Annotated in this window: 63 protein-coding genes and 1 pseudogene (2 of these 64 cut by a window edge); 17 read left to right on the top strand and 47 right to left on the bottom strand. The window is 71.5% G+C overall.

Translation table 11 applies throughout. The annotated features are described in order from the left end of the window. Positions 1–319, top strand: the 3' portion of a protein-coding gene (locus B0I28_RS02915; protein ID WP_106362290.1) for a helix-turn-helix domain-containing protein. 539 nt of this gene lie to the left of the window's left edge; the window shows 319 of its 858 coding nt (coding positions 540–858); its start codon lies beyond the left edge, outside the window; it ends in the stop codon at positions 317–319. Here the strand turns inward: B0I28_RS02915 and B0I28_RS02910 are convergent. Further along, positions 316–1,209, bottom strand: coding sequence for an oxidoreductase (locus tag B0I28_RS02910; RefSeq protein WP_106362289.1), 894 nt, complete (start codon positions 1,207–1,209; stop codon positions 316–318). The two genes, B0I28_RS02915 and B0I28_RS02910, sit on opposite strands and share 4 nt — an antisense overlap. 103 nt (positions 1,210–1,312) lie before the next feature. Between B0I28_RS02910 and B0I28_RS02905 the strand changes: the two genes are divergently transcribed. The 3 genes from B0I28_RS02905 (at position 1,313) to B0I28_RS02895 (ending at position 2,822) form a co-directional block, all read left to right on the top strand. After that, positions 1,313–1,792 carry a hypothetical protein gene (locus tag B0I28_RS02905; protein ID WP_106362288.1) on the top strand — a complete coding sequence of 160 codons (480 nt, stop codon included), beginning with the start codon at positions 1,313–1,315 and terminating at the stop codon, positions 1,790–1,792. Positions 1,793–1,850: 58 nt separating this feature from the next. Next, positions 1,851–2,285 (top strand): hypothetical protein, encoded by a 435-nt coding sequence (locus B0I28_RS02900; RefSeq protein WP_106362287.1) that lies wholly within the window; start codon positions 1,851–1,853, stop codon positions 2,283–2,285. 87 nt (positions 2,286–2,372) lie between these two features. After that, positions 2,373–2,822 carry a hypothetical protein gene (locus B0I28_RS02895; protein WP_106362286.1) on the top strand — a complete coding sequence of 150 codons (450 nt, stop codon included), beginning with the start codon at positions 2,373–2,375 and terminating at the stop codon, positions 2,820–2,822. A gap of 95 nt (positions 2,823–2,917) precedes the next feature. Here B0I28_RS02895 and B0I28_RS02890 read toward each other — a convergent pair whose 3' ends face one another. Both B0I28_RS02890 and B0I28_RS02885 read right to left on the bottom strand, forming a co-directional pair. Beyond that, positions 2,918–3,196, bottom strand: coding sequence for a hypothetical protein (locus B0I28_RS02890; RefSeq protein ID WP_106362285.1), 279 nt, complete (start codon positions 3,194–3,196; stop codon positions 2,918–2,920). Continuing rightward, positions 3,189–3,425: a hypothetical protein gene (locus B0I28_RS02885; protein ID WP_146147950.1), complete on the bottom strand. Its 237-nt coding sequence runs from the start codon at positions 3,423–3,425 to the stop codon at positions 3,189–3,191. Before B0I28_RS02885 ends, B0I28_RS02890 begins: the two co-directional genes overlap by 8 nt. 334 nt (positions 3,426–3,759) lie before the next feature. Here B0I28_RS02885 and B0I28_RS02880 point away from each other — a divergent pair, with 334 nt between their 5' ends. Genes B0I28_RS02880 through B0I28_RS02870 form a run of 3 tightly spaced genes read left to right on the top strand, consistent with a single transcriptional unit; the run spans position 3,760 to position 5,169 of the window. Beyond that, positions 3,760–4,551, top strand: coding sequence for a helix-turn-helix domain-containing protein (locus tag B0I28_RS02880; RefSeq protein ID WP_106362283.1), 792 nt, complete (start codon positions 3,760–3,762; stop codon positions 4,549–4,551). Further along, positions 4,548–4,733 carry a DUF397 domain-containing protein gene (locus tag B0I28_RS02875; RefSeq protein ID WP_106362282.1) on the top strand — a complete coding sequence of 62 codons (186 nt, stop codon included), beginning with the start codon at positions 4,548–4,550 and terminating at the stop codon, positions 4,731–4,733. Before B0I28_RS02880 ends, B0I28_RS02875 begins: the two co-directional genes overlap by 4 nt. A 13-nt stretch (positions 4,734–4,746) precedes the next feature. Continuing rightward, complete coding sequence (locus B0I28_RS02870; protein WP_146147949.1) at positions 4,747–5,169, top strand: hypothetical protein; 423 nt, start codon at positions 4,747–4,749, stop codon at positions 5,167–5,169. A 6-nt stretch (positions 5,170–5,175) separates the two neighbouring features. Here the strand turns inward: B0I28_RS02870 and B0I28_RS02865 are convergent, their stop codons facing one another. After that, the gene (locus B0I28_RS02865) at positions 5,176–6,174 is read right to left on the bottom strand and encodes an alpha/beta fold hydrolase (protein WP_106362280.1); all 999 of its coding nucleotides are present in this window, start codon (positions 6,172–6,174) and stop codon (positions 5,176–5,178) included. Between the two features lie 53 nt (positions 6,175–6,227). On the opposite strand from B0I28_RS02865, the gene B0I28_RS02860 reads away from it, so the two are divergent. After that, on the top strand, positions 6,228–6,818 hold the full coding sequence (locus tag B0I28_RS02860) for a TetR/AcrR family transcriptional regulator (protein WP_106362279.1): 591 nt from the start codon (positions 6,228–6,230) through the stop codon (positions 6,816–6,818). Between the two features lie 56 nt (positions 6,819–6,874). On the opposite strand, the gene B0I28_RS02855 is transcribed toward B0I28_RS02860, so the two are convergent. After that, the gene (locus B0I28_RS02855) at positions 6,875–7,399 is read right to left on the bottom strand and encodes an NlpC/P60 family protein (protein ID WP_106362278.1); all 525 of its coding nucleotides are present in this window, start codon (positions 7,397–7,399) and stop codon (positions 6,875–6,877) included. A gap of 246 nt (positions 7,400–7,645) precedes the next feature. After that, positions 7,646–9,190, bottom strand: a complete 1,545-nt coding sequence (locus B0I28_RS02850; RefSeq protein WP_106362620.1) for an MFS transporter — start codon at positions 9,188–9,190, stop codon at positions 7,646–7,648. A 201-nt stretch (positions 9,191–9,391) separates the two neighbouring features. Between B0I28_RS02850 and B0I28_RS02845 the strand changes: the two genes are divergently transcribed. Further along, on the top strand, positions 9,392–10,009 hold the full coding sequence (locus tag B0I28_RS02845; RefSeq protein ID WP_181245611.1) for a TetR/AcrR family transcriptional regulator: 618 nt from the start codon (positions 9,392–9,394) through the stop codon (positions 10,007–10,009). Positions 10,010–10,118: 109 nt separating this feature from the next. After that, positions 10,119–10,904 (top strand): hypothetical protein, encoded by a 786-nt coding sequence (locus B0I28_RS02840; RefSeq protein WP_106362276.1) that lies wholly within the window; start codon positions 10,119–10,121, stop codon positions 10,902–10,904. A 6-nt stretch (positions 10,905–10,910) separates the two neighbouring features. On the opposite strand, the gene B0I28_RS02835 is transcribed toward B0I28_RS02840, so the two are convergent. After that, complete coding sequence (locus B0I28_RS02835) at positions 10,911–11,558, bottom strand: hypothetical protein (RefSeq protein WP_146147948.1); 648 nt, start codon at positions 11,556–11,558, stop codon at positions 10,911–10,913. A 107-nt stretch (positions 11,559–11,665) separates the two neighbouring features. On the opposite strand from B0I28_RS02835, the gene B0I28_RS02830 reads away from it, so the two are divergent. Further along, on the top strand, positions 11,666–12,082 hold the full coding sequence (locus B0I28_RS02830; protein WP_106362274.1) for a DUF4259 domain-containing protein: 417 nt from the start codon (positions 11,666–11,668) through the stop codon (positions 12,080–12,082). A gap of 40 nt (positions 12,083–12,122) precedes the next feature. On the opposite strand, the pseudogene B0I28_RS02825 reads toward B0I28_RS02830, so the two are convergent. Beyond that, positions 12,123–12,461, bottom strand: a pseudogene (locus tag B0I28_RS02825) (RtcB family protein); the annotation flags it as partial. 86 nt (positions 12,462–12,547) lie between these two features. Between B0I28_RS02825 and B0I28_RS26780 the strand changes: the two are divergent. Then, a complete protein-coding gene (locus B0I28_RS26780; protein WP_146147947.1) occupies positions 12,548–13,360 on the top strand; it encodes an LAGLIDADG family homing endonuclease in 813 nt (270 codons plus the stop codon). Here the strand turns inward: B0I28_RS26780 and B0I28_RS02815 are convergent. The 6 genes from B0I28_RS02815 to B0I28_RS02790 all read right to left on the bottom strand — a co-directional run bounded on the left by B0I28_RS02815 (position 13,339) and on the right by B0I28_RS02790 (position 20,217). Continuing rightward, a complete protein-coding gene (locus tag B0I28_RS02815; RefSeq protein WP_106362272.1) occupies positions 13,339–15,576 on the bottom strand; it encodes an ABC transporter substrate-binding protein in 2,238 nt (745 codons plus the stop codon). The genes B0I28_RS26780 and B0I28_RS02815 overlap by 22 nt on opposite strands. A gap of 90 nt (positions 15,577–15,666) precedes the next feature. Continuing rightward, positions 15,667–16,578 (bottom strand): arginase family protein, encoded by a 912-nt coding sequence (locus B0I28_RS02810; RefSeq protein WP_106362271.1) that lies wholly within the window; start codon positions 16,576–16,578, stop codon positions 15,667–15,669. A gap of 150 nt (positions 16,579–16,728) precedes the next feature. Then, positions 16,729–17,598, bottom strand: a complete 870-nt coding sequence (locus B0I28_RS02805; RefSeq protein WP_106362270.1) for a co-chaperone YbbN — start codon at positions 17,596–17,598, stop codon at positions 16,729–16,731. A 149-nt stretch (positions 17,599–17,747) separates the two neighbouring features. Further along, positions 17,748–18,212, bottom strand: coding sequence for a ribonuclease HI (gene rnhA, locus B0I28_RS02800; RefSeq protein ID WP_106362269.1), 465 nt, complete (start codon positions 18,210–18,212; stop codon positions 17,748–17,750). A 20-nt stretch (positions 18,213–18,232) separates the two neighbouring features. Next, a complete protein-coding gene (locus tag B0I28_RS02795) occupies positions 18,233–18,820 on the bottom strand; it encodes a TMEM165/GDT1 family protein (RefSeq protein ID WP_106362268.1) in 588 nt (195 codons plus the stop codon). 176 nt (positions 18,821–18,996) lie between these two features. After that, a complete protein-coding gene (locus tag B0I28_RS02790) occupies positions 18,997–20,217 on the bottom strand; it encodes an MFS transporter (protein WP_219926514.1) in 1,221 nt (406 codons plus the stop codon). 119 nt (positions 20,218–20,336) lie between these two features. Here B0I28_RS02790 and B0I28_RS02785 point away from each other — a divergent pair, with 119 nt between their 5' ends. After that, on the top strand, positions 20,337–21,503 hold the full coding sequence (locus B0I28_RS02785; protein ID WP_146147946.1) for an ROK family transcriptional regulator: 1,167 nt from the start codon (positions 20,337–20,339) through the stop codon (positions 21,501–21,503). A 5-nt stretch (positions 21,504–21,508) separates the two neighbouring features. Here B0I28_RS02785 and B0I28_RS02780 read toward each other — a convergent pair whose 3' ends face one another. Next, on the bottom strand, positions 21,509–21,958 hold the full coding sequence (locus B0I28_RS02780; protein WP_106362266.1) for a VOC family protein: 450 nt from the start codon (positions 21,956–21,958) through the stop codon (positions 21,509–21,511). Between the two features lie 56 nt (positions 21,959–22,014). On the opposite strand from B0I28_RS02780, the gene B0I28_RS02775 reads away from it, so the two are divergent. Next, complete coding sequence (locus B0I28_RS02775) at positions 22,015–22,371, top strand: hypothetical protein (protein ID WP_106362265.1); 357 nt, start codon at positions 22,015–22,017, stop codon at positions 22,369–22,371. Here the strand turns inward: B0I28_RS02775 and B0I28_RS02770 are convergent. From B0I28_RS02770 to B0I28_RS02720, 11 genes are all read right to left on the bottom strand, one after another. Then, positions 22,368–23,288 (bottom strand): PfkB family carbohydrate kinase, encoded by a 921-nt coding sequence (locus B0I28_RS02770; protein WP_106362264.1) that lies wholly within the window; start codon positions 23,286–23,288, stop codon positions 22,368–22,370. The two genes, B0I28_RS02775 and B0I28_RS02770, sit on opposite strands and share 4 nt — an antisense overlap. Further along, entirely contained in the window at positions 23,285–24,697 is a 1,413-nt protein-coding gene (locus B0I28_RS02765; protein WP_106362263.1) for a purine-cytosine permease family protein, read from the bottom strand. Before B0I28_RS02765 ends, B0I28_RS02770 begins: the two co-directional genes overlap by 4 nt. A 44-nt stretch (positions 24,698–24,741) precedes the next feature. Continuing rightward, entirely contained in the window at positions 24,742–25,743 is a 1,002-nt protein-coding gene (locus tag B0I28_RS02760; protein ID WP_106362262.1) for an ADP-ribosylglycohydrolase family protein, read from the bottom strand. After that, the gene (locus B0I28_RS02755) at positions 25,740–26,468 is read right to left on the bottom strand and encodes a GntR family transcriptional regulator (RefSeq protein ID WP_106362261.1); all 729 of its coding nucleotides are present in this window, start codon (positions 26,466–26,468) and stop codon (positions 25,740–25,742) included. Before B0I28_RS02755 ends, B0I28_RS02760 begins: the two co-directional genes overlap by 4 nt. A 106-nt stretch (positions 26,469–26,574) precedes the next feature. Beyond that, the gene (araA, locus tag B0I28_RS02750; protein ID WP_106362260.1) at positions 26,575–28,086 is read right to left on the bottom strand and encodes an L-arabinose isomerase; all 1,512 of its coding nucleotides are present in this window, start codon (positions 28,084–28,086) and stop codon (positions 26,575–26,577) included. Positions 28,087–28,092: 6 nt separating this feature from the next. After that, complete coding sequence (locus B0I28_RS02745; protein ID WP_245888860.1) at positions 28,093–28,776, bottom strand: L-ribulose-5-phosphate 4-epimerase; 684 nt, start codon at positions 28,774–28,776, stop codon at positions 28,093–28,095. Beyond that, entirely contained in the window at positions 28,773–30,437 is a 1,665-nt protein-coding gene (gene araB, locus B0I28_RS02740; protein ID WP_106362259.1) for a ribulokinase, read from the bottom strand. Before araB ends, B0I28_RS02745 begins: the two co-directional genes overlap by 4 nt. A gap of 294 nt (positions 30,438–30,731) precedes the next feature. Then, positions 30,732–31,385, bottom strand: a complete 654-nt coding sequence (locus tag B0I28_RS02735) for a hypothetical protein (RefSeq protein ID WP_106362258.1) — start codon at positions 31,383–31,385, stop codon at positions 30,732–30,734. Beyond that, on the bottom strand, positions 31,382–31,792 hold the full coding sequence (locus B0I28_RS02730; protein WP_106362257.1) for a phage holin family protein: 411 nt from the start codon (positions 31,790–31,792) through the stop codon (positions 31,382–31,384). The genes B0I28_RS02735 and B0I28_RS02730 overlap by 4 nt, the downstream gene beginning before the upstream one ends. A gap of 4 nt (positions 31,793–31,796) precedes the next feature. After that, positions 31,797–32,129, bottom strand: coding sequence for a plasmid stabilization protein (locus tag B0I28_RS02725; RefSeq protein WP_106362256.1), 333 nt, complete (start codon positions 32,127–32,129; stop codon positions 31,797–31,799). 75 nt (positions 32,130–32,204) lie between these two features. Continuing rightward, entirely contained in the window at positions 32,205–32,723 is a 519-nt protein-coding gene (locus B0I28_RS02720; protein WP_219926513.1) for a DUF4383 domain-containing protein, read from the bottom strand. Between the two features lie 117 nt (positions 32,724–32,840). Between B0I28_RS02720 and B0I28_RS02715 the strand changes: the two genes are divergently transcribed. The 3 genes from B0I28_RS02715 to B0I28_RS02705 all read left to right on the top strand — a co-directional run bounded on the left by B0I28_RS02715 (position 32,841) and on the right by B0I28_RS02705 (position 35,858). Beyond that, positions 32,841–34,682 (top strand): transketolase, encoded by a 1,842-nt coding sequence (locus tag B0I28_RS02715; protein ID WP_106362255.1) that lies wholly within the window; start codon positions 32,841–32,843, stop codon positions 34,680–34,682. A 90-nt stretch (positions 34,683–34,772) separates the two neighbouring features. Next, positions 34,773–35,189: a CBS domain-containing protein gene (locus B0I28_RS02710; RefSeq protein WP_106362254.1), complete on the top strand. Its 417-nt coding sequence runs from the start codon at positions 34,773–34,775 to the stop codon at positions 35,187–35,189. 102 nt (positions 35,190–35,291) lie between these two features. After that, positions 35,292–35,858 carry a hemerythrin domain-containing protein gene (locus B0I28_RS02705; RefSeq protein ID WP_106362253.1) on the top strand — a complete coding sequence of 189 codons (567 nt, stop codon included), beginning with the start codon at positions 35,292–35,294 and terminating at the stop codon, positions 35,856–35,858. Positions 35,859–35,902: 44 nt separating this feature from the next. Here the strand turns inward: B0I28_RS02705 and B0I28_RS02700 are convergent, their stop codons facing one another. The 21 genes from B0I28_RS02700 to B0I28_RS02605 form a co-directional block, all read right to left on the bottom strand. Beyond that, positions 35,903–36,706, bottom strand: a complete 804-nt coding sequence (locus B0I28_RS02700; protein ID WP_106362252.1) for an RNA polymerase sigma factor SigF — start codon at positions 36,704–36,706, stop codon at positions 35,903–35,905. A 128-nt stretch (positions 36,707–36,834) separates the two neighbouring features. Then, the gene (icmA, locus tag B0I28_RS02695; RefSeq protein WP_106362251.1) at positions 36,835–38,562 is read right to left on the bottom strand and encodes a coenzyme B12-dependent isobutyryl-CoA mutase large subunit; all 1,728 of its coding nucleotides are present in this window, start codon (positions 38,560–38,562) and stop codon (positions 36,835–36,837) included. A 215-nt stretch (positions 38,563–38,777) separates the two neighbouring features. After that, entirely contained in the window at positions 38,778–39,179 is a 402-nt protein-coding gene (locus tag B0I28_RS02690) for a Rid family hydrolase (RefSeq protein ID WP_106362250.1), read from the bottom strand. 17 nt (positions 39,180–39,196) lie between these two features. After that, positions 39,197–39,925, bottom strand: coding sequence for a bifunctional 1-(5-phosphoribosyl)-5-((5-phosphoribosylamino)methylideneamino)imidazole-4-carboxamide isomerase/phosphoribosylanthranilate isomerase PriA (gene priA, locus B0I28_RS02685; protein WP_106362249.1), 729 nt, complete (start codon positions 39,923–39,925; stop codon positions 39,197–39,199). Then, entirely contained in the window at positions 39,922–40,539 is a 618-nt protein-coding gene (hisH, locus tag B0I28_RS02680) for an imidazole glycerol phosphate synthase subunit HisH (RefSeq protein ID WP_106362248.1), read from the bottom strand. Before hisH ends, priA begins: the two co-directional genes overlap by 4 nt. Before the next feature lie 10 nt (positions 40,540–40,549). Continuing rightward, positions 40,550–40,708 carry a hypothetical protein gene (locus tag B0I28_RS27055; RefSeq protein ID WP_181245630.1) on the bottom strand — a complete coding sequence of 53 codons (159 nt, stop codon included), beginning with the start codon at positions 40,706–40,708 and terminating at the stop codon, positions 40,550–40,552. Continuing rightward, complete coding sequence (gene hisB, locus B0I28_RS02675) at positions 40,705–41,313, bottom strand: imidazoleglycerol-phosphate dehydratase HisB (protein WP_106362247.1); 609 nt, start codon at positions 41,311–41,313, stop codon at positions 40,705–40,707. The genes B0I28_RS27055 and hisB overlap by 4 nt, the downstream gene beginning before the upstream one ends. Beyond that, a complete protein-coding gene (locus B0I28_RS02670) occupies positions 41,314–42,417 on the bottom strand; it encodes a histidinol-phosphate transaminase (RefSeq protein WP_106362246.1) in 1,104 nt (367 codons plus the stop codon). Continuing rightward, complete coding sequence (gene hisD / locus B0I28_RS02665; protein ID WP_106362245.1) at positions 42,414–43,724, bottom strand: histidinol dehydrogenase; 1,311 nt, start codon at positions 43,722–43,724, stop codon at positions 42,414–42,416. The genes B0I28_RS02670 and hisD overlap by 4 nt, the downstream gene beginning before the upstream one ends. A gap of 45 nt (positions 43,725–43,769) precedes the next feature. Further along, a complete protein-coding gene (locus B0I28_RS02660) occupies positions 43,770–44,426 on the bottom strand; it encodes a DUF2567 domain-containing protein (protein WP_106362244.1) in 657 nt (218 codons plus the stop codon). A 59-nt stretch (positions 44,427–44,485) separates the two neighbouring features. Further along, entirely contained in the window at positions 44,486–45,595 is a 1,110-nt protein-coding gene (locus tag B0I28_RS02655) for a MinD/ParA family ATP-binding protein (RefSeq protein WP_219926512.1), read from the bottom strand. A gap of 221 nt (positions 45,596–45,816) precedes the next feature. Beyond that, the gene (locus B0I28_RS02650) at positions 45,817–46,764 is read right to left on the bottom strand and encodes an RluA family pseudouridine synthase (protein WP_106362243.1); all 948 of its coding nucleotides are present in this window, start codon (positions 46,762–46,764) and stop codon (positions 45,817–45,819) included. Beyond that, a complete protein-coding gene (gene lspA, locus B0I28_RS02645; RefSeq protein WP_245888872.1) occupies positions 46,761–47,219 on the bottom strand; it encodes a signal peptidase II in 459 nt (152 codons plus the stop codon). The genes B0I28_RS02650 and lspA overlap by 4 nt, the downstream gene beginning before the upstream one ends. A gap of 161 nt (positions 47,220–47,380) precedes the next feature. Continuing rightward, positions 47,381–47,881, bottom strand: a complete 501-nt coding sequence (locus B0I28_RS02640) for a TraR/DksA family transcriptional regulator (RefSeq protein ID WP_342761191.1) — start codon at positions 47,879–47,881, stop codon at positions 47,381–47,383. A 377-nt stretch (positions 47,882–48,258) separates the two neighbouring features. Beyond that, positions 48,259–48,873 (bottom strand): hypothetical protein, encoded by a 615-nt coding sequence (locus B0I28_RS02635; protein ID WP_106362240.1) that lies wholly within the window; start codon positions 48,871–48,873, stop codon positions 48,259–48,261. 261 nt (positions 48,874–49,134) lie between these two features. After that, complete coding sequence (locus B0I28_RS02630) at positions 49,135–50,121, bottom strand: DivIVA domain-containing protein (RefSeq protein ID WP_106362239.1); 987 nt, start codon at positions 50,119–50,121, stop codon at positions 49,135–49,137. An 82-nt stretch (positions 50,122–50,203) separates the two neighbouring features. Next, positions 50,204–50,497, bottom strand: coding sequence for a YggT family protein (locus B0I28_RS02625; RefSeq protein WP_091043670.1), 294 nt, complete (start codon positions 50,495–50,497; stop codon positions 50,204–50,206). A gap of 22 nt (positions 50,498–50,519) precedes the next feature. Beyond that, positions 50,520–51,128: a cell division protein SepF gene (locus B0I28_RS02620; RefSeq protein ID WP_106362238.1), complete on the bottom strand. Its 609-nt coding sequence runs from the start codon at positions 51,126–51,128 to the stop codon at positions 50,520–50,522. A 138-nt stretch (positions 51,129–51,266) separates the two neighbouring features. Continuing rightward, complete coding sequence (locus tag B0I28_RS02615; RefSeq protein WP_106362237.1) at positions 51,267–51,974, bottom strand: YggS family pyridoxal phosphate-dependent enzyme; 708 nt, start codon at positions 51,972–51,974, stop codon at positions 51,267–51,269. An 81-nt stretch (positions 51,975–52,055) separates the two neighbouring features. Beyond that, complete coding sequence (gene ftsZ, locus B0I28_RS02610; protein ID WP_106362236.1) at positions 52,056–53,165, bottom strand: cell division protein FtsZ; 1,110 nt, start codon at positions 53,163–53,165, stop codon at positions 52,056–52,058. An 89-nt stretch (positions 53,166–53,254) separates the two neighbouring features. Then, positions 53,255–53,268: the 3' portion of a cell division protein FtsQ/DivIB gene (locus B0I28_RS02605; RefSeq protein WP_106362235.1), read on the bottom strand. Its footprint extends 721 nt past the window's final position; only the last 14 of its 735 coding nucleotides appear in the window; its start codon lies off the right edge, out of view; the stop codon is at positions 53,255–53,257.

The following is a 53,268-nucleotide window of genomic DNA, read 5'->3' as shown; positions in this document are numbered from 1 at the left end:
GCTCGTCGCGGACCTGCGGCTCTCAGCGAGCGACCTCGGCGACGACCCGGCGTTCCAGACGCTCGTGGCGTCCCTGCGGGCCCGCAGCCCGCGGTTCGCCGCGCTGTGGGACGAGGGCAGCGCCGCGCCCCACAGCGCGATGGTGAAGACGGTCCACCACCCGGTCGTCGGCGACCTCACGATCGACTGCGACACCCTCATGGTCACCGGCTCGAACGTCAGGATCATCGTCTGCTCCGCGCCGCCGGGAGGCCCCGACGCCGAGAAGCTCGACGCCCTGCGCGCGCTCGTCGCCGAGACGGCGGTCCCGGCCGCTTAGGGCTGGACCTTGTCGAGCCGCGCCAGGTCCTCGGCGTCGAGCTCGATCGCGCCGACCGCGAGGTTCTCGTCGAGGTGCGCGATCGACGCCGTCCCTGGGATGAGCAGCATCCGCTCGTACCGGGCGAGCAGCCACGCGAGCGCGATCTGCGAGGGCGCCACGCCGTGCTTGGCGGCGACGGCGCCGATGTGCTCGTCCGCGGCGATGCGCGCGGGCCCGCCCCCGGCGAGGAACGCCGAGCCGAGCGGGAAGAACGGCACGAACGCCACGCCCCGCTCCCGCGCCAGGTCCACGATGTCGTCGTCGGTGCGGTCGAGGATGCTGTAGGCGTTCTGCACGCACACGACCCCCGCGAGGTCGATCGCCTCGCGCACGGTCTCCAAGCGGGCGTTCGAGATCCCGATCATGTCGATCTTGCCCTCGTCGCGCAGCTCGACCAGCGCCCCGAGCTGGTCGGCGAGCGCGGGCGCCGGGGCGTCGGGGAAGTCGCGCTCGAATCGGCGCAGGTTCACCAGGTCGAGCCGCTCGACCCGCAGCGAGCGGAGGTTCTCCTCCACCTGCGCTTTCAGCGAGTCCGGCTCCCCGGCCGGGAGCCAGCCGCCCTGCGCGTCGCGGGCCCCGCCGACCTTCGTGGCCAGGACCAGGCCCTCCGGGTACGGGTGGAGCGCTTCGCGGATGAGGTCGTTGACGACGTCGGGCCCGTAGATCTGCGCGGTGTCGATGTGGTCGACCCCCGACGCGACGGCATGCCGCAGCACGGCCTTCGCGTTCTCGGGATCGGCGGGCGGCCCGAACACGCCGGGACCGGCGAGCTGCATGGCGCCGTAGCCGATGCGGTTGACGGCGGCATGGCCCAGATTGGCTTTCGCGGTGGTGTTGTCACTGGTCATGCCTCGACGCTACGGCCGCATCGCGCTCCCTTCCAGAGAAGGCTTTTCGTGGGAAGGAAGTTCCCACCCCAGGGATGTTGACGGCGGCTGGCAGACTCGGCGCATGGACCACTACCCCTATCCGCCTGCGGAGACCGCCCGGCTCGACCCGTTCGACACGGCGCAGGCCGCGGTGCAGTACATCGTCTACGGCGGCGACCAGTCCACGTACGCGTTCACCGAGCGGGTGGAGCCCGGCGGATACGGCCTCGCCGAGTGGATCCCGTTGGGGTACAAGGTGCTCCAGTACGCGCAGAAGACGGCCGTCTACAAGCGCGGCAGCCTCGCCCGGGAGTGGCCGCAGGTCGAGCCGGGGCCGCGGCGGGAGCAGCCGGAGCGGGTGCCGGGGGTGAAGCGCAAGACGCGGCCGCTCGCGTCGCCGTGGCAGATCGACGCGTGCGGCTACCTGACCGCCGTACCCTCCGGCGAGCGGCACCGGCTCGGCTACGACCGCGACGAGGCCATGGAAGCCGGGGCGCTGGCCTCGCTCACCGCGGGCACCGCCGCCGTGTGGTTCGTGTTCGCCGTGGAGAACTGGCACTGAAGCGGGCCCGCGCTCGCTATCCTGAAGACGCCCCCGCCCTCTTCCCCCAGGAGACGCGATGCCGTCCGCCGAAGGTTCCAGGTTCATCCGAGTCCGCTACTCCCGCAAGGCGTCCGTACTGACGACCGTCCTCGGGTTCGTCCTTCTCGCGTGCGCGGCGGTCACGCTGTTCACGCCGTTCATCCCCGTGCTCGTGCCGATCGGCCTGACGGGCCTGGCGCTCATCGGCGGCGGCCTGCGCTCGTTCTTCCGCCCCCGGTACCTGTTCCAGCCCGACACGGGCGTGCTCACGGTCTTCGCCGCGATCGGCCCCGGCAGCAAGGGAACCCCAGGCGCCGAAGGCGAACGCGTCTACTTCGACGGCCGCCGCGTCTTCCGCGAACTCCCCGACGGCGAACGCCACCGCGTCAGCCCCACCGGCACCGACCGAACCGACTTCGCCCGCCTCGTCCAGGCCCTCCCGCCCGAACACGGCCCCGCGATAGAACGCTGAGGGCCGCGCCGCGAATCGCGCTGGCGCGCAGGGCCCGAGGGCGGATACAGTGGCGTCGCCCTTCCCCTCGGTCCACAGGAGAATATTGTGTCCGGTACCCCCGACTCGGTCGTCGTCGTCCGATACAGCAAGGCGACCTCGATCGGATGCACGGCCTTCGGCGGTGCGCTGTTCGTTGTATGGATCTACTACCTTTTCAACGATCCGCGCACCTCCTGGTACGCCCTCGTGCTCGCCCTCTTGTTCACCTACATGGGGATCAATTCGTTCTCCCGGCCGTTCTGCGTCTATGACGTCTCGACCGGGTCGATCGTCTTCCCCGCCATTCTCGGCACACGACGCCAGGTCATCGGCGGCGCGAATCGCGAGCGCCTCGAACGCGATGGAACGCGCCTGCGCCGCGTCGACTTCAACGGCAAAGTCCGTCCCGTGAGCCGGTGGACCTCGGACAAGGCCGACTTCGACCGGCTCCTGGAGGCGGTGTCGCGCCCGGTCAGCGAGGACCGCTGGAAGCAGCGGGAGCGCCGCAAGCAGTAGACGCACGAAAATCGGGGCGGCGGACTCCACCAAGTCCACCGCCCCGGTTCCCTGTCACGCGGTCGAGCTGCCGCGCGGGTGGCGGCCGACGCCGCTCACCGCTCAGGGTTGCGGATGGTCTTGTTCGCCTGGGCCAGGATCCAGTCGCACCACGGGTCGTTCTGCCAGGCGCCGAACCACTCGGCAGGCAGATCGGTGTCCCCGAAGAAGCGGCAGATCTCGCGCGGGCCCGCGCCGTCGTTGCACTCGATGCGGTACTCGGGCGGACCGAGCGGGTGCCCGCCTTCCTCCGGGCCGACCCGGTAGACGGTGAACACCGCTGGGCCCCTGCTGAAGTCGCCGAGCCAGCCGTCGGCGAGGGTCGTCTCAGCCATCACAGAACCGGGTCCTCGGCTCCGCGAGGAGGCTGCCCTTGTCGAACACGTGGAAGGCGCAGGACTTCGCCCACTCCTGCCATTCGGCCGTGCGGCTGCGCCACTCGTCTCCCCAAGTGGCGTGCAGGGCACCGGTATTCAGGCCCGAGACGACCATGACGATGTCCGCCCGGTTCCCGTCTGCGGCGACCTGGAACGAATCCGGCGCGTCCGCAGTGGTCGCGTACACCCAGAACTCATGGGTCCCATCGGTGAACCCGCCCCGCGCCAATGGGTCGGATTTCCGACTCTGCGCCTCCTTCATCGCTTTCCCCTCTCGTTGGAACGACTCGCGATGTGTCGACAGTAGGGCGCATGAGAAGCCGAATCAATAGCAAAACCGCAGGTCAGAGCGTGGCAGTTGGACGGCGCCCCGAGGCTGTGGCGCTAGGCTGCGGCGTTTGGGGTTAGCCCACACGCCACACGCCAGACGCCACATCGAACTCACGGCCGATAGGGGTTGCGATTTCAGTGACCATTGCTTTACTTACCGGATGGGGAACGAAACGACACGACAGACTCCTATGCGGCGCAAACTCATCGGCCGCAAGCTCAAGCTCGCAAGGCTGGCCGCCAAGAAGCCGCTCCGGCATCCGGACATAGTGGACGCCGTGGGATCCACCCGAACTGCGCAGAGGCTCGAAGACGGCGAGGCCACGCAGTTGACCTATCCGGTCATCGGCACCCTGTGCGATCTCTATGGAATGCCACAGGCGGAGAAGTTCGAGCTTCAGCGCCTTTGGCGCCTCGGTCCAGACGCCACCACCTGGACCCAGCCACGCGGTCGGGAAATCTTCGGTTTCGACGCTTTCAACGAGCTCAAGGCCCATGCCAGCACGGTGAACATCTACGAAACGACCTTCGTTCCCGGACCGCTTCAGTCCGAGAGCACCATGCGGATGCTCTTCGATCGCAACCCTGAACTCGATGAAGCCGCGATTGAGAAGGAAGTCCGCATTCGGAAAGAGCTTCAGGCCCCGTTTTGGCAGGGCGGCGGTCCCAAATTCGACTTCCTGATGAGCGAAGCAGTGCTCCGCATGGGCTGCGACGCGGATCAGGTCAGCCGCTTGATCGAAGCGGACACGCTCGATCACGCCACTGTGCGGTATCTCCCGTTCTCGGCCGGGCCGCCGTCGCTGATGCACTTGCCCTTCACCTTGCTGTCGTTCCCGGCCAAACACGACCCTGATGTCGTGTTCGTGGAGGCGCAAGACGCCTACCTATACTTCGAGGAGGCCGAGTCCGTTAAGCACTACAAGACGAGACTCGCTGCTACGGATGAGATGGCCAGGTCAATTAAGGAGTTCAAGCTATGAGCCAAGCCGGGTGGCGCAAGTCCAGCAAGAGCAGTGGCGACTCGAACTCTCAGTGCGTCGAAGCTCGCCCTGCCGCCTCTGGCTTCCAGGTTCGGGACTCGAAGCTCGGCGACGCCTCCCCGATCTTCGACCTTCAGACCGCAGACTTCGGCAGTCTGCTCCGCGCGGCGGGACGCGGCTGAATACAATCCCGCGATGCAGCCCGATACGCCACACGACCACCGAGTCCAAGTCCGGTACAAGCCGGTCGCGCCCTCGGTGGTCGTGTTCGGCGGGCTGCTGGTGATGGGCGGCGGCGTCACCCTGGTGTTCGGCCTGGGGAATCCGGGGGCCATCGGGTTCCTGTTCGCCGGGGCCTTCTTCATCACGCTCGGCGTCTTCCAGTTCATCAAGCCGTACTGCGTGTTTGACCCCGCGAGCGGCGAGCTGCGAATCATCAACATCCTCGGCTTCAAGAACTCCGTCTACGGCGCCCCGGCCGGTGAGCGCCTGTACGCCTACGGCCGTGAGATCATCCGGGTCCTGCCCGACGGCGCCCATGCGACCGTGCGGACCGGGCCCGGCCGCAAAGCCGACTTCGACCGCGTACTGGCGCTGCTCCCCCCGTACCGGATCTGAGCCCGCTCAAACCCCAAGCAGCTCAGCGATATCCGCGGCGATCTCCTCCGGATGCTCGCCGTTGACCGCGTGCGTCGCGTCCTCGTAGAAGACCACGGACCCGTCCGGCAAGACCCGCTCTGCGGTCTCGCGCGCCGTCTCCGGGTTGTGCATGACCGAGCGGCCCGCGATGATCGCGAGGACCGGCATCTCCAGCGCGCTGAGCTGGTCCTCGGTGATCTGCGTGGGCGCGGGCAGGCGCAGCTGGTAGTGCTGCATGCCGGCTTCGATCATGTCGGCGACCGGCACGTCCTCGACCTCGGCGCCGCCCGCGGTGTAGGAGTTGAAGCCGTCGCGCCAGGACTTCGGGAACCAGGGCACCGAGGCCGGGATGGAGCGGATCATCGTGCCGACCGGCATGCCGTCGAAGACGAAGACCGCGTCGACCAGGGTCACCGAGGCGACGCGTTCCGGTTGGCGCACAGCGAGGTTCGCGGCGGTCCAGCCGCCGATCGAGACGCCCACGAGGTTGAAGCGGTCCTCCGGCAGCCCGGCGAGGGCCTGGTCCAGCCACTCGGCCTGGTCCGCGTCGTCCTCAATGGGCCGGTCCTGGACGCTCATGCCGGGCTCGCCGAGGAGGTCGACGGTGTAGACGTCGCCGATCGCCAGCAGCGAGGACAGGTTCCCGGCCCACACCGGCGAGGCCGAGGCGCGGCCCGGCAGCAGCACGAGCGGCTCGGCGGCGTCGCCGGTCCCGGTGAACCGGTAGAAGCGCACGACGCCGAAGTCGGTGCGCACGTCCAAGGTCTCATCCGGTTCGGGCATGTCCGCGAAGGCCGCGTCATAGGCCTCCACGAACGCGTCGTACCCCTCGGCGCTGCGCCAATGGCCCACCGGCGACGGGGTCCGCAGCGCGAACGCCCCCGCGAGCACGACCACGACCGCCACGCCTCCGGCGATGAGCCAGCGGCGGCGCCTGCGCCTGCGCTTGACCTGGGGTTCTGCCTCAAGCGTCTCGTCGTCCATGATTCTCCTAACCGATTGGTAAGTAATTTGACCATACGGTAGAATTCAGTGTCATGACAACCCGCCCGAAGCGCTCGGAGGAGCGCGAGCTGACGCTCACCGAGCGCGCCCGCCGCAGCCAGCTCATGGAAGTCACGGTCGAACTGGTCGCCGACCGCGGCTACGCGGGCGCTTCCCTGGCCGCCATCGCCGAGCGCGCCGGGATCACGAAAGCCGCTGTGCTGTACCACTTCCCGTCGAAAGCGGCGGTGGTCCAGGCCGCGTACGAGCACGTGCTCGGCGCACTGGTGGAGCACGTCGGCACCGCAGTCGAGGCGGCTGGTCCCGACCAGGCCCCCGCCGCCTACGTCCGCTCGATGATCGGCCACCTCCGCGAGCACCCCCGCCACACGCGCATGATCATCGAGGCCATGACCCACGGCGACGCCCCCCACGACACCGCCGCCCGCTGGCGCCCCCTCGCCGACCTCCTCCGCGCCGCCGAAGACGCCCTCGGTCCCCGCACCGACGCCGAGCTCCGCACCCTCGCGATCATCACCGGCGGCGCCATCGACGCCGTCGTCGCCGAACGCCTCGCCGACCCCGACTACGACACCGAAGCCGCCGCCGACCAGATCGTCGCCCTCATCTACGGCTCTGACTGAACCGTTCCGCGACAAGCGAACGGCGGCGGGGCCGGAGCCCCGCCGCCGGTGGCCGGTCAGTTGTCGCGGATGTTCCGGTAGCGCCGCGGGATGTAGTTCTGGGACCGCAGCGAGGCGGGGGACACCTGCTTGTGCCGCATGTCGCTCGCGGTGTCCGCGAGGTCGTAGATCCAGATGTTCCCGTCGTCGCCGCGCATGTGGTAGAGCATGCAGTGGTTGTCGTAGGAGTTGAGGACGTCGCCGGGCTTGAGCTCGCTCCACTCGATCTTGGCCGCGATGTCGGGGATGCTCCTGGTGCTGTGGCCCGGGGTGGAGGTGTGCCAGGCCATGGAGACGAAGCCCGAGCAGTCCTGCCGGTACGTGTGGCTGCCTTCGATGTCGCTGGCCCGGCTGGCGCCGTTGTACTGGATGTTGCGGGTGAACCAGTTGCGGGCCCGGGTCATCACCTCGTCGCGGGAGACGAGGCCCCGGTACTCGGCGCTCGCCGGGCTGCCGACTGCGAGCACGGGGATCGCCGCGGCGGGGGCGATGACGGCGGCCTGGAGCAGGCGGCGCCGCGAGAGCAACGGTTGTTCGGTCATGCGGTTCTCCTCTGAGGGATGGCCGGGCGGGGTGTCCGGCCGGCGTGACCTCCATCCTTCGTGGACCCGACACTCCGGGCGAGGCGGAACAAAGGCGGGATCACGGCGGGAACACGACGCGCGCCCGCGTCGCGGACGGGCCGGTCCGCGCCTCGGACGCGCCGAGCCCTTCCGGGACAAGCGAAACCGGGCCCGAGCGGGTGCGTGCTCGGGCCCGGTGGTCTTCTCGGGGATTACTTGGCGGTGCTACTTGGCGCCGAGGACGGTCTCCTCGCCCACCGCGATCTCCTCGACCAGGTCGACGGTCTCGCGCAGGCGGACCGGCGTCAGGAACAGCGCGGCGATGAAACCCGCCGCCGCGATGCACGCGGAGATGAGGAACAGGTGGCCCGTGGCGTCGCCGTATGCGGCGCGCACGATCTCCTTGATGGGCTCGGGCATCGCGTCCAGGTCCAGGCTGGAGCTGGAACCACCGGCAGCCGCGGCGTCGATGCCGATGGCGGCCAGGCCCTCCCGGATCTTGTCGGCGACCTGGTTCGCGAGGACAGCGCCCAGGACCGAGACGCCGATCGTGCCGCCAAGGGAGCGGAAGAACGTGATCGCGCCCGATGCGGCGCCGAGCTCGCGCAGCGGCACCGAGTTCTGGACGACCAGGACCAGGTTCTGCATCGACATGCCCACGCCGACGCCGACCGCGAACATCCCGAAGCCCATGAAGACCAGGGACGTCTCGTGGTCGATGGTCGCGAGCATCGCGAATCCGGCCGTGAGGACCAGCGTGCCGGTGATGATGTACGGCTTCACGCTGCCGGACTTCGAGACCATGCGGCCCGCGACCGCCGAGGCGACGAGGACGCCGAACATCATCGGGATCGTCAGCAGGCCCGCCTCGGTCGGCGAGAAGCCGCGCGAGATCTGGAAGTACTGGCCGAGGAACACCGAGCCGCCGAACATCGCCATGCCGACCGCCAGGCTCGCGATCGTGGCGAGCGCCGGGTCGCGGCGCTTGAGGACGTGCAGCGGGACCACCGGCTGGCTCACGCGGGTCTCCACGACCGCGGCCGCGAAGAGGATCGCGACCGCGCCGCCCGCCATCGCGAGCGTCTGCCAGGAGATCCAGTCGAAGTCGTCGCCGACGAACGTGACCCACAGGAGCAGCAGGGAGACGCCGGCGGCGATGAGGACCGCGCCGAGGTAGTCGACCTTCGTGTCGGTCTTCTTCGTCTCGTCCAGGTGCAGCGTGCGCGAGAGCATCGCGAAGGCGATCACCGTGATCGGCACGGCGAGGAAGAAGCACCACTGCCAGCCGAGCCAGCTCGCGTCCGTGATGGCGCCGCCCAGGAGCGGGCCGCCCACGGTCGAGACGGCCATGACGCCGCCGAGATAGCCGTTGTAGCGGCCGCGTTCCTTCGGGCTGACCATCGCACCGATGATGACCTGCACGAGGACCTGGAGGGCGCCCATGCCGAGACCCTGCACGGCGCGCAGCGCGATGAGCTGCTCGGTGTTCTGCACGAGCCCGCACGCGAGCGAGGCGGCCGCGAAGATCACGATCGCGATCTGGAGCAGGCGCTTCTTGTCGAACAGGTCGGCGAGCTTGCCCCACACGGGGGTCGAGGCGGTCGACGCGAGCAGCGTGGCGGTCACGACCCAGGTGTACTGGGACTGGGTGCCGCCCAGGTCGCCCACGATCTGCGGGAGCGCCACGGAGACGACGGTCGAGGAGACCATCGCGGCGAACAGCACCATGAGCAGGCCGGAGAGGGCCCGGAGGACCTCGCGGTGCGTCATCGGCGCCTTCGGCGGAGCGTCGGATACGGCGGTCAAAGGACTGCCTCCTATGGTGTTTCGGGAAGAGGCTTTTCGGGCGCGGTGAAGGCCCGGCGGCCTGGTACGTGGTGGTTTCCGGGGGACGCAAGGTTAGTGAACGGAGCGTCTCTTATTTTAAGCTAGCATTTAGTGAACGCATCGTTCACTATTGAAAGGATCGTGGTGACCGAGTCCACACCGGGCCGCCGGCGCGGCGACGACCTGGAGCACGCCATCTTCGACGCCGCGCTCGCCGAGCTCGCCGAAGTCGGCTACGCCAACGTGCGCATGGAGGCCGTCGCCGCCCGCGCCAAAGCGGGCAAGGCGTCGCTGTACAAGCGCTGGCCCGACCGCGCCCGCCTCATCCAGGCCGCCGCCAGGTACAAGGCCACCGAGGTCGAGCCCTCGTTCGAGCCCAGCGGCGACCTGCGCGGCGACATGCGCAAGGTCATGCGCCACATCGCGGGCCAGCAGGCCTCGCCGTTCGGCGAGGCCATCCGCGGCTGGATAGGCGAGCTCAAGAGCACCCCCGACGAAGTGACCGAGGACCTCCGCACCCGCATCGAGACGCCGCGCATCAGGATCTTCGCGAAGATCTACGAGGACGGCGTCGCTCGCGGCACCGTCAAGCCCGAGGCGCTGCACCCGCGCGTCGTCAACCTCGCCCCGGGGCTGCTGACGCACTACTTCCTGACGCGCGCCGAACCCGCCACCGACGACGTCATCGAGGAGTTCCTCGACCACGTCCTCATGCCGCTCATCGCCACCGGCGAAGGGGCGGAACGCCTGGAGGAATCCTAGAAAATCTGGGGGCCGAACCGGGCATTTCGCCGAGACCCGTTGTGGGGAACCGACAATGAGTGTCCGATTCGGCGGCCGGGCCCTTGCGGACCGCGCGGACACTGGCCCCATGGACACCGAAACGCACACTCCGCGCGGAACCCTCGGGCACCGCATCGCCTGGGCCACAGGGCCGCTCGTCCTCGTGCTCGTCGCGGCCTCGATCTACAACGGCTGGGTCGCTCCGATGGACGCGGCCCTCGGCCTCATCCTCGACTTCGCCGCCCTCTGGGCGGCCGTCGCCACCGCGCTCCTCACCCAGGGCCGCGCCCTCACGCTGACGGCCCTGATCGCCGCGCCGATCCTGTGGGTCGTCTCGTTCTACGACTGGTTCGGCTACATGTGGACCGGCGCGACGTGGACCTGGACGGAGCACTTCGTCGGCCCGATCTTCTTCGTGCTCATGGCGATGCCGCCGTGCTGGCTGCTGCTCGCGGTCTGGAGGCGGTCGCGCTCGGGCGCGGGCTCGTTCCTCGCCGAAGCGGGCGGGCTCGCAGTCATGGCGATGGCCCTGTTCTTCCTCACGATCTACATCAGCTCCGCCGTCGCCCCCGCCGACCCGACCGGATGGCTCGTCCTGGTGCACGGCGCCGCCGCGGCCCTGCTCGCGCTCGCGGTGTGGCGGCGGGCCGAGCGCCGGATCGCGTACGGATTCCTCGCGGCCCTGCTCGCAGCGGTCGCGGCCGGGAGCCACTGGCTGTTCTTCAGCCCCGACCCTGACTTCAATCCGCCCGGGTTCATCGGCATCGAGGTCTTCGTTCCGGGGCTGATCGTCGTGGCGGCTGTAGCCGCGGCACTCCAATTCGCTTGGAGCGCGACGCAAAAGCGCCGCGCGGAGGAGCCGACCGCCGCATGAGGCGGCTCAGCTGATCGAGGCCGCCCCGGCGCGCAGGGCGGCGATCTCCTCCGGCGTCGACTCGCGAGCGACGACCGCGATGTCGCACATGAACTCCCGCTGGTCCGCAGGGAACGCGGCGGCGACGACCGCGGGCTCCTCCACCAAAGCCCTGTAGATCTCGATCCCGTTCGCGTAGAACAGGTCCACGAGCACCAGGCTCCCGTCAGCCCGCTTCATCACGTTCCCCGGGTTCCGGTCCAGCCCGCCCCAGAACGGCACCACCCGGGCCGCCGCCGCATCGAGCCGCTCGGCCTCGGCCCGCACCGCGGCGACCGGATCGCCCGGCTCCGCCGCGTCCCAGCGTTCCATCACAGAGTCCCGCTCCTCCGCACTGGCAGGCCTGAGCGCCTCCATGACGGTGATCCGACCGCCACCCGCCAGCTCCGCGTCGAAGTCGATCCGCGGCAGCATCGGATGCCCCGCGAGCAGCCCGCACAGCTCAGTGAACACCCCGTACCCCGGCTCGAACGCGCACACGCGGGCCACGAGCCGCCCGTCCGGCGAGCGCCACACGTAGGCCCAATCGCCTGCGCCGCAGACGTTCCAGCCCGCGGCGAGCAGCCGCCCCGCCGCCTCGCGGTGGTCCAGTCCCTCGAAACCCTCGAAATCCACGCGGGGAGCATACGCACCCGCCACGCCCGGCGACACCCGTTTTCGGCGGCGCTGTCGGTGGCCCCGTCTACACTTCGGACCACCATCGACCCCCGAAGGAGCAGCGCATGGGCGCCTGGGATTACGGACCGTTCGACAACGACGGCGCATGGGACTGCATCGGCGCCCTCGGCGACGACACCGACGCGAACACCGAGCGCCTCGAAGCCGCCATGCTCGAAGTCCTCGTCGTCCTCGACTACATCGAGAACCCCGAGGCCCAAGCCGCGGTCGCCGCCGCGGTCCTCACTGCAATCCGCCTCGGCGCCCCCTCCCCCGCCGACCGCATCACCGACCTCCTCACCGCCCACCCCTTCGACGCCGCATACCTCCGCGACCTCGCCCGCCGAACCCTCCGCCGCATCACCACCGACCCCCGCGACAACGAATGGCACTACCTCTGGACCGACTCAGGAGCCCTCGACAAGGCCCTCGCCGCCCACGAGCCGTACGCGAGCGCCCTCGGCGCGGGAGGCCAAGACTGAAGGGCCGGACGCGCGATGCGCGTCCGGCCCTTGACCGGCGTCAGCCCTTGACGCAGACGACCTGCCGGAGGCGGGCCGTGACCTCGACCAGGTCCGTCTGGGCGGCGATGACCTCGTCGATGTCCTTGTAGGCGCCCGGGATCTCGTCGATCACGCCGGAGTCCTTGCGGCACTCGACACCCTCGGTCTGCGCGATGAGGTCCTCTGCGGTGAACCGCTTCCGCGCGGCGTTGCGGCTCATCTTCCGGCCCGCGCCGTGGGAGGCGGACTCGTACGCGTCCGCGTTCCCGAGGCCCCGCACGATGAAGCTCGACGCGCCCATCGACCCGGGGATGATCCCCATGTCCCCCAGCCCGGCCCGGATGGCGCCCTTGCGGGTCGCTTCAGACTCGTCCGTGAGATCCCCATCTCTTACGACGGATTTACGAGGCCTGAGTTGTCGGTCGGCGTCCATACGGTTGCTCCATGTTCGACCTAACGAAGCCAGAAATCGCCTACCTCATCGGACTGCTCCAAACGGATGGCTCGCACCACGGCAGCCTCGACGGGAAGGGCAAAGTCGTGCTTGAACTGTCGGCGCGCGATGAGTCTGTCTTGCCGCGGCTCGCTTCGGTGCTGCCCTGTTATTCCTCGATCCGCAGGCGCACGCGCGACACGAACTTCAGCGAAAGGTACGAGTCCGTCGCGCTGTCGTTCTTCGATCAAGAGGTCCGAAGAGCGCTCGCGGCCACCGGTGTGCCTCCCGGCCGGAAGTCGCGGACCGTCGCGCCGCCGCCTCCGCCGATCGCAGCTGCCGACTATGTGCGCGGTCTGCTCGACGGTGACGGGTCGGTCGGCTTCACCGGCAAGGGCGAGCCGTTCGTGAGCCTGGTGACGGCGAGCGAGCCGCTCGCCGCGTTCTTCTGCGATGTCGTGCAGGAGGTCTGCGGCGTCACCCGCACCGCCCGCCCGAACCGGCGCGACGGCGTCGCGAACATCATGGTGCTCAACGGCGCCGCCGCCAAACTGGCGGCCTGGGTATGGAACCCGCCGGAGGCGATCGGCATCGACCGCAAGCGGGAGGCGGCGATCCAGGTCGCCGCGTGGACACCCGATCCGGCGAAGGCGGGCCGCTACGGCGTCGCCCGGAAGCGGTGGACGCCGGAGGAGGACCGGATCGTGCTGAGCTGCACCCAGTCCGAAGCAGCGGCGCTGCTCGGCCGCACTCTACAGAGCGTCAGCCTGCGGAAGTGGCGGCTTCGCAACGGAAGCGCCGGTCAGCCGAAGACCGCCCAGTAGGTGATCGCGGCGGCGATCACGACGGCCGGGTAGGCGATGCGGGAGCCGATGGTGAGCCATCGGAGGCGGCGTTTGCGGCCCTTGGCGGCCCAGGAGGAGCCGACGAGGTCGATGACGAGGAGGGCAACGCAGATGAGGATGAACAGGTAGTAGAGCCATTCGATGGCGACGGTGTAGGAGATCGCGGGGAGGACGCTCGTGACGGAGTTGAGCATGACGGCGCTGGAGAGGATGCCGGTGATCGCCATCGACACGCGCGAGGTCACGGCGTCGTAGCCGAGGAACAGGGACACGTACGTCGCCATCACGAGCAGCCCGAGCGGGAGCAGGTTCTTGACGAGGAAGCCGCCCACGTCGCGCCGCACCTGGAGGTCGGTCACGAACTGGCTGTAGTAGAGCCCGCCCGCGGCGTCGGCGCTCGGGTCGCCCATGTTCGCGGTGGTGCCGACGGTCTCGGCGGTGAACAGCGCCTGGTCCACCTGCCAGTTCGGGATGCTGTCGATCGTCGTGGTCGCGTCGCCCGCGCTCGCGAGCCGCTCGGCCTGGGTCTGGGCGCGCACGGCCGCGTCGAGCACGTAGACGACGCTGCTGTCGGGCAGCGTGCGGTTCTGGAGCACGATCGGCAGGTGCTGCACGTCGAAGGGGAACCGCCGGAACTCCAGGTCGGCCTTGAACGTCCCCTCGACGTGGAACAGGCGGTACTTCGTGTCGCCGACCTGCTTGGACTCCAAGGGATCGCCGAGGGCCAGGCTCTTGTCGACGGCGTTGGGGAACCACACGTTCAGCACGTCGTCGCCGCCGGTGTAGTTGAACCAGATGAACATGTCGGCCGAGAACGTCCCCGCCTGCGTGTTCAGGTCGCGGATCTCGTTGATGTTCACGCCCGTCGAGACGATCTGGGAGGGCACGAGGACCTCCTCCTCGAACTCGACGGCGGCGCCGCCGGCGAGCTCGGCGCCCGCGTCCTGGCCCGAGGTCGGCGTGTACGGGACGAGCTGCACGGGCGCCGAGACGGGCCGGTTCCCGCTGAAGACGCCCATGCGGACCGGCCGCACCAGCGTCCGGTCGTCGAAGTACAGGGGCCCGCTCAGGCCCTCGGCGGCGGTCTCGGGCGAGTCGGTCGCGGCCCACGCGTCGCGCAGCAGCTCCCGGTCCGCGGCGCGGTCGGCCGGGTCGAGGCTCGCGCCTTCGAGGCCGTCGGCGATGAGCGCGAGCGCGTCGCTGCCGGTGAGGGCGGGCCAGTCCGGGACGTAGCCGTGCTCGCGCACGAACGCGAGCAGGAACTTCAGGGCCTCGCCGGTCAGGGAGTCGGTGAGGACCGGCGCGGTCGCGTAGATCGGCGCGGCCAGCGCGGCCTCGTCGGCGCCGCCCGCGACGAGCGCTTCGTGGACTTCGGCGGTGAACGCCTCGGAGGAGAGCTTGTCGCCGCCGATGATCGGCTCGGTGACGCCCGCGGCGCGCAGCCCGGGGATGATCCGCCCGGCGAGGTCGGGGCGCAGGCCGAGGACGATCGCGCCGCGGTTCGCGTCGGCGGCGATCGAGGCGACGGCGGCGTCGACCGCGGCGTCGGTGTCCCCGGCGAGGTCGATCGTGGTGCTCTGCTCGGTGCCGCCGAACGCGCTGGTGAAGCCCTCGTGGACGTCGGTGCCGTACCGGTCGTCGCCCCACACGACGGTGGCGCGGTCGAGCGCCAGCACGGCGTCGACGTACGCGGCGAGGAACGCGCCCTGCTGCGTGTTGTCGAAGATGCCCTGGAAGTACCAGGGCCGGTTCGCGGTCAGGTCGTCGCCGGTGGCGGAGGGGCTGATCGCGGGGATGCCCGCGTCGGCGTAGACCGGGGACGCGGCGATCGACGGGTCGGTCGTGGTGTGGCCGATGACGGCGATGGCGCGGTCGTCGGCGGCGATGGCCTCGGCGTTCTCCTTGGCCTTGAGCGGGTCGCCGCCGTCGTCGTAGGCGAGGATCTCGACGGTGCGGCCGTCGATGCCGCCGGCCTGGTTGAGGCGGTCGGCGGCGAGCTGCACGCCCGGGAGGAGGTCGGACTCGATCTCGGTGGAGTCGGCGCCGCCGAGGTTCCCGGCGACGGCCACGTAGACGGGCTCGGGCGCGGAGGCGCGGGCGATGAGGACGACCGCGAGGACGGCGAGCGCGGCCAGGGCGACGATTCCGGCCGCGATGAGGGTCCAGCGTCTGCGGGGCGTCGCGGTGCCTGCCATGGGCGCTCCTCCTCCGGTTGCTCCACACAGCTCTACCGGAATCGGGGCCGCCGTTCAGCGGTTCCGCCAGATCAGCGGCCCTACGCAGTGCTACTGAAGGCACTCCACGAGGAGGTCGGCCAGGGCCTTCGCGTACTCGCCGTCGGGGTCGTAGTCGGGGTCGAAGACGGTGAGGTCCATGCCGGCGCAGCGGTCGTCGGCGGCGCAGGTGGTGATGATCTGGCCGAGTTCGCCGAGGGAGATGCCGCCGGGCGCGGGGCCGTCGACGGCGGGCATCACGGAGGGGTCGATGACGTCGGCGTCGACGTGGAGCCAGAACGTGGCGACGTCGCCGACCGCGTCGAGGGCCCATTCGGCGCTGCGGCCGACGCCGCCCGCGCGCAGGGCCGGGACGGTGCGCAGCGAGATGCCGGTGGCTTCGAGCTCCACGCGGTGGGGGTCGTCGGAGCGGAGTCCGAGCATGACGAGGTGGTCGGTGTCGACGTAGGGGCGCAGGCCGCCGATGTCGGTGAGGTCGGGCTGGCCGCGGCCGGTGGCGAGGGCGAGCTCCTCGGCGGCGGCGGCGCCGACGTACTGGGAGTTGCCGGGGTGGCGGAAGTCGGAGTGCGCGTCGATGAAGACGAGGCCGCGGGGCTTGCGGTCGCGTTCGGTGCGGCGGCGGGCCGCGAGCGCGGGACCGAGGAGGATCGAGCAGTCGCCGCCGAGGACGAGGGGGAAGCGGCGCTCCTGCCAGAGGCGCTCGACGCGGTCGGCGAGGCGGCGGGTGTACTCGGCGATGGCCTTGGCCTGGCCGACGCCGTCGCCGGGGCGCCACGGAGACGCGTCGAAGCGGGGCGGGGTGAGGCATCCGGCGTCGACGGCGTTGAGGCGCGAGACGAGGCGGTGGTCGCGGAGGGCCCCAGGGGCTTTCGCGCAGCCGGGGACGGTGTGCGGGGTGGGCGGGCGGAGGCCGAGGTTGGAGGGCGCGTCGAGGACGGCCACCCGTCTCGTCCGAGTCGCCACCGCTCACCTCCCACCGTTGCTCGTTCCGCTAGCTTGGCACAGGGAACGCTGCGGCACCAGGTGATCTACCTCCTCCGAACGGCCGGACCTCCGCGGCGAGCGGTCGCCGCGGAGGTCCGGGAATGCTTGGGGCCGTTCGGGTTCCGTCGCCTAGAAGAGGACGGCGCTGAGTTTGCGGCGGGCCTTGGCGACGGCCGGGTCGTCGGGTCCGGCGACGGTGAACAGCTCGACGAGGCGCTTGCGCACGCGCTCGCGATCGTCGCCGAAGTTCTTGGCCACCAGGCCGATCAGGCGCTCGTAGGCGGCCTCGGCCTGCCCGGAGAGGAGCTGGAGGTCGGCGGCGGCCAGCGCGAGGTCGATGTTCGCGGGGTCGGCGTCGGCGAGGGCGACGGCGTTGTCGGGGAGGGCCCCGACGCGGCGGATCATCCGCACCTGCGCGATCCCGGCCTCGGCCTCGTCGGACGCCGGGTGGTTCTTGAGGTACTTGTCGTAGACCGCTTCGGCGCCGTCGAGGTCGCCTTCGGTGAGGAGGGCCTCGGCGCGGGCGAGCTCGGGGTCGACCGGCTGCGGGACGTCGAGTCCGGCGGCCTGGGTGACGCGGCCGATCCACTGGCGCAGGCCCTGCTCGGTCTGCGGGCCCTGGAGCAGGTCGAGCGGGCGGCCCTGCGCGAGGGCGACGACCGCGGGGAGGGCCTGGAGCTGGAGGGCGGCGGCGAGCTGCTGGTTCTCCAGGACGTCGGCGCGGGCGTAGACCCAGGCGCCGGCGGCTTCGCCCGCGAGGCGCTGGAGCAGGTCGCGGACCTGGACGCTCTCGGGGACCTGGTCGGCCCAGAACGCGACGACGACGAGCGCGTCGAGGGAGCGTTCGAGGACCTCGGCCTGGACCGTGGCGTCGGTGACGTCGAGGACGGCGCCCGCGGGGGCGCCGTTGGCGGCGGCCTGCTGCTGCGCCTGCGCGGCGGCGGCGAGGGTGCTGAGGTCGACGCCTCCGGAGAATCGTGACGGTACCTGGTCGCTCATGACGGTGATTGTTCCATTCTCATCGGGGACCGGCGGTCAGGGCCGGGGATGGTGTGGGCCGCGCGGCGTCGGGGGCCGCGCCTCGGCGGTGCCGCAGCTCTGCCTCAGCTTGTGCCTCAACAATGCCTCAGCGGCGCGTCCGCCGCGCTTCAGCGGCGTCCGGCGGCCTCGTCGCGGCCCTGGACGGCGAGCTTGTCGGCGCGCTCGTTGCCGGGGTCGCCGGAGTGGCCCTTGACCCAGCGCCAGTCGACCTCGTGGCGGGCGGCGGCCTCGTCGAGGCGCCGCCACAGGTCGGCGTTCTTCACCGGTTCCTTCTTGGCGTTGACCCAGCCGTTGCGCTTCCAGCCGTTCATCCAGGTCAGGATGCCGTTGCGGACGTAGGACGAGTCGGTGTAGAGCACGACGGGCAGGGGGCGCTTGAGGGCCTCCAGGGCCTGGATGGCGGCCATGAGCTCCATGCGGTTGTTGGTGGTGGCCTTCTCGGAGCCGTACAGCTCCTTCTCGTGGTCGCCCCATTTGAGGTAGACGCCCCAGCCGCCGGGGCCGGGGTTGCCTGAGCAGGCGCCGTCGGTGTAGATGACGGCGGTGTCCTCGTTCTCGTCCGTTTTCGGCATGACCGCCAGCTTAGCCCGCGTCAGCCTGCGAGCGCCGTCGCGGCTTCGATGCCCAGGAGCACGCCGATGACGAGGAACAGTCCGGAGGAGACGTAGCGGACGACCTTCTCGGGGATGCGCTTGGCGACCCAGGCGCCCGCGAAGACGGCGAGGAGGTCGGCGGCGAGCATCCCGAGGGTGCCGCCGATCCACACGCCCCAGCCGTTGTAGCTGGAGCCCAGGCCCATGCCGATGATCATGGTCTTGTCGCCGAACTCGGCGAGGAACATCGCGGTGACGACGGTGAGGAGGCCGGAGCGGCGCTCCTTGACGGGGCCGTCCTCGTCGTCGTCCTCTTGGCCGCCGCGCAGGCCCCAGAGGCCGAAGCCGATGAACATGACGGCGGCGGCGAGGCGGATCCAGTCGGTGGGGAGGAGGTTGCCGACGGCGGCGCCGACGCCCACGGAGAGGCCGATGAGCGCGCCGATGGCGATGACGAGTCCGAGGATGACGGTGCGGAGCCGGTACTTGGTGGCGAACGTCAGGGCCATGAGCTGGCTCTTGTCGCCGAGCTCGCCGACGAAGATGGCGCCGAACGCGACGCCCGCGGCGATGAGCAGAGCTTCCATTGAGGGTGATCCTCCCAGTGTCAGAGCCGGGAGGAGGGTAGGCAGGACCTCGACCCGGCCGTACGGCCTTGGTCGAAGGTCTCGCTCGCCTCGGATCGAGGCCGTGCGGCCGGGTGCCCGGGGGCGCCAGTATGTCGACCGCAGCGTTGGGAGCTACTCCCCTTCTGCGCTGGCAACTATACGTGAGCGCCGGTCGGGGGCGCGACCTGCGCGGGGTGTGGCGTGCGCCGCGCGAGGCGGCGCATCGTCGCCGGGCCGCCGACGGCGATGAACGCGGCGAGGGCGGCGGGGACGAGGAGCCCGACGGTGAGGCTGGTGCCTTCGGAGAGGAAGCCGATGGCGGCGGGGCCGACGAGGAGGCCCGCGGAGCCGGACATGGAGATGAGGGCGACGTTCGAGGGCGTGCCCCCGGCTTGTCCGATGGCGCTGAACAGGACCGGGACCATGACGGCGATGCCGGTCCCGGCGAGGGTCCAGCCGGTCCAGGCGAGCGGGAGGCCGCCCGCGGCGCCGGAGGCGAGGACCATCGCGTACCCGGCGGCGGCGAGGGCGCCGGCCCACAGGAGGGTGCGGCCGGGGCCGAGGCGGGCGCGCACGGGGTCGCCGAGGAGGCGGAAGACGGTCATGGCGACGGCGAACACGGTGTAGGACAGGGGCGCGAGGGCGTCGTCGGCGTGGAGGACGTTGGCGGCGTGGAGGTTCGCCCAGTCGATGGCGCCGGACTCGACGAGGTGGCCGCCGAGGCCGAGGAGGAACAGGGCGCCGAGGAGGACCGCGCCGATCTTCGCCGCGGGCGCGGCGGGGGCGCCGCTGCTGCCGCCGGCGTCTCGACCCGGTGGCGGCAGCAGCGGACGGGTGGTGGCCGCCATGAGGGCGGTGGCGGCGAGGGCGACGGCGATGAGGATGGCCTGGTTGCCGAGGCCGAGGACGAGGCCGAGGGAGGTGAGGGCCCCGGCGGCGGCGCTGCCGAGGCTCCACAGGCCGTGGAACGCGGAGATGATCGGGCGTCCGAAGCGCTGTTCGAGCTCGACGGAGTGGGCGTTGATGCCGACCTCGATGAAGCCGACGCCGACGCCGTAGAGGGCGGCCGCGGCGAGGAGGGTCGCGTAGTTCGGGGCGAGCGCGGGGGCGATGAGGACCAGCTGCGTGGCGGGGCCGGTCCACAGGAGGAGGCGGCGGGAGGTGATGCGGTCGGCGATGCGCCCGGCGAGGGCCATCGAGGCGAGTCCGACGAGCTGGATGAGGAGGAGCACGGTGCCGAGCCGCGCTTCGCCGAGGTCGAGGCGGGCGTCGACGCCGGGGAGGGACGCGGCCCAGGCGCCCATGACGAGGCCCGAGGTGGCGAAGGCGCCGTGGAGGCCGAGGCGGGCGCGGCGGAGCGCGAGCTGGTCAGACATGGGGGTCCCGGTTCCGGATCGAGGTTTTGTTCTTGGTGAGAACATAACAGGACGAAGGACGGGCCGTCAAGGTTTAAGTTCGCGTCAGACACAAAATTATCGGCTGGCATACTCCCCCTATGCCGGAGACCATGACGAGCGCCGATCTGCGGACCCGCAACCAGGTCCGGCTGCTGCGCGCCGTCCACGACGCGGCCGCGCCGATCACGCGGGCCGAGGCCGCGCGGGTGCTGGGCATCGGCCGCAACACCGCCGCCGCGCTCGTCGGCGAGCTGGAGCGGGCCCGGCTCCTGCACGAGGTCCCGGCCGAGGCGGCCGGGCGCGGGCGGCCGACGACCCTGCTGGTACCGCATCCCGAAGGGCCCCTGGCGTTCGCGGTGGACTTCCGCGAGGACACGTGGACGCTCGCCTCGGTCGCGCTGGGCGGCGCGATCACCGAACTCGAAGGGGGCGAGCACGACCGGACCCCGCGCGTGTTCGCCGACCTCCGCGCCGCCATCGCGCGGCACGCCACCGACCGGCTCGCGGTCGTCGGCCTCGCCACCTCCGGCCCGATCCGCGACGGCCACCGCCTCCACATCTCCCACCTCGGCTGGGACGAGGTCGACCTGGCCGGCCTCATCGGCCCGGACTGGCCGGTCACGGTGATCGACAACGACGCGCGCCTGGCCGGGCTCGCGGAGGCGCGGCGGGGCGCGCTGCGCGGCATGGGGACCGCGATGCACTTCCACATCGACTTCGACATCGGCGGCACGCTGCTCCTCGGCGGCGACGCCCAGCGCGGCGCGCACAACATCGCCGGCGAGTTCGGGCACATGCCGCTCACCGGGTCCCCGCTGGAATGCATGTGCGGCGCGCGCGGCTGCTGGAGCCTCGACGTCGGCGCGAACGCCCTCGTCCGCCATTTCGGCGCGCGCCCCGGCTACGGCGAGGGCCGCGAACTCGCTCGCGAGATCCTGCGCTGGGCCGAGGACGGCGACGCGGAGGCGTCCGCGGCGGTCGACGCGAACGCCGCGGCCCTCGGAACGGGCCTGGGCGCCTTGGCGAACGCCCTCGACCCGCAGGCGATCAGCCTCTCGGGCCTCGGCGTCGACCTGATCCGCCTGCGCCGCGACACGATCGAATCCCATTGCGCGGCGGGCCTCATGGCGTTCCGCCGCGACGAGCCGCCGCAGATCCTCGCCGGAACGGTCGGCGACGCAGGGCCGCTCACCGGCGCAGCGGAGATCGCCTGGGACGCGATCCTCGCCCCCGACCGGGTGAAGGCCCTGCTCCAAGGCGCGTAAGAGCCTTAGACGACGTCGAACTCGTTGCCCTCGGGGTCCTGGAGCGCGACGGCGTAATGCCCGGAGTCCGGGTCGTCGTTGACCCGCAGCACGACCGCGCCCGCGGCGACCACTTGCTCCACCACGGCGTCGACCCGCTGGATGCGCACGTCCCGGGGGACGCCGCGGCCGCCGCCGGGCTTGAGGTCGAGGTGGAACCGGTTCTTGATCTCCTTCGGCTCCGGGACCTTCTGGAACCAGATGCGCGGCCCGCGCCCCGCGGGGTCGACGATCGATTCGGGGAGCTCCCCGGCGCCGGGCGGCAGCTCCTCCGGGGGCACGCCGAGCGACTCCCAGTAGGCGCGCCAGGTGGCGTGCCCGTCGGGCGGCGGCTCGGGCACGTAGTCGAGGGCCGGGGCCCAGAACGCCACCATCCGCGGCGGGTCGGCGCAGTCGATCGTCAGTTGGAAGGTCATGCCCCGAGCATCCCAGAGGGGTGCGACATGTCGGACCCGTCGGTCATGATCGTCCGATGGCGAAGCGGAAGCGGCCCGCCCCCAGGCGGCAGTTCATCGTGGTGGCCCGGACCGGGTCCGGCCCCTGGCCGCACCCGGTCGAAGTGGGTGTGCACCCGGCGGGGGCGGACTCGCTCCTGTCGTTCTCGCTCGGCCCCCACATCGTCAACGCGGGCGGGATCGTCCCGCTGGGGAACGTGCTCGACGAGTCGCGGACCGGCCTGAACCCGATGTTCGCGGAAGAGTTCGACGCGGCCGGGCTGCACTGGCTGGTGCCGCTCCTCGCGCGCCTGCACGCCGGAGAGGAGGTGGCCGAGGAGATCAGAGCGGCCTACCAGGCGCTGCACGGCAAGCGGCCCGAGACGATGTTCTAGCGCAGGAGGCGGTCGGTCTCGGCGGCTTCGGGGGCCGTCGCGGGGCCTCGTCTCGTGACCGCCAGGGCGGCCGCGGCGTTGGCGCGGCGGACCGCGGCGTCGATCGGATCGCCGCGGAGGAGAGCGGCGGCGAGGACGCCGGTGTGGGCGTCGCCTGCGCCGGTGGTGTCGACCGCGGTCACCGGGAAGCCCGGGACGAGGCGGGTGCCTTCGGCGTCGGCGATCCAGGCGCCCGCGCTGTTGTCGCGGGCGAGGACCGTGCCGCCCTCGCGCAGGCGCGGGCGCAGGGCCGCGGCGCGCTCGGACAGGGGCGCGTCCCCGAGAGTCGGCGTCAGGAGGCGGGTCTCCCTGGCGTTGGCGCTCAAGACGTCCGTGCGGGCCAGCGCCGCGCCGAGGACGCCCGGCGGGAGGTCGGCCACGAGCGGCGCCGGGTCGAGGACGACCCGGGTCTCCTCCGGGAGGGCCGGGAGCCAGGCGGTGAGCGCCTCGGCGTTGACCGGGTGGGCCAGGCCGTAGCCCGAGACCACGACCACGTCCTCCCCCGTCACCGCGACCCGCCGCAGGTCCTCAAGGCGCAGTTGGCCTTCGGCGCCCACGTACGTCACGAAGGTGCGCTCGGCGGACGCGTCGACGAGGACCACCGAGTAGCCGCTGTCAAGGTCGCGCAGGCCCGGCCCCGCGACCTCGAAGGCGCGCAGGGCGTCCCGCACGATCGCGCCGAACGGCCCGGTCCCGTACTGCCCCGCGTACAGCACCGGGGCGCCGTCGCGGGCCGCGGCGGTCATCGCGTTGAAGCCGCCGCCCGCGGTGATCGAGGAGGCGGAGGCGAGGACGTCGCCGCCGGGCTCGGGGAGCGCCGGGACCGCCAGGCCGATGTCGACGATGACGTTCCCGGTGTAGACGACGCGCCCGCTCATGCGGTGGGCTCCTTCCGGGCGGCGGGCTTCGCGCCGCCCAGCGCGAAGTACAGCACGGCGGCGGCCGCGAAGGTGGCGATCCAGGCGATGCCGTCCTGGCCGGCGCCGCGCAGGACGTAGCCGAGGACGATCGCGATGAGCCACGCCCCGACGGCGCGCCATTCGACGCCGCCGCGGTACCAGTACCCGGAGGTGCGCCGCACGTCCATCAGGGCGGCGGGGTCGTAGGTGCGCCGCTTGAGCATGTCGACGAGGAACACGCCGAGCCACGCGGTGATCGGGATGGCGAGCAGCGAGATGAACGCGATGAACGGCCCGTAGAAGTCCCCGGCGATGAGCATGAAGTAGATCGAGCCGAGGAACGTGACGACCACGTCGAGGGTCACCGCGTACACGCGCTTGACCCGCACGCCGAGCGTCAGCGTCGTCAGGCCCGCCGAGTACACCGACAGGTGGTTGGAGAGCAGCAGCCCGCCGAACGCGGCGATGAGGTACGGGACGGCCATGCCCGCGGGGAGCATCTCGCGGATCGCGGCGACCGGGTCGGGCGCGGTGGCGAGGTCGGGGCTGCCGGCCGTCAGGAGCGAGCCGAGCGCGATGAGCAGCAGCAGCGGGATGCCGGCGCCCGCGGCGCTGGAGGCGATCAAGTGGGCGGCCTTGACGGAGGTCTTCTGGTAGCGGGCCATGTCGGCGCCCGCGTTGGCCCAGCCGATGCCGGTCCCCGCGGCGATGGTGCCGATGCCGAGGAGGACCGCGGACCAGGACCCGGCGGGGGTCGCGGTGACGGCGTCCCAGTCGACGGTGGCGATGAGGAACGCGGCGACGACGAGGTTGAGCGCGCCGAAGATCCAGGTGGCCCACCGCTGGATGACGAGGATCGCGGTGTGGCCGAGGCCGGAGACCAGGAGCGTGCAGACGACGAACACGGCGATCGCGACGAGCGTGAGCACCGGCGCGTCCTTCGCGGCGATCTCCTCGCCCGCGAAGATCGAGAACAGGGAGAGCAGCACGAACGCGGCGGTCGTGGTGTTGACGGTCTCCCAGCCCAGGCGCGACAGGAGCGACACGAACGTGGGGCCCGCGTTGCCGCGGACGCCGAACACGGCGCGCGAGAGCGTCATCGACGGCGCGCCGCCGCGGCGCCCGGCGACCGAGACGATGCCGACGAGCGCGAACGACCCGAAGGCGCCGATGAGCGCCACGATGACGGCCTGCCAGATGTTGAGGCCGAGGGCGACGAGGGTCGCCCCGAGGGGCAGGCCGAGGACGGAGATGTTGGCGGCGAACCAGACCCAGAACAGCTGGAACGCGTTGCCGTTGCGGTCCTTGTCGGGCACGGGTTCGATGCCGCGCTGCTCGATCGCGGTGAGGGTGCCGCCGGGGGCGACGTCGTCGGTGGTGATGGCCATTGGTCTCGCTCCAGTCTTCGTTGAGTGGAAAGTCGTGCGGGCGTTCAGTTCCGGTGGCGTTCGCGCAGGGCCAGGAGGCCCGCGCAGAGGGAGGTGAGGTCGAGTCCGTTGCGGGCCTGGACGTCCGCGAGGGCGTCGGCGGGCCAGGCGGCGGCGCCGTGGACGGCGCCGAGGACGGCCCCGGCCATGGCCGCGACGGTGTCGGTGTCGCCGCCCGCGCGGGCGGCGGTGCGCAGGGCGTCCCACGGGTCGGCCGCGGCGGCGGCGAGCGCGAGCGCGGCGACGACGGACTCCTGCGCGGCGACGGAGGTGCCGACGAGGTCCACGAGGAGCCGGTGGTGGTCGCCGGGGTCGGCCTCGCGCAGCAGGTTCGCGGCCCAGCGGACGCGTGGGCCGATGCGGCCTCCGGCGGTCCAGTGGGCGCGGCGCTCGGCGTAGTCGGCGTAGTCGGCGCCGGTCGCGACCGCTTCGGCGGCGTCGGCGCCGTCGATCCCCGCGGAGACGGCGGCGGCGACGGCCGCGGCGGCGGCGAGGCCGAGGCTGGAGTTGTGGGTGATGCGCGCGGAGTCCTGGACGGCGTCGAGGAAGGGCGTGCGCGGCACGTGGGGGACGGCGATGCCGACGGGCGTGACGCGCATGGCCGCGCCGTTGGTGGCGCCGCCGCGGCCGGTGACGGACGGGTCCTCGCCGTCCTGGAGGCGCTGGAGCGCGACCTTCGTGGAGGGCCCCAGCAGGTCGAGGGAGCCCTTGTCGATCATGCCGCGCTCCCAGGCGAGGAGGCGGCGGGCGAACTCGTCGGCGGGCAGGGCGCCGTCGTGCTCGATGAGGAGCTCGGCGAGGAGCACGGCCTGCTCGGTGTCGTCGGTGACGGACCCGGCGGGCATCCCGGCGGCGATCCGCTGGCGCGGGCCCGCGGCGGCGAGGCCGTCGAGGTCGCCGTAGTCCTCGGCGATCTCGCGCGCGGACATCGACTGGGTGGGCATGCCGAGGGCGTCCCCGAGGGCGAGGCCCGCGAAGGCGCCGAGGGCGCGGTCGGCGGCGTTCATGCGCGGTCCCCGAAGCTGATGTGGACGCGGAAGTGGTCGGGGTCGAGCCAGGAGACGACCTTCTCGACGAACTCGCCGCGGGCGTCGCGCACCAGGCGCGTGGAGTGGAGGAAGAGCGTCCCGGCGGCGCGCTGGAGGAGCGCGGCGTCGTCGAGGTCGAGGGCGGCGACGGAGACCCACTGCTCGCCGGAGGCGGGCGTGAGCCCGGCTCGGCGGAGCGTCTCGGTGAGGGAGTCGTCGACGAGGCCGTCGCGGGGGACGTCGGCGAGGACGCCGGTGGCCGGGACGCGGCTGCGCTCCAGGGAGACGGGGGTGCCGTCGGGGAGGGCGCGCACGCGGTCGAGCGCGAGGAAGCGGGAGGAGGCGGCGCCGACGCCCACGGCCAGGTCGGGGTCGGCGACGATCTCGGCGCGCAGCACGGTGGTGGCGAGCTCAGCGCCCGCGAGGGCGCGGCCCCAGCCGAGGGCCTGGTCGAGGGCCTTGCCGCCGAAGGAGACGAAGGACCCGACGCCGGTGCGGGTGTTGATGAGGGACTCCTCGGCGAGCTGCGCGAGGACCTTGCGGATGGTGCCGCGGCTGACGTCGTAGCGCTGGGCGAGATCCTGCTCGCCGGGGAGGAGCTGGCCGTCGCGGTAGCGGCCCGAGAGGATCGCCGTGCGCAGGGACTCGGCGACGATCGTGCTCTTCTTGGGCGGCCGTGCCGCCGCCCCGGATCCAGCGGTCATATCTGTACTGTACCTGTACAGTGCCTGTACAACAAGTCGTTCGCTGGAAACGCGAGAGGGCGGGCCCGCAGGCCCGCCCTCAGCGCGTGTTATCCCTGTTCAGGGGCTAGATGCCGCCCTCAAGGTGGTGGTACACCTGGTTCCAGCGCAGCTCCTGCTTGAACTCGCGGGCGTTCGTGTCGCCGTCGATGGTCACGAGTTCGACCCCGGCGATCTCCGCGAAGTCCTCCATGACCTCGCGGCCGAACGCCTGCGTGAACGAGGTGTGGTGCGGGCCGCCCGCCGTCAGCCATGCCTCGGCGGAGGTCTGGAGGTCGGGGCGGGGCACCCACACGGCGCGCGCGACCGGCAGGTTCGGGAGGTCCTCGTCGGGCTCGACCGCGTCGACCTCGTTGGCGACCAGGCGCAGCCGGGTGCCGAGGTCGAGGAGGCCGACCATGAGGGCCGGGCCGGGCGGGGCGGTGAAGACCAGGCGCACCGGGTCCTCCTTGCCGCCGATGCCGAGCGGGTGGATCTCCGCGGTCGGCTTCTCCGAGGCGATCGTCGGGCACACTTCGAGCATGTGCGCGCCGAGGATCTGCGGGGACTCCGCGCCCAGGTTGTACGTGTAGTCCTCCATGAAGGAGGTGCCGCCGGGCAGGCCCGCGGCCATGACCTTCATGAGCCGCACCAGGACCGCGGTCTTCCAGTCGCCCTCGCCGCCGAAGCCGTAGCCGTCGGCCATGAGGCGCTGCACCGCGATGCCCGGGAGCTGCTTGAGCGCGCCGAGGTCCTCGAACGTGTCCGTGAACGCCTTCGCGCCGTGCTCTTCGAGGACCGAGCGCAGGCCCAGCTCGATGCGGGCCGCGTCGCGCAGCGACTCGTGCCGGGCGCCGCCCGCGCGCAGCTCGGGGACGACGTCGTAGTCCGCCTCGTAGACCGCGGCCAGCTCGTCGACAGCCTTGTCCTCGATGGACGCGACGCGCTCGGCGAGCTCGTTGACGCCGTAGGTGTTCACCTCGACGCCGAGGCGGATCTGCGCCTCGGTCTTGTCGCCTTCGGTGACGCCCACGTACCGCATGTTGTCGCCGAAGCGCACCAGCTTGAGGTTCTGGACCTCGTTCCAGCCCAGGGCGGCGCGGGCCCAGTTGCCGACGCGCTCCTGGACCTGCGGGTCGCCCCAGTGGCCCACGACGGTCTTGCGGCGGTGGCGCAGGCGGGTGAGCATGTACCCGAACTCGCGGTCGCCGTGGGCGGCCTGGTTCAGGTTCATGAAGTCCATGTCGATGTCGGCCCACGGCAGGTCGCGGTTGTGCTGCGTGTGCAGGTGCAGCAGCGGCTTCTGGAGGGCGCCGAGCCCCGCGATCCACATCTTCGAGGGCGAGAACGTGTGCATCCAGGCGATGACGCCGATGCACTCGTCCGACGAGTTCGCTTCGAGGAGGACCCGCCGGATCTCCTCAGGCGTGGTCAGGACCGGCTTCGCGACCACCTTCACGGGGATCGAGTCGGCGCCGTCGAGGCCCGCCACGATGTCCGCGGAGTTCTGCGCGACCTGCTCGATCGCCTCCGGCCCGTACAGGTGCTGGCTGCCGGTGACGAACCACAGTTCTTTTGTATGCAGAGCCTTTGTTCCCATTGCTTCCTACTGCTCCTTCGGGGCCTGGCCGTAGACGTTCTGGTAGCGGTCGTAGAGCGAGTCGACGTCCGCCTGCGGGATCGGCACCGGCTCGCCGAGCTGGCGCGAGATGTGCACGGTGCGGGCGACGTCCTCGGTCATCACGGCGGCCTTCACGGCCGACTTCGGGTCCTTGCCGATGGTGAACACGCCGTGGTTCTGCATGATGACCGCCGGGGAGCGGTGGCCGCGCAGGGTCTCCACGATGCCCTTGCCGATCGCGTCGGAGCCGATGAGCGCGAACGGGCCCAGCGGGATCTCCCCGCCGAACTCGTCGGCCATGGCCGTGAGCACGCACGGGATCGGCTCGGCGCGCGCGGCCCACGCGGTGGCGTACGGGCTGTGCGTGTGGACCACGCCGCCGGTTTCGGGCATCCGCCGGTAGACCTCGTTGTGGGACTCCGCGTCCGAGGACGGCGACAGGTCGCCTTCGAGGATCTTCCCGTCGAGGTCGGTCACGACCATGAGGTCCGGGGTCAGGTCGTCGTAGGAGACGCCCGACGGCTTGATGACGATGACGTCGGTGCCCGGGACGCGGCCCGAGACGTTCCCGCTCGTCCACGTCACCAGGCCCCAGCGCAGCAGCTCGGCGTGGAGCGCGCACACGCGCTCCTTCATCTCCTGGACTTCGGGAGTCGACTGGTAGCTCACTTGCTTGCCTCCGTGGCGATCTCGTTCAGCGTGTGCAGCGCGCGCGAGCCGCCGCGGCCGAAGTGGTCGTGCAGCTCCTCGTAGACCGCGTACAGGCGGTCGTAGGCGTCGGCGCGGGCCTCGTCGGGGACGTAGGCGTTGCGCTCGACCTTGCCCATCGCCGCCGACGCGGCGTGGATGTCCGGGTAGGCGCCCGCGGCCACGGCCGCGTGGATCGCCGAGCCGAGCGCCGGGCCCTGCTCCGAGGTGAGGACCGTGATCGGCATGCGCAGCACGTCCGCGTAGGTCTGCATGAGCCACTTGTTCTTCAGCAGCCCGCCCGCGGCCACGAACTCGTCGATCGGCACGCCGGCCTTGACGAGCGTCTCCACGATCATGCGGGTCCCGAAGGCCGTGGCCTCCACGAGCGCCCGGTAGATCTCCTCGGGCTTGGTCTGGAGCCCCAGGCCCAGGATCGCGCCGTGCAGGGCGTGGTCGACCAGGACCGAGCGGTTCCCCGAATGCCAGTCGAGCGCCACCAGGCCGTGCGCGCCCACCGGCTGCTCCGCGGCGAGTTCGGTCAGGTACTCGTGGATCGAGATGCCGCGCTCGGCGGCGGCCTCGGTGTACGCGGCCGGGACGCCGTTCTTGGTGAACCACGCGAAGATGTCGCCGACACCGGACTGGCCGGCCTCGTAGCCCCACAGGCCCTTGGTGATGCCGTCGCGCACGACGCCGCACATCCCCTGGGCCTCCTTCAGCTCCTCGCCGTTGACGACGTGGCAGGTGCTCGTGCCCATGATGGCGACCATCTGGCCCGGCCCGACGGCCTTCGCCGAAGCGGCCGTGACGTGCGCGTCGACGTTGCCGACGGCGATCACGGTGCCCGCGTTCAGGCCCGTCCACTCAGCGGCCTCCGCGGTGAGCTCGCCGGCCTTGTCGCCCAGGGCCGACAGCGGGTGCTCCATCTTCGCGTTGAAGTCCGCGAAGTCGGGGTTCAGGGCCGCGAGGTACTCGCGGGAGGGGCGCTCCCCGTCCTGCACGATCCCCTTGTACCCGGCGGTGCAGGAGTTGCGGGTCTCCTCGCCGCACAGCTGCCAGATGATCCAGTCCGCGGCCTCGATCCAGCGGTCGGCGCGCGCGTACAGCTCCGGGTCCTCCTCAAGGAGCTGGAGGCCCTTCGCGTAGGCCCACTCCGAGGAGATCTTCCCGCCGTACCGCGGCAGCCACGACTCGCCGCGCTCGGCCGCCACCGCGTTGATGCGGTCGGCCTGGCCCTGCGCGGCGTGGTGCTTCCACAGCTTCGGCCACGCGTGCGGGCGGTCGCGGTACTCGTCGAGCTCGCACAGCGGCGTCCCGTCGGCGGTGGTCGGCAGGATCGTGCACGCCGTGAAGTCCGTGGCGATGCCGATCACCTGGTCGGCGCTCACGCCCGCGGCCGCGACCGCGGCCGGGACGGCGTTCTTGAGCACGTCGACCCAGTCCTTCGGCGACTGGAGCGCCCAGCTGCGCGGCAGGCGGACGCCGGAGCCGGGGAGGGCCTCCTCGATGGCGCCGTGCTCGTAGACGTGCTCGGCGCTGGCGAGTTCGCGCCCGTCGGCTACGGAGGCGACGACGACGCGGCCCGAGAGCGTGCCGAAGTCGATCCCGATAGCAACGGCACCGTTGTCGCTGCCAGTCATTGTGCAGCCTCCTTGGGCTCGTTCAGAAGTGACCGTTCACATGGAGGGAGTCCCCCCACGCGCGTGCGACCCGCCCCGGCGCGCGCCGAACGGCGCCTGTACACGGGTGGGTCTCAGACAACCTAACGCATTCGCACGTTCGGTACCAGTGGCGGTCAGGCGTTCCGGCCCCGAAAGCGGACATGCCGCCCGGTTCGGGAGCCGAGGCGCGGGCCCGCTGTGACACAGGTCCCGCCCCCGGACGCGGAGCACCGGCGGACCCGCGGGTCCGCCGGTGCGTGTCCGGTCCGCGCCTCAGCGGCTGATGAGACGGCGGAACTTCGACCGGCGCTTGGGGCGGAGGCGGTCCGCCGCGGACCCGACCGCCGCTACGGTGCGGTCGAGGCCCTTGCGGCCCGACTTGCGGCCGCGCCGGGCGGCCTTCGCGGCGTCCCCCGCCGCGAGCTTCACGGCGTTGCCGCCGTACTTCGCGGCGATCGTCGCGCTCGCCGCCGCGAGGCGGGCGCTCTCGCGCGCCGAGCGGGACTCGGCGCGGCGGTGCCCGCGCGTGACGGCGACGGTGACCACGGTGGCCGTGACGGCCCCCGCGGCGGCGACGGCCACCGTGAACGGGTGGCGGCGCACCGGAGCGAACGGGCCGTGCGCGTGCTCGGCGTCGGGCGACAGGCCCAGGCGCTCGCGCAGCTCGTGGACGGCCTCGTCGATGCGGTCGCGGGCGTGGTCGGCCTCGCGCATCAGCTCCTCCACGGTGGCTTCGGGCGCGGACTTCGCCGCGGCCTCGGCGCTGCCCTCGTCGGCCTCGGACCAGTCGTGCCGGTGCTCGTGCTCCTCGGCGTCGTCGCGGCGCACGACCTCGACGTCCGGCTGGTACGGCATGCCCGTCGACGGCGGCGGCGCGAGCCCCGCCCCGGGAGGCATGTCCGCGGGGTGCGTGTTCGGACGGGTCATCGGTGCATCCTTCCCTGCAAGGCCCGGGCGTCCTGCCGGGCGCGTTCCATGGTGTCCTGGGGGATCGGCGGCATCGCCTGCTTCAGGGCCGAGCGGCCCGCCAGCGCGGCGATCCCGGCCGCCGCGAGCAGCACGACGCCGATCACCAGCGCCGCGAGCCACGCGGGCCAGACCAGCGCCAGCGCGATGCCGGCGGCCAGGAGCAGCGCGGCCCCCGCGTAGAACGCGAGCACGCCCGCCGCGGCGAACATGCCGCCGCCGCGCGCGCCGCGCTTGGCCTTCTCGGCGACCTCGCGGGCCGCGAGCTGCGCTTCGAGGTGCGCCAGGTGCGTCACGTCCGCGGCCAGGTCGCCGACGAGCTCCCCGACGGACCGGTCGTGCGCGTCCCAGTGGTCGCGGACGTCCATGTCGTCACCCCTTGCGGTCCACGGCCCGCTTGAGCTGGGCCTTGTTCATCTTCGAGCGGCCCTTGACGTTCTTCTTGCGGGCCTCCTCGTAGAGCTGGTCCTTGGTGCGGCCCTTGGGCCCGGAGTGCGAGCGCTGGCCGCCGCGCTTGGACGAGGACATGTCCTCGGTCGAGGTGCGGCTCGCGGTCTTCGTCTTGCCTTCGCGGGCGCGCTGCTTGTTGACCGTGCGCGCGGCGATCTCCTCGGCGCGGTCCTCGCTCTCGCCCCGGTCCTCCGCGCTGTCGCGGATCTTCCGGTACTGGCGCTCTTCCTTCTTCGTCCACTGCTGCTGCGGCATGGCCTGTCACCTCCGAGGTTCGCGGCCGTTCCGATGAGGACGGGGTTCCCGGCCCGGCGGGGCCGGAAACCCCCGCTAGCGGGCGGCGCCGCGGTTCGTCTCGCCGAAGTCGCCGTCGGTGCGGGCCTCGCTCTCGCGCGGGAGGCGGCGGTGCAGGACCAGGCCGAGGACGATCATGAGGACGCCCAGGCCCAGTTGGAGCAGCGCGGAGGCGCCGTTCCACGGCAGGAAGCCGCCGATCCCGGAGGCGAAGAGGCCGATGAGCCCCAGGACGGCGAACAGGACGCCGCCGCCGAGGAGGAACCGGCGCGCGTACGCGGCCATCCAGGACATGATGAGGCCGGCGACGCCGGCCGCGAGGTAGAGCAGGTTCGCGAGGACGGAGATCGCGAAGACGCCGAACAGCTCGGTCTGCGAGTCCCCGGCGAACGCGATCCTGGAGAAATCGGTGGTGAGCGCCGGGATGAACCCGGCGACGCCCATGAGCAGGAGGACCCACGAGACGGCGTTCAGGCCCTCCTGGACGGCGGTCGTGCGCCGCCGTTCGGCCTCCCACCAGTGGTGGCCGGTGGTCGACATCGGTCGCGAGTTCATGGCGTGCTCCTCTCCTTTCGGGTGCGTTCCGGGTACCCGTCGCCGCGGCGGCGACACGCGGTTTTGCGGCCGGGGCTGCGGGTAGCCGCAGAGGACTCAGTGATCGGAGGGGACAGGATGGGCGTCATCGACGAACGGATCTCCGGGCTGGAGGAGCTGGCCCAGCAGCTGCGGGTGGACGCGGTGCGGGTCTCGGCGCAGGCGGGGTCGGGGCACCCGACGTCCTCGATGTCGGCGGCCGACCTCATGGCGGGCCTGTTGGAGGGCCACCTGCACTACGACTTCGCGCACCCGCACCGGGCCGGGAACGACCGGCTCGTGTTCTCCAAGGGCCACGCGTCGCCGCTGCTGTACGCGATGCTCCGCGCGGTCGGCGCGATCGACGAGGAGCACCTCATGACGTACCGGCGGCTCGGCTCGGACCTGGAGGGGCACCCGACGCCGCGACTGCCGTGGGTCGACGTCGCCACCGGGTCGCTCGGGCAGGGCCTGCCGATCGGCGTCGGGATGGCGCTCGGCGCGCGCCTGGGCGGCTCGCCCGCGCGCGTGTGGGTGCTGTGCGGGGACGGCGAACTGGCCGAGGGCTCCATGTGGGAGGCGTTCGCCGCCGCCGCGGACCTGGGCCTGGGGAACCTGTGCGCGATCGTCGACGTCAACCGGCTCGGGCAGCGCGGGCCCACGAGGTACGAGTGGGACACGACGGCGTACGCGACGCGGATCGGCTGCTTCGGGTGGCACACGGTCGAGATCGACGGCCACGACCCGGCCGCGATCGACCAGGCGCTCGCCGCCGCTGAGGAGGAGCACTCGCGCCCGACCGCGATCATCGCGCGCACCCGCAAGGGCAAGGGCGTGGCCGCGGCCGAGGACAAGGAGGGCCTGCACGGCAAGCCGCTCCAGGAGTCCGAGAAGGCCGTGGTCGAGCTCGGCGGGGTGCGCTCCGCACACGTCGAAGTGAGCCCGCCGAGGTCCACCGAGCCGCGCCAGCGCGGCGAGCGGTCGCAGCTGCACCTGCCGTCGTACCCGGTCGGGACGATGGCCGCGACCCGCGACGGCTTCGGGGAGGCGCTCATGGCCGTCGGCGAAGCCGATCCCGACGTGGTCGTGGTCGACGGGGAGGTCGCCGACTCCACGCGCACGGCCGCGTTCGCGGAGGCGTTCCCGAACCGGTTCGTGGAGTGCTACATCGCCGAGCAGCAGATGATCGGCACGGCGGTGGGCCTGCGTACGCAGGGGTGGGTGCCGTACGCGGCGACGTTCGCGGCGTTCCTGACCCGCGCGCACGACTTCCTGCGGATGGCCGCGATCAGCGGCACCGACCTGCGGATCGTCGGGTCGCACGCGGGCGTGTCGATCGGCCGCGACGGCCCGAGCCAGATGGGGCTCGAAGACCTCGCGATGATGCGGGCCCTGTGGCGCAGCGTGGTCCTGTACCCGTGCGACGCGAACCAGGCCGCGCACCTGACGGCGACCATGGCCGACGTGCCGGGCATCAGCTACCTGCGGACCACCCGCGGGGAGACGCCGGTGATCTACCGGTCCGACGAGACGTTCCCGGTGGGCGGGTCCAAGACGCTCCTGTCGTCGCCGCACGACCGGCTCGCGATCGTCGCCGCAGGGGTCACGGTGCCCGAGGCGCTCAGCGCCGCCGAGCGGCTCCTCAAGGACGGGGTGCCGGTCCGGGTCATCGACGCGTACTCGGTGAAGCCCTTGGACGCGGCCGCGGTCCGGCAGGCCGCCGCCGACACCGGGCGGATCCTCACGGTGGAGGACCACCGGCCGGTCGGGGGCCTCGGGGACGCGGTCCTCGACGCCGTCGCCGGGCGCATCCCGGACGTGCGGTTCAAGAAGCTCGCCGTCCACGGCATGCCCGGGTCGGCCGGGCCGGCCGAGCAGCTCGCCGCGGCGGGGATCGACGCCGCCGCGATCGCGCACGCCGCGCAGCGGCTCCTCGCCTGATTCGGCGCTTATGGCCCGGGGAGGCGGGTAAACGGAGAAAATCGAGGAACATTCACTACTCGGGCGGTCCCGAAGAAGGAGATGGGCCACATGGCAACCGCACGCGAACTCATGCACACCGGGTGCACCTGCGTCAAGAGCGACCAGACCGCGGCAGACGCGGCGCGCCTCATGATGGAGCTGAACGTCGGCGCGCTGCCGATCTGCGGCGCCGAGGACGAGAAGATCAAGGGCATGGTCACCGACCGCGACCTGGTCATCAACGTCATGGCGGCCGGGGAGGACGCCGCGACGTACACCGTCGACCGGCTCCCGCAGGGCCACCTGATCCTCGCCGACGCCAACGAGGACATCGACATCACCATCGCGAAGATGAAGGAGCACCAGATCCACCGCATCCCCGTGATCGACCAGGGGCGGCTGGTGGGCATCATCGCGCTCGCCGACCTGTCCCACGGGATGCCCGAGTCCGTCACCGGCGAACTCGTGGAGTCGATCCGCTCCTGAACCCGGTCGAGGAGGGCCGCCGTCCGGCGGCCCTCCCGCCCCCGCAGCGCCCCGGAACACCTTGCCCCACAACGAATCGCCCCGACACCCTAGGAGGCAGCGATGCCCCAGACCGAGCAGGACACCGATCTCATCCGCGTCGTCGAGGACGACCACCGCGCGTTCGAGGCGGCCTTCGCCGAACTCGAAGCGACCGCGTCGGAACCGGTGGGGCGCAAGGCCCTCGTCGACCACGTCATCGCGAACCTGGTGCGCCACGCGGTGGTCCAGGAGCAGTTCGCGCACCCCGTGATCCGCAAGCGCCTCGACGACGGCGAGGAGATCGTCGAGCACGAGCTGGCCGTCTACGGCGAGGCCGAGATGGTCATGAAGGCCCTCGACGAGCGCGGCCCCGCGGACTTCGACTTCGAGCCGCTCCTGGAGCGGCTCATCACCGGGGTCCGGGCCCACATCATCGAGGAGGAGGCGCACCTCCTCCCCCGCCTCGCCGCGGCCTGCGACGCCGAGGAGCGGCGGCACATCGGGTTCAAGATGCTCGCGGCCAAGGAGTTCGCGCCGACCCGGCCGCACCCGCACGCGCCGGACTCGACGCCCGCGAACCTCGTCGTCGGCCCCGGGATCGGGCTCGTCGACCACATCCGCGACACCTTGGCGCACCGGGAGGTGTGAGCGCGGGGGCGGCGGATCGCTCCGCCGCCCCCGTTCTCTCAGAGCTATTCGGTCTCGGTGGTCTGCTCCAGGCCCTCGCGGAGCTCGCCGAGCGTGCGGTGCAGGAGCCGCGAGACGTGCATCTGCGAGATCCCCACCTCCTCGGCGATCTGCGTCTGCGTCATGTCGCCGAAGTACCGCAGCGCCAGGATCCTCTGCTCCCGCTCCGGGAGCTCCTGGATGAGCGGCACCAGCGACTCGTGGTCCTCGACCAGGCCGAGCGCGGCGTCCTCGCCGCCGATGGCGTCGCCGATGCGCGGCGCGTCCTCGTCGGCGAACGGCGCCTCGTCGAGCGAGACCGCCCGGTACGCCTGTCTGGCCTCGTAGCCCTCCTGGACCTCCGTCTCGGTGATGCCGAGGTGGTCGGCCAGTTCGGCGTCGTTCGGCGGTCGGCCCAGCCGCTGCGACAGCTCCGCGCCCGCGCGGTTCACCGCGATCCGCAGCTCCTGGAGCCGCCGCGGGACCCGCATTGGCCAGCTCGTGTCGCGGAAATGCCTTCTGACCTCGCCCATCACGGTCGGCACCGCGTAGGAAAGGAAGTCCGACCCCTGATAGGGGTCGAAGCGGTCGACCGCGTGGATCAGGCCCACGGACGCGACCTGCACCAGATCGTCCTTCGCGATCCCCTTGCCCGAGAACCGCTGGGCGATGTGCTCCGCGAGCGGGAGGTGCCCGGTGACGAGCCGCTCCCTGACCTCGGCCCGCCGCGGGTCGTCCGCGTCGAGGCCGGCCAGCTCCCGGAACAGCGGCGCCAGATGGCCGTACTCGTCCGAGCCGCGCCGCTTGCTTTCGGTGTTGTTGTCTCCCATGCGATCGCCCTCCTGCCCCCAATGGACATCGGTTTGAAGCATGTTGCCCCGTATGGGTACTTGACACCCCATTGTTACACCGTTTCGCGCGCAAGATCAATGCCGCCGGATGAATATTGCGTTAGGCGTTAAATGGCAGCGTTTTCCCGGTATTCGCCCCATTCGTCGCGCAGCGCCCCGCAGATCTCCCCGAGCGTGGCCTCCACGCGGGCCGCCTGGAGGATCGGCTCGATGAGGTTCGCGGTCCCCCTTGCGGCCGTGACGATGTCGGCGAGCGCCCGCTCGACCGCGGCGTTGTCGCGGCCCGCACGGCGCTCCGCGAGGAGCGCGTTCTGGCCCTGCTCGACCTCGCCGGAGACGCGGAGGATCTCCAGGTCGGCGGTGACGGTGTTCGTCAGCTCGGTGACGCCCACGATGTGCTTCGTGCCATCTTCGAGCTGCTGCTGGTACGTGAAGGCCGATTCGGCGATCTGGGCATTGAACCACCCGTCCTCGATGCCGCGGAGGATGCCGGAGGTGACGGGCCCGATCTCGTGGCGTCCGGCCGCTTCGCGGGCCACGTCGGCCGCGTTGTCGCCGGTCTCGCCGCCGAGAGCCAGGATCTGGAGGAACAGGTCCTCGGCCTCGGCCTCGATCTTGTCGGTGAGCGCCTCGACGTACCAGGAGCCGCCGAGCGGGTCGGCCACGTTCGTCACGCCGGTCTCGTCGCGCAGCACCGCCTGGGTGCGCAGCGCGATCTCCGCGGCCTGGTCGGTGGGGAGCGCGAGCGTCTCGTCGAGCGCGTTGGTGTGCAAGGAGTTCGTGCCGCCCATGACGGCCGCGAGCGCCTCGACGGCGGTGCGCACCACGTTGTTGTACGGCTGCTGCGCGGTCAGCGAGACCCCGGCGGTCTGGGTGTGGAACCGGAGCCATTGCGCGCGTTCGGTCTCGGCACCGTAGACGTCGCGCAGCCACTTGGCCCAGATGCGGCGGGCCGCGCGGAACTTCGCGACCTCCTCGAAGAAGTCGATGTGCGCGTCGAAGAAGAACGACAGGCCCGGCGCGAACACGTCCACGTCGAGGCCCCGCGACAAACCGAGTTCCACATAGGAGAACCCGTCGGCAAGGGTGAACGCGAGTTCTTGCGCCGCAGTCGATCCGGCCTCGCGGATGTGGTAGCCGGAGACCGAGAGCGGCTTGTAGCGCGGGATGTGCTCGGCGCAGTAGGCCATGAGGTCGCCGATGAGGCGCAGGTGCGGCTCGGGCGGGAACAGCCACTCCTTCTGCGCGATGTACTCCTTGTGGATGTCGGTCTGGAGCGTCCCGTCGAGGGTCGAGAGGTCGACCCCCTGGCGCTCGGCCGCGGCGAGGTACATGCAGAAGATCGGGACCGCGGGCCCGGAGATGGTCATCGAGGTGGTGACGCCGCCGAGGCCGATCCCGTCGAAGAGCCGGTCCATGTCGGCGGTGGAGTCGATGGCGACGCCGCAGTGGCCGACCTCCCCGAGGGAGGCGGGCTCGTCGGAGTCGCGGCCCATGAGCGTGGGCATGTCGAACGCCACGGACAGGCCGCCGCCGCCCGCGCCGAGGAGCATCTTGTAGCGGGCGTTCGTCTGCTCGGCGTTGCCGAAACCGGAGAACTGCCGGATGGTCCACTGGCGGCCGCGGTAGCCGGTCGGGTAGAGCCCGCGCGTGTACGGGAACTCGCCGGGCCAGCCGATGCGGCCCATCCGCGGGTCGTCGACCCCTTCGGGCGGTCCGTAAACGGGCTCGACTTCGAGACCCGACAGGGTCGTGAAGTCGGCGTCGCGTTTGGCGGCGGAGGCATAGCGCTTGGCCCAGCGCTCGCGGCCTTCGGCGATCTCTTCAGCGTCCACGGTGACACCTCACTTTTGGCGAGACTACGGCGAGCCTTCGGTCGGACTCACAGCCAATACTACTGAACGGTCGTTAAGCCGACAGGTGGCATAACTCCCCAAATGATCCAACATCAACTGGGAGCGTCTCCGCAAATCGGGCGTCCGGGGGTCCCCTTGTTTTGAACCCTACGCGCAGGGTCCGACACCCGCTGCAACATGAGGTCGCTTCGCGGCTAGTCGATGTCGCGCCAGGCGCGGAACGCCTCCAGCTCGACGGCCACGAGCTGGCCGGGGTGGAACAGGCCCGTCACGATCACGACGGTGGCCGTAGGGAGGACGACGCCGAAGAACTCGCCGTGGACCCGGCCCACCGGGTCGGCGTGGGCCGGGTCGGTCACGTAGAGGCGGGAGCGCACGACGTCGGAGACCCCGGCGCCCGCGTGGACCATCGCGTCGAGCGCGGTCCGGAACGCCTCGCGGGCCTGCCCGGCGGGATCGCCCTCCAGGTGCGGCCGCGCCTCGACGTCGGCGGTGCACGCGCTCGTGACCACGAGCGGGCCCACGGCCACGGCGCGCGAATACCCGTAGAGCTGCGCCCACGGCCCGGTCTCAGGAACCCGTTCGACCAGTGCCATGCGCGCCTCCCCTTGAGCTACATACCCTTCAGGAGGTTCAACGCTTCAGCGACCGTGAAGTTACGCTCGTACAGCGCCGTTCCCACGATCGCGCCCTCGACGCCCGCGTCCACGAGCCCGGCCAGCGCCCGCAGGTCGTCCAGAGAGGACACCCCGCCGGAGGCGATCACGGGCTTGTCGGTGGCCTCGCAGACGCTGCGGAGCAGGTCCAGGTTCGGCCCCGAGAGCATCCCGTCCGAGTTCACGTCGGTCACCACGTACCGCGCGCACCCGGCGCGCTCCAGCCGCTCCAGAGTCTCGAACAGCTCGCCGCCCTCGCGGGTCCACCCGCGCGCGGCGAGGCGCCCGCCCTTGACGTCGAGGCCGATCGCGACGCGGTCGCCGTACTCGCCGCAGATGCGGTCGCACCACTCGGGGTCTTCGAGCGCGGCGGTGCCGATGTTGACGCGGCGAACCCCGGAGGCCAAGGCGCGCTTGAGGGTCTCGTCGTCGCGGATGCCGCCGGACAGCTCCACCTGCATGTCGACCTTCGCGGCCACCTGGGCGAGCAGCTCGTGGTTCGAGCCGCGCCCGAAGGCCGCGTCGAGGTCCACGAGGTGGAGCCACTCGGCGCCCTGGCGCTGCCATTCGAGGGCCGCTTCCAGCGGGTCGCCGTACTGCTTGCCCGAGCCCGCGACGCCCTGGACGAGCTGGACGGCCTTGCCGCCGGTGACGTCGACGGCGGGCAGGAGTTGGAGCTCGGTCATGACAATCCTCGAATCCAGTTGGTCAGCAGTGCGTACCCGGCGTCGCCGGACTTCTCGGGGTGGAACTGGGTGGCGGCGAGCGCACCGCGCTCCACTGCGGCGATGAACGGCTCACCGTGCTCGCACACCGCGACCAGCGAGCCCGCGGGCTTCGCCTTGGCGGCGTAGGAGTGCACGAAGTAGAAGCGCTCCTCGGGGCCGATCCCGGCGAACAGGCGCATCCCGGCGTCGGCGCGCACGGTGTTCCAGCCCATGTGCGGGATGCGCGGCGCGTCGAGCAGCTCCACGCGGCCTTCGAGGACGCCGACCCCGGCGGTCTCCACGCCGTGCTCGATGCCCTCCGCGAAGAGGACCTGCTCGCCGACGCAGATGCCGAGCACGGGTGCATCGGCGGCGACCCGTTCGCGGATCACGGCGTCGACGCCGCTCTTGAGGACGCCTTCCATGCAGGCCGCGTAGGCTCCGACGCCCGGGACGACGAGCCCGTCCGCGCGGCGGGCCGCGTCGAGGTCGCTCGTAAGCTGGACGTCGCCGCCTGCGCGTTCGAGTGCCCGGAACGCGGAGCGCAGATTGCCCGAGCCGTAGTCGAAGAGGACCACTTTCGGCTTGGTCACCTTGTCCCCCTTACCCGTAGACGAGGTACAGGCCGCCGCCGAACGCGGCGGCGGCGAGGATCCCGGTGACGACCGCGGCGGGGAGCTTCCCGTTGCGGCGCAGGCTCACCGCGCCGCCGACGAGGATGCCGGCGAGCGCCATGAGGAGGATCGGCCCGGCCCAGCTCACAGGACCCCCTTGGTGGAGGGGATGTCGGTGCCGTCGATGCGGGTCGCGTACTTCAGGGCCCGCGCGAGGGCCTTGAACTGGGCCTCGATGACGTGGTGCGCGTCGGGCTTCTGGCCGGGGTTGGCGGCGCGGAGCACGGTGACGTGCAGGCAGATCCGGGCGTGGTACGCGAACGATTCGAGGATGTGGCGGGTCATCGACGTCGGGTAGTCCGTGTTGATCATCGGCGCGATGTCCATGGGCTCCTCGTGGACCATGTACGGGCGGCCCGAGAGGTCCACGACGGCGCGCGCGAGCACCTCGTCGAGCGGCACGGAGGCGTCGGCGAAGCGGACCACCCCGGCCTTGTCGCCGAGGGCCCCGGCGAACGCCTGGCCGAGCGCGATCGCGGTGTCCTCCATGGTGTGGTGCGCGTCGATGTGGAGGTCGCCCTTGACGGCGATCTTGAGGTCGAAGCCGCCGTGCTTGCCGAGCTGGTGGAGCATGTGGTCGTAGAAGCCGACGCCGGTGGCGATGTCGACGACCTTGTCGGTGCCGTCGAGGTCGACGTAGACGTCGACGCTGGTCTCACCGGTGGTGCGGACGATGTGCGCGGTGCGGCTCACTTACTTGCTCTCCTCGAACAATTCAGGGCGATCGGTCAGAACGGCGTCGAACGCGTCGAGGAGCGCGGTGGTCTCCTCCTCGGTCCCGGCCGTGATGCGGAGGCGGCCGGGGAGGCCGACGTCGCGGATGAGGACGCCCTGGTCGAGGATCGCGCGCCACACGACGGCGGCGTCCTTGAAACCGCCGACGAGCACGAAGTTCGCGTCGGAGTCGGCGACGGGGAGTCCCTTGGCGCGCAGGCTCTTCACGATCCGGTCGCGCTGGTGCTTCAGCTCGTCGACCTCGGCCTGGAGCTGCGCGGTGCAGGCGAGGGCGCCGCGGGCGGCGGCCTGCGTGATGCTCGACAGGTGGTACGGCAGGCGCACCAGGAGGAGCTTCTCGACGAGTTCGGGATCGGCGGCGAGGTAGCCGACGCGGGCCCCGGCGAACGCGAACGCCTTCGAGAGGGTCCGGGTGACGACCAGGCGCTTGCGGCCCGCGAGGCGGCCGAGGGCCGTCGAGCCGGGGTCGCGGGCGAACTCGGCGTACGCCTCGTCGATGACGACGAGGCCGCGCGCGGCCTCGTAGGCGGCGTCGATGACCTCGGCGTCGAGGGCGGTCCCGGTCGGGTTGTTCGGCGAGACGAGGAAGACCAGGTCGGGGTCGTGCTCCTCGATCGCGGCGCGCACGTACGCGGGGCTGAGCGTGTAGTCGTCCTCGCGGCCGCCGTCGATGAACGCGGTGCCGGTGCCGCGGGCGAGCAGCGGGTGCATCGAGTACGACGGCATGAAGCCGAGCACGGTGCGGCCCGGCCCGCCGAACGCCTGGAGCAGCTGCTGGAGGATCTCGTTGGAGCCGTTGGCGGCCCACACGTGGTCGGCGGTGAGCCCGTGGCCGAGGTAGGCAGCCAGGTCGGTGCGCAGCGCGACCGCGTCGCGGTCGGGGTAGCGGTTGAGGCCGCGCAGCTCCCGGCCGATGAACTCGGCCACCACGGCGGCCACGTCCTCGGGGATGGCGAAGGCGTTCTCGTTGGTGTTCAACTGGACCGGGACGTCGAGCTGCGGTGCGCCGTACGGCGACTGCCCGCGCAGATCCGCGCGGAGCAGGTTCTCGATCTCTGTCATTTCGCCTCGAATCTGGCGGACACGGCCTCGCCGTGCGACGGGAGGTCCTCGGAGACCGCGAAGGCGACCACGTCGTCCGCGACGACCTCAAGGGCCTCGCGGGAGTAGTCGATGAGGTGGACCGCGCGCAGGAACGTGTGCACGCTGAGCCCCGCCGAGTGGCGGGCGCACCCGCCGGTCGGCAGCACGTGGTTCGACCCGGCGCAGTAGTCGCCGAGGGACACCGGCGAGTACGGGCCGACGAAGATCGCCCCGGCGTTGCGGATGCGCAGGGCCACCTCGCGGGCGTTCGCAGTCTGGATCTCCAGGTGCTCGGCGGCGTACGCGTCGGCGACGGCGACGGCCTCGTCGATGTCGGCGACGAGGATCGTCCCCGACTGCTCCCCCGCGAGCGCGGTCATGATCCGCTGGGCGTGCCGGGTCTCGGGCGCGCGGCGCTCCAGCTCGGCGTCGACGGCGTCGGCGAGGGCCGCGGAGTCGGTGATGAGCACCGAGGCGGCGGCCGGGTCGTGCTCGGCCTGGCTGATCAGGTCGACCGCGACGTGGACCGGGTCGGCCCCGGCGTCAGCGATGACCGCGATCTCGGTGGTCCCGGCCTCGGCATCGATGCCGACGAGGCCGCGCACGGCGCGCTTCGCGGCGGTGACGTAGATGTTCCCGGGCCCGGTGATCATGTCCACCGGGTCGCACTCGTCAGTGCCATAGGTGAACATGCCGATCGCGGCGGGCCCGCCGACGGCGTAGACCTCGTCGATGCCGAGGAGCCCGGCGACGGCGAGGATGCCCTGGTCGGGCAGGCCGCCGTTGGTCTTCTGGGCCGGGGAGGCCAGCGCGATCGACTCGACGCCCGCGATCTGCGCGGGGACGGCGTTCATGATCACCGACGAGGCGAGGACGGCGAGGCCGCCGGGCGCGTACAGGCCGACGCGGCCGACCGGCAGGTACCGCTCGGTGACCGTGCCGCCCGGGGCGACCTCGGTGGTGCTGTCGGGGAGGCGCTGGGCCCGGTGCGCGGTGCGGACCCGGTCGATGGAGGTCTCGTAGGCGCGGCGCAGCCCGGGGTCGAGCTCGGCGACGGCGGCCTTGATCGCGGCCTCGGGAACGCGCAGGTGCTCAAGATGCACGCCGTCGAAGCGCTCGACGATCTCGACCACGGCGGCGGTCCCGCGGTGGGCGATGTCGTCGAGGAGCGGCTGGATCTGCGCCAGGGCCGCGTTCACGTCGAGCTCGGCGCGCGGCATCAGCCCGCGCAGGGCGCGGACCGGGTAGCCGGCGATTTCTCCTGAAAGGTCGATGCGTCTGAGCACGCTCCAAGCGTAGTCACCCGCAATTCCAGGTCAAAGGGCATACCGCTATTCGGGAGCGTCCGTACGAAGGCTGGGACGACGTGACCAACCTGCGCAGACCGTGTAAGTGAAGGTCGCGGCGAGGGCCATCACGGCGAGGGCCCCGAGCTGGAGCGAGTCGAGCGCGGTTGTGAGATGCCCGACCTTCAGCGCGTCCCACGCGGCGGCCGGGTCGAGCTCGACGAACAGGACCGACGGGGGCCGGAACATGTGGACGCCGACGGGGGCGCGCTCCACGGCGTCCCAGAACTGCTGCCACTCGTTCGCACCGATCTTCCAGGCCACGACCTGGCAGGCGATCGAGCCGATGACCAGGCCCAGGAGCAGCAGCGGGCCGCGGCGCTCGCGCATCGCCGACCACGCGGCGATCGCGGCGACGATCCCGAGGACCAGGCCGATCCCGGCGAACATGAGGTCGCCTTCGATGTACCCGTCGGGGTAGGTCTCGGTGGGGAGCCAGCCGCCGTCCACGACGACGAACTCGACGCGCGGGGTGACGATCTGCCAGAGCATCGCGGCGGGGAAGCCGAGCGCGGTGAGGACCACGGCGAGGGCGCCCGCGGCGAGCAGGTCCCGGCCGACCGTGCGCGGCGACCGTGCGGGCGGGCCGCCGTAGACGTGCGGATCGGTGCTGGGGGATGCCGGGGTCGCTTCGTCGGTCACGCCTGGAATCCTGCCACAGCGGGCTCGGGGGGCGGTGGCGTGTTCGGTGGACGCTGCAGTTACAGACCGTCCACGATCGTCGCCGCCGCCTCGAACCAGGCGGCGCGGGTCTCCGGCCGCAGGGCCGAGAACTCGATCTTCGCTCCCGGTTCCAGGGACGGGTCGTAGGGGACGACCGCGCACGCGCGGGTCCGCTGCGAGAAGTGCCGCTGGAGGTCGTGCAGGAGCGGGCCCGGGTTCGGGGTGGGCATCGACAGGAGCGTCACCGCGTTCTTGACGAGGTTGCCGTAGCCGCCCTCTTCGAGGTGGTCGAGCATCCAGTCCGCGGAGAACGCGGCGTCCTCGCGGGGCACCGTGGTGACCACGAGCCGGTCCACCGAGGAGACGACGGTGCGCCAGTTCGGGGACTCGACGTTGTTGCCGGTGTCGATGCACACGATGTTGTGGGTGCGCGTGAGGATGTCGAGCACGCGCAGGACCGTGGTCGGGTCGAGGCGGCGCTGGAGCTTCGGGTCCTCGTCCCCGGCGAGCACGTCGAACGAGCCGTCGGAGGAGTGGCGCAGGAACTCGTCGAGGTGCTCGGGCAGGTGGACGCCCGCGGCCTCGACCTGGTCGAGGTGCTCCACGAGGTGGCGGATGGTGCGCCCGTGCCGGGCGGACCCGGCGCGCAGGCCGAGCGTCCCGCGCAGTTCGTTGTCGTCCCAGGCGATCACGCCGCCGCCGCGGGCGGTGCCCATGGCCGCGGCGGACAGGACCGTGGCGGTGGTCTTGTGGACGCCGCCCTTGGGGTTGATGAACGCGATGACGCGGCTGCGGCCGAGGTCGCGGCGGAGCCGCTGGAGCGCGACCGGGCTGGGCTCGGCCGAGGGCTGCGGCTGGCGCGGCTGCGGCGGCAGGCCCTGCTGGGGGCGGATCGGCTGGGTCATCTGCGCGGCGCTCGGCGGGGTCTGCGTCGCCACCGGCGGGCGGCGGCCCGCGGTCGGCACCGAGTAGTGCGCCTGGCCCGGCGGCGGGCCGACGGGCGGCGAGGGCGGGTAGGACTCGCGGGGCGGGGGCGTGGGGGTCTGCTGGGCGCCGCCGGCGCGACCGCCGCGGCCGCGACCGAGCAGTTTCTGCCAGCGTGAGCCGTCGTTGCTGCGGTCGTTGCTCCAAGCCTCGGGCGTGTTCACGTGCGACCTCCTCTCGACCGTTGCGGTGGACCGGTCCGCGGGCAGGGCGGCTCGCGGTCCCGCGTCGCCCCGACCGGGCGCCGTTACCACCCGCGACTATTAGAACACAACGATTCCTCAAGGCCCGTTGCGAATCGCGGACCGTTCCGGCCCGGGGGTGAGGCGTGCGTTACGTCCGCCCCGGCGATGCGGCGGGCGCCTGGAACCAGTCTAGTGGCTTCCTATTGGTCCGCTCGCAACCGCGCCAGCGCCGTCTCCAGGTCGTCCGGGTAATCACTCGTGAAGGTGACCGCGCGGCCGGTTCCGGGGTGGACGAACTCCAGGCGGTAGGCGTGGAGCCACTGCCTGGTCAGGCCGAGCCGCTCGGCGAGGACGGGGTCGGCGCCGTAGGTGAGGTCGCCCGCGAGCGGGTGGCCGAGCGCGGAGAAGTGGACGCGGATCTGGTGGGTGCGGCCGGTCTCCAGGCCGAGGTCCATGAGGGACGCGCCGGGGAAGACCTCGATCGTGTCGTAGTGGGTGACGCTGGGCTTGCCGTCGGCGACCACGGCCCACTTGTAGTCGTGGCGCGGGTGGCGCCCGATCGGGGCGTCGATGGTGCCCGACAGCGGGTCGGGGTGGCCCTGGGCGACGGCCCGGTAGCGCTTGGAGACGCGGCGCTCCTTGAAGGCGCGCTTGAGTTCCGAGTAGGCGCGCTCGCTCTTGGCGACGACCATGAGCCCGGAGGTGCCCACGTCGAGGCGGTGGACGATCCCCTGGCGCTCGTCGGCGCCGTAGGAGGAGAGCCGGTACCCGGCGGCGGCGAGGCCGCCGGTGACGGTGGGGCCGGTCCAGCCGGGGCTGGGATGCGCGGCGACGCCGACGGGCTTGGCGACGACGACGATGTCCTCGTCGTCGAAGACCACGTCGAGGCCCGCGACGGGCTCTTCGACGCGGGCGCGCACGTCCTCGGGCGGCGGCGGGAGGACGACCTCCAGCCAGGCGCCCGCGGAGACGCGCTCGGACTTGGTGGCGCACGGCGAGCCGTCGAGGGTGACGTCCCCGGCGGTGACGAGCTCGGCGGCGACGGTGCGCGAGAGCCCCAGGAGCCGGGACACGACCTGGTCGATCCGCTGGCCCTCGAAGCCCTCGGGGACCGGCAGCGACCGGGTCTGGCGCCCGTCGGCGCTCATGCGTCCGCCTTCGCGCCGTCGGGGGCGGGCTTCTTGCGGGCCTCGGGCGAGAAGCCGTGGCCGGTGAGTTCGAGGAGCACGATGAGGACGACGCCGCAGCACAGCGCCGAGTCGGCGAGGTTGAAGATGGGGAAGGCCTCGGCGAAGGGCTTGAAGACGCTGATGAAGTCGACGACGTGGCCGTGGGCGAACCCGGGCTCGCGGAAGTACCGGTCGACGAGGTTCCCGGCGGCGCCGCCGAGGACTAGGCCGATCGCGATCGCCCAGCCCGGGTACACGATCTTCCGGGACAGGAGGACGAGGAACACGACGACCGCCGAGGCGACGATCGTGAAGATCCACGTGTAGCCGGTGCCGAGGCTGAACGCGGCCCCGGAGTTCCAGGTGAGGCTCAGGTAGACCAGGCCGCCGAGGATGCGCACGGGCTCCTGCGGGTCGAGGTTGGCCTCGGCCAGGTACTTCGTCCACTGGTCCAGGCCGACGGCGACCGCGGCGATGAGCAGCGCGGCCAGCGTCAGGCCGGGCCGCCGGCGCCTCGCGGGCGCCTGGGGCTCGGGGTCGGGGGTGGTGTCGTCGGGGCCGGGGCCGTCGTCGGCCCCGGGCTGGGTGTCCTCGCTCAGCGTCGCTCCTCAAGCTGTTTGCAACTGACGCAGAGGGTAGCGGACGGGAAGGCGGCCAGACGCGCCGCCGGGATGGGCTTGCCGCACTTCTCACAGAAGCCGTAGCCGCCCTCGTCGATGCGTTCGAGGGCGTGGCTGACCTGGCGGATGCGCTCGGAGAGCGAACCGGCCACGGCCACTTCGTGCTCGTGCTCGACGGTCTTGGAGCCGGAGTCGATCTGGTCGTCCCCCGCGGTGTCGCTCAAGCGCTCGCGCTGGGCGACGGCGATGGAGTCGGAGTAGCGGCGCTGCTCGGCGACGAGCTCGTCGAGCCGCTCCTTGAGCGCGGCGCGCAGCTCCGCCTGCTCGCTCTCGGTGCGCGGCGCGTGGTCGGTCTCGGGCGCCGCCGGGGGAGGCGCGGCGGCCTTGGCCGCGGGCTTCGCCGGGGCCTTCTTGACCGATTTCTTGACGGTCTTCTTCGCGGGCGTCGCGCGGCCCGCGGCGGCGGTCTTCTTCACCGCCGCCTTCTTGGCCGCCGCCTTCTTCACCGGCGCCTTCTTCACCGCGCTCTTCTTGGCGCTCTTGGCGACCGTCTGCTTCGCGGCCTGCTTCTGGGTCTTCTTGGCTGGACTCATGACGCGCCTCTGGAGGGGTATGTCGGCTCGGGTTCCGGTGTCGTCGGGACACGCGGGGGCCTCGGCAGTGCCCTGCGTCGGGCGTTCGGCATCGCGGCTCCCGAGTTCGCGTACTCCTGACGACCTCGCCGAAACGAGGACAATGCGCGCCAGGCCCCGCCGAGGCGGGAGCCTGCCGCGCAATTAAGCACACAGGATACGCAAGACCTGCAACTAGGTCAATTACTTCGAGAACTTGACCCCGGACTGTGCGTCAGCGTTCAGCGCCCCGCGACAGGGACCATGAGGAGGCGCGAGGCGGGCTCGCACATCGCGCACGGCGTGAACCCGAGTTCGAGGGCCTCGGAGACGGGGAGCGGCTCGTGGTCGCGGCCGGTGAGGTGCGCGCACGAGGAGTGGTGGAAGCGGGGCCGCCCGTCGATCACGGCGACCTCGGTGTCCAGGCGCATGAGGCCCGCGGCCTCGATGCTGGACATGCGCTGCTCGGTGGGCTCGTCCGCGAGGGACTCGGGGGCCCGGTGGCTGGTCGCCTGCCGCGGCGGCTCCTCGAAGCGCAGCTCCGGGTCGCGGTCGACGGCGTAGTCGGTGGACTCGAAGACCTTGCCTTCGATGAGCGGCAGCTCCGTGGTGGGGCTGTCGTCGGCGCCGATGCGCCGGAACTGCTGCGTGTCGTCGTCGGCGGCGGGCCGGGCGGTCCGCTGGGAGGCGATGCGCGGGCGCTTGGCGCCCCTCCCGCGGATGCCGACGTAGAGCGCGATCCCCGCGGCGAGGCTCGCGGTGATCGACGAGACCAGCAACTGGTCGTTCCCGGTGATCATGCCAGTGACCAGCAAGACCGCGGCTATGACGAGGATCAGCAGGCTGCTGACGATCACGTCGTGTCCTCCCCTGCGCGGGGCGGCGGAGCCCTCGCGCGGTCCTACCGCGGGCCCCGAGGGGACCGCGGATCGCTAACGCATGGTGGTGGCGGCGGTGAGGGCGGCCCGGGCGTCCCGTACTCGGGACACCGGCGCCCTCACCCGCTCACCCATGGATAACGAGGCGATCCCCGTTCAGGTTATGCCCGCAGGCGTGCCAATGTCGCACAGCGCGACCCTGCCTCGGCACGCGCGGCTCCCGGGGAGGCGGGAGTGGGGTCAGCCTCGGCCGCCCTGCATGACGAACGCGGAGCGGGCGCCGGTGCGCTCGTTCCCGCCGGTCTCGCGCTGGGCCTCCTCGAAGGCCTCCTCCTGGGTGCGGCCCTGCTGGCCGTTCAGGTCGCGCAGCTGGCTTTCGAGGTAGAGCTTGAGGCGGGTGCGGTACTCGCGCTCGAAGGTCTTGAGCTCCTCGATGTTGTGGAGCAGGGACGTGCGGGACTCCTCCAGCTGGCCGATGACCTTCTGGCGCTCCTCCTCGGCTTCCATCTCCATGCGCTCGGCCCGGTCGCGGGCCTGGCCCACGAGGTCCTCGGCCTGCGTGCGGGCCTCGGTGACCATCGTGTCGGCGTCGCGCTGGGCCTCGGTGACCATGGTCTTCGACTCGCGCTGGGCCTGGGCGACCATGGTGGTGGACTCGCGCTTGGCCTGGTCGACCATCGTCTGCGCCTCGCGCTGCGCCTCGGCGACCATCGTCTGCGACTCGCGCTGGGCCTCGCTCAAAAGCGTGTCGGCCTCCCGGCGGGAGTCCTCCAGGTGCTCGTCGGCGGTGCGCTGGGCGACCATGAGAAGGCGCAGGGCCTCCTGCTCGCCGCCGGCCCCGGCGGGGGCGGACGCCTCCTGCTGGGGGCCGCGCTGGGCCAGTTCCTGCTGGAGCTGCTGGGCCTGCTGCTGCGCGGCGACCATCTGCTGGTGCATCTCGTGCAGCTCGCCGTCGAGCTCCTGGAGCTGCTGCTCCATGGCGTGCTTCTCCCGCTGCACCCGGTCGAGTGCGGCGGCCATCTCGGCGTGGTCGGCGGCTCCGGGGGGAGCACCGGCGCGGAGGCTGTCGAGCTGGGCGCGAAGCTCGCCGTTCTCATCGCTGAGGCGAGCGAGTTCGCGCTCGACCTCGTCGAGGAAACCGTCGACCTCGTCCTCGTCGTATCCGCGCTTTCCGAGCATGGGTTTCTTGAACGTGACGTTGTGAACGTCGGCTGGGGTCAGCGGCATTCGAAACTCCTTCTCAGCTGTTCGCCTGGCGCACAAGGCCACCCGACACGATAACCGTGCCGTGCACCCCCGCCCGGAACTGCTAGGAGATGAATCCCGCGATCACGAAGTCCATCAGGATCCACACGATCAGGAGCAGCGCCAGGAACGCCAGATCAATCGATACAGTACCAAGCCTGAGAGGGGGTATCACCTTCCTCAACCCCTTCAGGGGAGGGTCGGTCACGCTGTAGACCGTCTCCAGCAGGGCCGCGGCCCGGGGGCCGGGCTCCCAGCGGCGGGAGAACTGGACCACCACGCTGCACACCAGGCGAGCCAGTAGGAACAGGTAGAACGCGAAGAGCGCCAAGTAGACGAGCTGGAGTGCCAGGTTCACGGTACGGAGTCTATCCGCCCGGTCACGACTGGTTGAAGAACCCGCCCTCGGCGATCTTCGCCTTGTCCTCCGCCGTCACCTGAACGTGAGGCGGCGAGAGGAGGAACACACGGTTCGTCACCCGCTCGAACGAGCCGCGGGTGCCGAAGATCAACCCGGCGGCGAAGTCGACCAGGCGCTTGGCGTCGGCCTCCTCCATCTCCGAGAGGTTCATGATGACCGGCGTGCCGTCGCGGTAGCGCTCGCCGATGGTGCGCGCCTCGTTGTACGTCGTCGGGTGGAGCGTGGTGATCCGGTAGTTCGCGGGCGACTCCTCCTCGGCCGGCACGGGCCGGATCGTGGAGGGCTCGGCGAGCGCGAGGTTGTCGCGCGTCAGCGGGGTGACCGAGCCGGAGCCGCGGTTGAGCTGGCGGACGGGGCTGCGGTCGTCGAGACGGCGCTCCTCGATGCGGCGCTCCTCGGCGGGGCGGCCGACGCGGCCGGTGGTCCGCTGGGACCCCCGCGCGCGGGTCGCCGCGGCCGGGGCCGGCTCCTCGGCGAACTCGTCGTTCTGCTCATAGCCGTTGTAGCCGCGCTCCTCCTCGTCCTCGATGAGGCCGAGCCAGATGCCTGCCTTCCGCATCGCGCCCATCGATCCTGCTCCCTCCTCGGGCCGCCCCTGTTGAGTCAGGTACGCGGACTCATCCTAGCGCCGACTCCTTACACGGATGTGTTTTTCCGCGGACGTGAATGAACGGCCGCGGCAAAGATCCCTTTACTGCCGTATACCTTACGCCATCGGTTCACGTTCGCCGAGGACGTTTCTCCCCAGTCTGACCATTGTGGCCCCGCCCGCGACGGCCTCGCGGAAGTCGCCGCTCATGCCCGCCGAGACCTCGGTCGCGGCCGGGTCGACGCGGCGCACGGCCGCGGAGGACTCCGCCAGCAGCGCAAAGGCTTTCGCGGGGTCCCAGCCGATGGGGGCGACGGCCATGACTCCCTTGAGGTCGATCGAGTCGAGCGACGCGAGGTGCGCCGCGAGCGGCTCGACGTCCGCGGCGGCGACGCCGCCGCGGGCGGTGTCCCCGTCGAGGCTCACCTGGACGAGTGCACTGAGGCGGCGGCCGTGCGCCGCGGCGGCCTTGTCGAGGGCGTCGGCGAGGCTCGCGCGGTCGACCGAATGCACCCAGTCGGCGTACGCGGCGACCGAGCGGGCCTTGTTGCGCTGGAGCTGCCCCACGAAGTGCCACACCGGTTCCAGACCGCGGCGGGCGAGCTCGGCGGCCTTCGGCGCGGCCTCCTGGTCGCGGTTCTCCCCCAGGTCGGCCTGGCCCAGTTCCACGAGCGTGGCGGCGTCGAGCGCGGGAAAGGTCTTGGTGACGACCACGAGCCGGACCGCGTCGCGGGGGCGGCCCGCGCGCTCGCAGGCGTCGGCGATGGCCTCGCGCGTCCGGTTCAGGCTGTCCTGCAACTGGACTCGGCGGGCTTCAGTGCTCAAGGCGGTCCTCGTGGGTGGTGCGTGCGGGGCTGCGGGCGGCGGTCCGCCGAGTCGCTTCAGGGACTCGACGGAGCGCCGCCGCTAGAAGCCCTCTTTGAGGAAGGAGGGGACGTCGACGTCGTCGAACAGGACCTTGCCCGCGCCGGACTCGCGCTCGGGCTCGGGACGGGCCTCGCGGACCGGCTCGGGCTTCTGCTCGGGCAGGGCCGAGATCCGCGGCGGCTGCGCCAGTTCGAACTCCGAGTCGTCGGTGTCGAAGCCCGCGGCGATCACGGTCACCCGCGCCTCTTCACCCAGGGCGTCGTCGATGACGGCGCCGAAGATGATGTTCGCGTCGGTGTGCGCGCAGTCCGAGACGAGCTCGGCCGCGTCGTTGATCTCGAACAGGCCGAGGTCCGAGCCGCCCGCGATCGACAGGAGCACGCCGCGCGCGCCTTCCATGCTCTGCTCAAGCAGCGGCGACTCGATCGCCGCGCGCGCCGCCTCGACCGCGCGGTTCTCGCCGCGCGCCGACCCGATGCCCATGAGCGCCGACCCGGCGCCGGACATGACGCTCTTGACGTCGGCGAAGTCGAGGTTGATGAGGCCGGGCGTGGTGATGAGGTCGGTGATGCCCTGGACACCGGAGAGCAGCACCTGGTCGGCGAGGCGGAAGGCGTCCATCATGGAGATGGAGCGGTCGCCGAGGTGGAGCAGGCGGTCGTTCGGGATGACGATCAGCGTGTCGCACTCGTTCCGCAGATCCTCTATCCCCGAGACCGCCTGGGTCTGGCGGCGCTTGCCCTCGAAGGCGAACGGCCGGGTGACCACGCCGATCGTGAGCGCGCCGAGCTTGCGGGCGATGTTCGCGATGACCGGTGCGCCACCGGTTCCGGTGCCGCCGCCCTCGCCGCAGGTCACGAAGACCATGTCGGCTCCCTTGAGGACTTCCTCGATCTCGTCGCGGTGGTCCTCGCAGGCCTTCGCGCCCACTTCGGGATTCGCGCCCGCGCCGAGGCCGCGGGTCAGCTCGCGGCCGACGTCGAGCTTGACGTCGGCGTCGCTCATCAGGAGCGCCTGGGCGTCGGTGTTGATGGCGATGAACTCGACGCCCTTGAGGCCCGCCTCGATCATCCGGTTGACAGCATTGACGCCGCCGCCTCCGACTCCAACGACTTTGATGACGGCGAGGTAGTTGTGCGGTGGTGTCATCGCGGCTGCCTTCCTTCCCCTTCGCGCGGCCCTGGGTGCGACAAACGGGATGCGCCCAAGCACGCACGCACACCCGCTCCCCCTTAACGCTAACTCACAGTGG

It is taken from the genome of Glycomyces artemisiae (assembly GCF_003002955.1).
Lineage (GTDB): Bacteria > Actinomycetota > Actinomycetes > Mycobacteriales > Micromonosporaceae > Glycomyces > Glycomyces artemisiae.
Note: the sequence above shows the minus strand (reverse complement) of the source record. Positions and strands in the feature narration are given on the sequence as shown.

Bases quoted from the DNA above. Each gene is read 5' to 3' on its own strand.
- B0I28_RS02910 (WP_106362289.1), bottom strand. From the start codon at position 1,209: ATGACCAGTGACAACACCACCGCGAAAGCCAATCTGGGCCATGCCGCC.
- B0I28_RS02905 (WP_106362288.1), top strand. From the start codon at position 1,313: ATGGACCACTACCCCTATCCGCCTGCGGAGACCGCCCGGCTCGACCCG.
- B0I28_RS02900 (WP_106362287.1), top strand. From the start codon at position 1,851: ATGCCGTCCGCCGAAGGTTCCAGGTTCATCCGAGTCCGCTACTCCCGC.
- B0I28_RS02890 (WP_106362285.1), bottom strand. From the start codon at position 3,196: ATGGCTGAGACGACCCTCGCCGACGGCTGGCTCGGCGACTTCAGCAGG.
- B0I28_RS02880 (WP_106362283.1), top strand. From the start codon at position 3,760: ATGCGGCGCAAACTCATCGGCCGCAAGCTCAAGCTCGCAAGGCTGGCC.
- B0I28_RS02875 (WP_106362282.1), top strand. From the start codon at position 4,548: ATGAGCCAAGCCGGGTGGCGCAAGTCCAGCAAGAGCAGTGGCGACTCG.
- B0I28_RS02870 (WP_146147949.1), top strand. From the start codon at position 4,747: ATGCAGCCCGATACGCCACACGACCACCGAGTCCAAGTCCGGTACAAG.
- B0I28_RS02865 (WP_106362280.1), bottom strand. From the start codon at position 6,174: ATGGACGACGAGACGCTTGAGGCAGAACCCCAGGTCAAGCGCAGGCGC.
- B0I28_RS02860 (WP_106362279.1), top strand. From the start codon at position 6,228: ATGACAACCCGCCCGAAGCGCTCGGAGGAGCGCGAGCTGACGCTCACC.
- B0I28_RS02855 (WP_106362278.1), bottom strand. From the start codon at position 7,399: ATGACCGAACAACCGTTGCTCTCGCGGCGCCGCCTGCTCCAGGCCGCC.
- B0I28_RS02850 (WP_106362620.1), bottom strand. From the start codon at position 9,190: ATGACGCACCGCGAGGTCCTCCGGGCCCTCTCCGGCCTGCTCATGGTG.
- B0I28_RS02840 (WP_106362276.1), top strand. From the start codon at position 10,119: ATGGACACCGAAACGCACACTCCGCGCGGAACCCTCGGGCACCGCATC.
- B0I28_RS02830 (WP_106362274.1), top strand. From the start codon at position 11,666: ATGGGCGCCTGGGATTACGGACCGTTCGACAACGACGGCGCATGGGAC.
- B0I28_RS26780 (WP_146147947.1), top strand. From the start codon at position 12,548: ATGTTCGACCTAACGAAGCCAGAAATCGCCTACCTCATCGGACTGCTC.
- B0I28_RS02815 (WP_106362272.1), bottom strand. From the start codon at position 15,576: ATGGCAGGCACCGCGACGCCCCGCAGACGCTGGACCCTCATCGCGGCC.
- B0I28_RS02805 (WP_106362270.1), bottom strand. From the start codon at position 17,598: ATGAGCGACCAGGTACCGTCACGATTCTCCGGAGGCGTCGACCTCAGC.
- rnhA (WP_106362269.1), bottom strand. From the start codon at position 18,212: ATGCCGAAAACGGACGAGAACGAGGACACCGCCGTCATCTACACCGAC.
- B0I28_RS02795 (WP_106362268.1), bottom strand. From the start codon at position 18,820: ATGGAAGCTCTGCTCATCGCCGCGGGCGTCGCGTTCGGCGCCATCTTC.
- B0I28_RS02790 (WP_219926514.1), bottom strand. From the start codon at position 20,217: ATGTCTGACCAGCTCGCGCTCCGCCGCGCCCGCCTCGGCCTCCACGGC.
- B0I28_RS02785 (WP_146147946.1), top strand. From the start codon at position 20,337: ATGCCGGAGACCATGACGAGCGCCGATCTGCGGACCCGCAACCAGGTC.
- B0I28_RS02780 (WP_106362266.1), bottom strand. From the start codon at position 21,958: ATGACCTTCCAACTGACGATCGACTGCGCCGACCCGCCGCGGATGGTG.
- B0I28_RS02775 (WP_106362265.1), top strand. From the start codon at position 22,015: ATGGCGAAGCGGAAGCGGCCCGCCCCCAGGCGGCAGTTCATCGTGGTG.
- B0I28_RS02770 (WP_106362264.1), bottom strand. From the start codon at position 23,288: ATGAGCGGGCGCGTCGTCTACACCGGGAACGTCATCGTCGACATCGGC.
- B0I28_RS02765 (WP_106362263.1), bottom strand. From the start codon at position 24,697: ATGGCCATCACCACCGACGACGTCGCCCCCGGCGGCACCCTCACCGCG.
- B0I28_RS02760 (WP_106362262.1), bottom strand. From the start codon at position 25,743: ATGAACGCCGCCGACCGCGCCCTCGGCGCCTTCGCGGGCCTCGCCCTC.
- B0I28_RS02755 (WP_106362261.1), bottom strand. From the start codon at position 26,468: ATGACCGCTGGATCCGGGGCGGCGGCACGGCCGCCCAAGAAGAGCACG.
- araA (WP_106362260.1), bottom strand. From the start codon at position 28,086: ATGGGAACAAAGGCTCTGCATACAAAAGAACTGTGGTTCGTCACCGGC.
- araB (WP_106362259.1), bottom strand. From the start codon at position 30,437: ATGACTGGCAGCGACAACGGTGCCGTTGCTATCGGGATCGACTTCGGC.
- B0I28_RS02735 (WP_106362258.1), bottom strand. From the start codon at position 31,385: ATGACCCGTCCGAACACGCACCCCGCGGACATGCCTCCCGGGGCGGGG.
- B0I28_RS02730 (WP_106362257.1), bottom strand. From the start codon at position 31,792: ATGGACGTCCGCGACCACTGGGACGCGCACGACCGGTCCGTCGGGGAG.
- B0I28_RS02725 (WP_106362256.1), bottom strand. From the start codon at position 32,129: ATGCCGCAGCAGCAGTGGACGAAGAAGGAAGAGCGCCAGTACCGGAAG.
- B0I28_RS02720 (WP_219926513.1), bottom strand. From the start codon at position 32,723: ATGAACTCGCGACCGATGTCGACCACCGGCCACCACTGGTGGGAGGCC.
- B0I28_RS02715 (WP_106362255.1), top strand. From the start codon at position 32,841: ATGGGCGTCATCGACGAACGGATCTCCGGGCTGGAGGAGCTGGCCCAG.
- B0I28_RS02710 (WP_106362254.1), top strand. From the start codon at position 34,773: ATGGCAACCGCACGCGAACTCATGCACACCGGGTGCACCTGCGTCAAG.
- B0I28_RS02705 (WP_106362253.1), top strand. From the start codon at position 35,292: ATGCCCCAGACCGAGCAGGACACCGATCTCATCCGCGTCGTCGAGGAC.
- B0I28_RS02700 (WP_106362252.1), bottom strand. From the start codon at position 36,706: ATGGGAGACAACAACACCGAAAGCAAGCGGCGCGGCTCGGACGAGTAC.
- B0I28_RS02690 (WP_106362250.1), bottom strand. From the start codon at position 39,179: ATGGCACTGGTCGAACGGGTTCCTGAGACCGGGCCGTGGGCGCAGCTC.
- priA (WP_106362249.1), bottom strand. From the start codon at position 39,925: ATGACCGAGCTCCAACTCCTGCCCGCCGTCGACGTCACCGGCGGCAAG.
- B0I28_RS02670 (WP_106362246.1), bottom strand. From the start codon at position 42,417: ATGACAGAGATCGAGAACCTGCTCCGCGCGGATCTGCGCGGGCAGTCG.
- B0I28_RS02650 (WP_106362243.1), bottom strand. From the start codon at position 46,764: ATGAGCGCCGACGGGCGCCAGACCCGGTCGCTGCCGGTCCCCGAGGGC.
- B0I28_RS02630 (WP_106362239.1), bottom strand. From the start codon at position 50,121: ATGCCGCTGACCCCAGCCGACGTTCACAACGTCACGTTCAAGAAACCC.
- B0I28_RS02620 (WP_106362238.1), bottom strand. From the start codon at position 51,128: ATGGGCGCGATGCGGAAGGCAGGCATCTGGCTCGGCCTCATCGAGGAC.
- ftsZ (WP_106362236.1), bottom strand. From the start codon at position 53,165: ATGACACCACCGCACAACTACCTCGCCGTCATCAAAGTCGTTGGAGTC.